Raw genomic sequence first — 55,826 nt, 5'->3', positions numbered from 1 at the left:
GCCCGGGTGGTGAAATTGGTAGACGCAGGGGACTCAAAATCCCCCACCGAAAGGTGTGCCGGTTCGATTCCGGCCCCGGGCACCATCGATACCTTGCTCTCGACAAGGGAAAAGGGCTTCCTCGTCATCTTCGGGAGGCACACTGGACGCCCATGCGAAACCGCTCGCGCAGTTCCCTCTCCCCTCTTCTCTGGCTGGCCCTGGCAATCGGCACCGGCCCTGCTATTGCTGCCGCTGCCGCACCCGACTGCACCGTCGCCCTCTGGGGCGATTCGATCCTGCACGGCGGGTTCGGCGCGTCGCTGACGAACCGCATCGAGGAACCGCCGGCCGCCGCGCTCAAGCGCATCCGCCCCGCCTGGAAGATTGCCGACTACAGCACGCCGGGCGACAGCGCCCACAAGCGCCTGCCGACCTTCGTGCTGCAACCGATGCCGGCGCGCGTCGTGGTGCTGCAATACGGCATCAACGATGCCGGCAACGGCTACCGGTACGAGCCGGCCCTGCGCGGGATGGTCGACTACGTCCAGGCCGCCGGCAAGACATCGATCGTCACCGGCCTCTCGCAGGTGAAGGCCGACCGCCTGCCGCTGCGGGACGGCTACGACGCCGCGGCACGGCGCGTGGCCCAGGAAGAAGGCGTGCTGTTTGCCGACTGGGGCGCAGCGCGTTTCGACATTGCCGACATGGTGGACGACATCCATCCCCGGCAACCGTACAGCACGCGCCTGGTGGAGCGGCTCGTGCTGGCGCTCGACCAGGTCGCGCCCGAGTGCGCGCGCCCTGCCGGACAGGGTTAGCCGATCGCCTGGGTCGCGGTGACGAAGCGCATCGCATCCGGCAGCGCGGCACGAAAGACCAGTTCCGCCGGCCGATGGCTGGCCGCGCGCACCGGCTGCTGCGGCAGCGCCTCCGAGGCCCAGCCCCGCGCCCGCCATTGCGCGAGCGGCACCAGCGTGCGCAAACCGCGCTGCGCCGCCTTGCGCAGGGCGCTGCCGGTGTTGAAGGGCGTCACGTGCGCCGCCGCCTCGCAGGCAGTCGCCAGCGCCCTGGCATCGAAGGTCAGCAGCACCTGCGGGCGGTTGCTCAACGCGGCCCGGTGGCGTTCCACGCGGTCGGGGTCGAGCCAGAAGAACACGCAACTGTTGAGCAGCGCATACCAGTCGGCCGGCGTCAGGCCCGGGTCGAGACAACGCGCGAGCGCCTGCGGCGGCATCGGCCGCTGGTCGCGGATGTAGCAGCCGTCGGGCAAGGTCACGCCCTGGGGACGATGGGCGCGCACGGCCGCCTCGGCCTGGGCGCCGAACGCGCCGCGGCGCAGCAGCTCGTCGGCGCTGCACAGCCCCTGCCTCTGCACGGCAGCCCAGTTGGCCCGATCGACGAAGTGAAAGGCTTCCGCGGGCAGGCTGGGCATGGCGTCGTCAGGCCTCGGCGCGCAGGCCGGTGTGCACCGTCGGATGCGCGAGCCGCACGCGCAATTCGCGCTTGAGCCGCGTGTTGTCGAGCCGGCGCGATTCGCCCATGAAGCTGAGCAACTGCAGCGGCAACTGGCGCTCGGCCTCCTCGCGCGCCACGCGCGGCGGGCGCGGCATGCCATAGAGATCGGCCGCAAGATCGACGTAGTCGCCCATGCGCAGCTCGGTGTCGTCCGAGGCGTGGACGATGCGCTGCGGCCGGCCGCGGAACAGCGATGCGATGCAAGCCCGCGCCAGGTCGTCCGCGTGGATGTGGCTGGTGTAGACGTCGTCTTCGCGCCGCAGCACCGGCGTGCCGCGCTGCAGGCGCGCGCGGGGCGTGCCGTTCTCGCGGTCCGGCGCGTAGATGCCCGGAATGCGCAGGATGCTCGCGCGCACGCCGGCGCTGCGGCCGAGCCAGCGCACGGCGCGCTCGGCGTCCACGCGGCGATGGGAGCGCGGCGTGTCGGGCCGCACGGCGCGCGTTTCGCTCACGCGGGCGCCGCCGCAATCGCCATAGACGCCGCTGGTCGAGCCGTAGACGAAGGCCAGAGGCACCGAGCGCAGCCTCAGCGCGCGCGCCAGGGCCGTGGTGCGCGGGTCGCGCCACCAGGCGGCGCCGCCGTCGCGCGCGGGCGGTGCGAGATGCAGCACGCGGGTGGCAATGCCCGCCAGCCGGCGCAGCGTGGCCGGATCGTCCAGGTTGCCCACCAGCGGGCGGATCCCGGCCTCGCGCAGTGCGCCGACCCGCTCGGTCGACGACGTGAGCGCCACCAGCTGCACGCGGCCGCGCAGGTCGCGCGCGACCCGCTGGCCGACGTCGCCGCAACCCACGATCAGGAGGCGCTCGCGCCGGAACCGCGCCGGCAGCGCGCCGGAGGGGCTATTGATTGAAGGCAAAATCCTGTTCCCTTTCCGTTTCAGACCCAGGCTGAAAAACAAGCCGAAGAATACAGATGACTGCTGCACCGCCGCACGAAGCCGGCTTTTCCATCACCGTCGAACCCAGCGGGCGCCATTTCGTGGTTCACGGCGACGAAACCATCCTCGCGGCCGGCATCCGCCAAGGCATCGGCCTGCCCTATGGCTGCAAGGACGGCGCCTGCGGCTCCTGCAAGTGCAGGAAGCTCTCGGGCGAGGTCACCCTCGGCCCCCACCAGAGCAAGGCCCTGAGCGCCGAGGAGCAGCTCGCCGGCTACGTGCTGACCTGCTGCGCCCATGCCACGAGCGACGTGGTGCTCGAATCGCGCCAGGTCACCGAGGCCGGGGCGCTCCCGATCCGCAAGATGCCGGTCCGGGTGCTGGCCCTCACCCGGCAATCGCACGACGTGATGATGCTGCGCCTGCAACTGCCGGCCGGCGAGCCGCTGCAGTTCCATGCAGGGCAGTACGTGGAGTTCATCCTGCGCGACGGCGCGCGCCGCAGCTACTCGATGGCCAATGCGCCGCACACGCTGGCCCAGCCGGGCACGGGCATCGAGCTGCACCTGCGGCACCTGCCGGGCGGCAAGTTCACCGACCACGTCTTCGGCGTCATGAAGGAAAAGGAAATCCTTCGCATCGAAGGCCCCTTCGGCAGCTTCTTCCTGCGCGAGGACTCCGCCAAGCCGATGATCCTCTTGGCCTCGGGCACGGGCTTCGCGCCGATCAAGGCGCTGCTGGAGCACATGAAGTTCAAGGGCATCGAGCGGCCCGCCACGCTCTACTGGGGCGGACGCCGGCCCGAGGACCTGTACATGGACGCGTGGGTGCGCGGTCAGTCGGCCCAGATGCCGAACCTGCGCTACGTGCCCGTGATCTCCAATGCCACGCCCGACGACAACTGGACCGGCCGCACCGGCTTCGTCCACCAGGCCGTGCTGGAAGACTTTGCCGACCTGTCGGGCCACCAGGTCTATGCCTGTGGCGCGCCCATCGTGGTCGACTCGGCCAAGCGCGACTACGTGGCGCTGGCGGGCCTGCCCGAAGAAGAGTTCTTCGCCGACGCGTTCACCACCGAGGCCGACAAGGCCCTGCCCTGACCCCGACGCTTTTCCGCTTTTCCGCTTTTCCCACCCGCAGACAGAAAAATGAAAACGAGACATTTCCTCCTCACCCTGCTCGCAGGCGCCGCAACCCTCGCCGCAGGCCATGCCGCGGCCCAGCAGCAGCGCCCCATCCGCCTGGTCGTGCCCTACGCCGCGGGCGGGCCCATCGACGTCACCGCGCGCATGCTGGCCGAGCGCGTCAAGGACACCCTCGGCCCGGTCATCATCGACAACAAGCCTGGCGCGGGCGGCAACATCGGCGCCGACATCGTGGCCAAGGCGCCGCCGGACGGCCTCACGATCGGCATCGCGGCCACGGCCACCAACGCGGTCAACCCGTGGCTCTACAGCAAGATCCCGTTCAACGCCGCGACCGATTTCGCGCCGATCACGCAGATGGTCCGCGTCCCCAACGTGCTGGTGATGAACGCCGAGACGGCCCAGCGCCTGCACATCGAGACGGTGGCCGACCTCATCCGCTATGCCAAGGCCAACCCCGCCAAGCTGAACTACGGCAGCGGCGGCAACGGCAGCGCCGGCCACCTGGCGGGCGAACTCTTCAAGAAGGAAGCGGGCATCTTCGCGCTGCACATTCCGTACAACGGCGGCAACCCGGCGCAGCTGGCGCTGATCTCGGGGCAGGTCGATTTCAACTTCGACAACCTCGCGACCGCGGCGCCGAACATCCGCTCGGGCAAGCTGAAGGCGATTGCCGTCACGACGCTGCAGCGCAGCAACTCGCTGCCCGAGGTGCCGCCGGTGGCCGACACGCTCAAGGGCTTCTCGATCGACACCTGGTGGGGCCTCGTCGCGCCGGCCGGCACGCCGCACGACGTGGTCGTGAAGCTGAACCAGGCCTTCGTCGCCGCGCTGAATGCGCCGGAAACGAAGACCCGCTTCGCATCGCTGCTGGCCGAGCCGGTGGGCAATTCGCCGGAACAGTTCGGCTCCTTCATGAAGAGCGAACTCGCGAAGTACGAGAAGGTCGTGAAAGCGACCGGCGCAAAGGTCGACTGAAGGCGGCCGCCGCCGGGCCGCCCCAAGGCGGGCCGCGCCTCCCCCTCGGGGGGTGGCGAATTACACGCAGCGAAGCGGAGTGAAAAGCCGGGGGGCCGTCATTTATTCGCCGAGGTACGCGGCGCGCACGCGCGGGTCGCGCAGCAGTTCCTTGGCATCGCCGTCCATCGTGATGAGGCCCGACTCCATCACGTAGCCGCGATCGGCCAGCTGCAGCGCGCGGTTGGCGTTCTGCTCCACCAGCAGGATCGTGACGCCCTGCGAGGCCACGGTCTGCACCACCTCGAAGATCTTGTCGCACATGATCGGCGACAGGCCCATGGTGGGTTCATCGAGCAGCAGCACCTTGGGGCGCGCCATCAGCGCGCGGCCCATGGCCAGCATCTGCTGCTCGCCGCCCGACATGGTGCCGGCCAACTGGTCCTTGCGTTCGCGCAGGCGCGGGAAGGTGACGAACACGCGCTCCATGTCGCTCGCGATGCCGGCCTTGTCGGTGCGGATGTAGGCGCCGATCTGCAGGTTCTCGGTGATCGTCATGCGCGTGAACACACCGCGGCCCTCGGGCACCATCACCAGGCCCTCGCCCACCAGGTCCCAGGCGCCGCGGCCCTTGATGCTGCGGCCCAGGAACTCGATGCTGCCCGCGCCCGAAGGCAGCGTGCCGGTGATGGCCTTCATGGTGGTGGTCTTGCCGGCGCCGTTGGAGCCGATCAGCGAGACCAGCTCGCCCTCGCGCACCTCGAAGTCCACGCCCTTGACGGCCTGGATGCCGCCGTAGCCGACCTTCAGTCCGCTCACCTTGAGCAGCGTCTTGCCGGCCGCCTTGGCTTGCACGGCGGTGGCGCGGGTTTCTGCTTCGCTCGTCATCGTTGCTGTCGTCATCTCAATGTCCTCCGGTGCCGAGGTAAGCCTCGATCACCTTTTCGTTCTTCTGCACGTCGGCCGGCGTGCCTTCGGCAATCTGCTTGCCGTAGTCCAGCACGGTGACGCGGTCGCACAGGCCCATGATGAGCTTGACGTCGTGTTCGATGATCAGGATGGTGCGGTCGTCCTTGCGGATGCGGTCGATCAGTTCGCGCAGCAGGATCTTCTCGGTCGAGTTCATGCCGGCGGCCGGCTCGTCCAGGGCGATGAGCTGCGGGTCGGTGGCCAGGGCCCGGGCAATTTCCAGGCGGCGCTGGTCGCCGTAGCTCAGCGTGCGTGCCTTGTAGTCGGCGAACTTGCCGATGCCCACGTAGTCGAGCAGCTCGTGCGCGCGGTCGGCAATGGCTTTTTCCTCGGCCTTGAAGCTGCCGGTGCGAAGGATGGCGCCGATGACGCCCGAATGGGTGCGGATGTGGCGCCCGACCATCACGTTCTCCAGCGCCGTCATTTCGGCGAAGAGACGGATGTTCTGGAAGGTGCGCGCAATGCCGGCCTTGGCCACTTCGTGCACCGCCGTCGGCTGGTAGGGCTTGCCGGCCAGCTCGAAAGTGCCACTGTCGGGCGTGTACAGGCCCGTGATCACGTTGAAGAAGGTGGTCTTGCCGGCGCCGTTCGGGCCGATCAGGCCATAGACCTGGCCGCGCTTGATGGTGATGCCCACGTCGGAGAGGGCCTGCAGCCCGCCGAAGCGCTTGGAGATGCCGCGAACGTCGAGGATGGTGTCTGTGGTTGTCGTCATGTCTTTTTCTCCTGCGCTCACGGATTGATCGACATGGGACGCTCGGCACCGCCGGGCAATTCGTCGGCGGGCGAATCGATGCCCGGTGCATGCGTTTGCAGCGAGCCGGGGGCTACCGCTGCATGGGCCGGGTCGACGGGCACGCCGCCCTTGCGGGTCAGCGTCTTGCCGTGCTCAGGCGAAGGCCAGAGGCCGCGCGGACGCACCAGCATGATGATGATCATCGCGAGCGCAATGAAGAGCTGGCGCAGGATGGACGCATCCAGGCGCCCGTCCGTCAGCGACTGCAGCGGGCCGGCCACGTAGCGCAGCACTTCGGGCAATGCCGCCAGCAGCACGGCGCCGAGGATCACGCCGGGCAGGTGCCCGATGCCGCCCAGCACCACCATGGCCACGATCATCACCGACTCCATCAGGCTGAAGGACTCGGGCGACACGAAGCCCTGGAAGGCCGCGAACATCGCACCCGAGACGCCGCCGAAGCTCGCGCCCATGCCGAAGGCCAGGAGCTTCATGTTGCGGGTGTTGATGCCCATCGCCTTGGCGGCGATCTCGTCTTCGCGGATGGCCATCCAGGCGCGGCCGATGCGCGAGACCTGCAGGCGGTGCGAAATGATGATGGTGGCGATCACGAGCGCCAGGAACAGGTAGTAGTACAGCGACACCGAGGAGATCGTGAAGCCGTCGAACTTCCAGGCCTTGCCGAGGTCCAGGCCCCAGAACTTGATGGAGTCGATGGCAGTGATGCCTTTGGGACCGTTGGTGATGTTCACCGGCTGGTCCAGGTTGTTCAGGAACACGCGGATGATTTCGCCGAAGCCCAGGGTCACGATGGCGAGGTAGTCGCCGCGCAGCTTCAGCGTCGGCGCACCGAGCACCACGCCCAGGCAACCCGCCACCAGCAGGGCCAGCGGTATCACGATCAGCAGCGAGGTGTGCATGCCGTTCGGGAACATCCGCGCGATCCACGGAAAGGTCTCGGTCAGGTGCGACGAGCCCATGAGCGCGAAGAGGTACGCCCCCACCGCGAAGAAGGCCACGTAGCCCAGGTCCAGGAGGCCCGCGTAGCCGACCACGATGTTCAGGCCCAGGGCCAGCAGCACGTAGAGCAAGGCGATGTCGGCGATGCGCACCCAGGCGTTGCCCTGCATCTGCAGCAGCAGCGGCAGTGCGAGCACCGCGATGGCGCCGATGACGTAGAGAGCGAGGTTTTTGCTGTTCTTCATGTCTGGCTCCTTACGCACGGTCCGCCACGCGTTCGCCGAGCAGGCCCGACGGACGCAGGGTGAGCATGACGATCAGCACGATGAACGCGAAGATGTCGCTGTAGTTGCTGCCCAGCACGCCACCCGTGAGGGTGCCGATGTAGCCCGAGCCGATGGCCTCGATGAGGCCCAGCAGGATGCCGCCGACCACCGCGCCGGCCAGGTTGCCGATGCCGCCGAAGACAGCTGCGGTGAAGGCCTTCAGGCCGGGCAGGAAGCCCATGGCGTGCTGCGCGATGCCGTAGTTCGACGCGTACATCACACCGGCGATGGCCGCGAGCACGGCGCCGATGATGAAGGTGGCCGAGATGACCATGTCGGGGCGGATGCCCATGAGCGCGGCGACGCGCGGGTTCTCCGCGGTGGCGCGCATCGCGCGGCCGAGCTTGGTGTAGTTGACCAGCCACATCAGGATCACGAGCGAGAACGCGGTGACGCTCAGGATCATCACCTGCGTGGGCGAGATCACGGCGCCGCCCACGTGGATGGGGTCGGTGGGCAAGAGGTTCGGGTAGGCCTTGTTGGTCGGCTTCCAGATGATCATGGCCAGCGTCTGCAGCAGGATCGACATGCCGATGGCCGTGATGAGCGGCGCGAGCTTGGGGCTGTTGCGCAGCGGCCGGTAGGCCACCTTCTCGATCACGAAATTGAGCGTGGCCGCGACGATGCAGGCAATGATCAATGCGATGAGAAGGATCAGCCAGCCGGGGGTGCCGGGCATCGATTCCTTCATGAGGCCGATGATGGTCCAGCTTGTGAGAGCCCCCACCATCAGCACTTCTCCGTGCGCGAAATTGATGAGGTTGATGATGCCGTACACCATGGTGTAGCCCAAGGCTATCAAGGCATACATGCTGCCGAGAACCAGACCGTTGATGATCTGCTGCAGCAATATTTCCATAACGCGATTCCCTAATGTGTTGCACCGTTGCGGGGTGCCATTCACCCACCGTGGCACCGGTTTGGCGCCCTTGGCTGGACAAGCAAAAAACCAGCCAGCATGTGTCGCAGGTGGATTTGTGGGCGGGATTGTAAGCACGCACCAGCGCTGATTTGGTGCGCAGCGACCGGGGTTTACCCGCTCACGCCATGCTGTATGGGCGTAAGTTCATGCGCGGCGCGCGCGCGGGCCGCAAGAGGGTATCAGTCGTCGCGTTCAGTGTTCAGGCGGCGCAGTTCGCGCAGCTTTTCGCCGATGCGGATCTCCAGGCCGCGCGCCACCGGCTCGTAGAAGACCTGGCCTTCCAGGCCCTCGGGAAGGTAGTTTTCGCCGGCAGCGAAACCGCCCTCCTCGTCGTGCGCATAGCGGTAGCCCTTGCCGTAGTCGAGCTCCTTCATGAGCTTGGTGGGCGCATTGCGCAGGTGCATGGGTACCGGGCGCGTGCTGTCCTTCTTGATGAGGGCGCGCACGGCGTTGTAGGCCTTGTAGACCGCGTTCGACTTGGGCGCGATCGCCAGGTAGACGACGCATTCGGCCAGCGCGAGCTCGCCCTCGGGCGTGCCCAGCCGCTCGTAGACCTCGGCCGCATCGAGCGCCAGGCGCAGCGCGCGGGGGTCGGCCAGGCCGATGTCTTCACTGGCCATGCGCACGAGGCGACGCGCCATGTAGCGCGGGTCGGCGCCGCCGTCGAGCATGCGCACGAACCAGTAGAGCGCCGCATCGGGGTCGCTCCCGCGCACCGACTTGTGCAGCGCGCTGATGGTGTCGTAGAACTGTTCGCCGCCCTTGTCGTAGCGCCGCATGCGCTCGCCGAGCACGCGCAGCAGCCATTCGTCGCCGATCTTCTCCAGCTTCTCGGCGCGGGCTGCGACGGCGAGCGTTTCGAGCGTGTTGAGCAGGCGGCGCGCATCGCCGTCGGCATAGGCGACGAGGCGGTCGATGGCCGGCTCGTCGATGGCCGGAACCGCCTGGATCGCCTGCGCCTTGGTCACGATCTGCTTGAGATCGGCCTCGGTGAGCGGCTGCAGCACATACACCGCCGCCCGCGACAAGAGGGCCGAGTTGACCTCGAACGACGGGTTCTCGGTGGTCGCGCCGATGAAGGTGAAGAGCCCCGACTCCACGTGCGGCAGGAAGGCATCCTGCTGGCTCTTGTTGAAGCGATGCACCTCATCGACGAAGACGATGGTGCGCCGCTGCTCCAGGCCGTCGCGGGCGGCCGTGGCGCGTTCGACGGCCTCGCGGATGTCCTTCACGCCGCCCAGGACCGCGCTGATGCTCAGGAACTGCGCATCGAAGGCATCGGCCATCAGGCGCGCGATGGTGGTCTTGCCGGTGCCGGGTGGTCCCCAGAGGATGCAGGAATGCGGCTGTCCCGACTCGAAGGCGATGCGCAACGACATGCCCGGGCCGAGCAGGTGCTGCTGGCCGATCACTTCGCCGAGCGTCTTGGGGCGAAGACGTTCGGCGAGGGGTTGGTGCGCGCTGGTGGCCAAACCTATAGGGGCTACTGCTTGACGACGTCGGCGCCGGCAGGCGCCTTGAAATCGAACACGCTGGCCGCGAGCGAAGGATTCACTTCGACCTTGCTGAACTTGAGCACCGAGCGCTGTCCGAAGCTGTCGAGGATTTCGAGTGCCGCGAGGGCGTCGCCCTGGAAGCCGACCAGCACGCTTTGCAGCTGCCCGTCCTTGTTCTTGGGCGTGGCCTTGACCCACTCGAGGCCGTCGCGCTCGGGCGCGGCTTCGAGCGTGAAGTCGGCCTGCAGCGCGCGCAGGTCGGGCGCTGCTGCGATCAGTGCCGCGGGCGTGGAGCCGAGGGCCTGCGCCTGGGCGCGCTGCGTGACCTGGTTCAGGTCGGCGTCATAGAGCCAGAGCGTCTTGCCGTCGGCCACGATGCTCTGGGCGAAGGGCTTGCGGTAATCGAACTTGAATTTGCCGGGGCGCTGGAATTCGAAGGTGCCGGTCGATGTCTTGACGCGGCCCGGCTGTCCTTCGCGCGATGGCGCGGTCACGGTCTGGGTGAATTCGGCGCGGCCCGATTTGACCGTCTTCACGAAGGTCTCCAGGCTTTCAAGCCCACCGGCCCAGGCGTTGGCGGAGCAGAGAAGGCCGATCAGTAGCCAATGGCGGATTTTCAATTTGGATTCCTCGAAAAAGCTCGGAAAAAACTATTGCACCGAGCTATTGCACTGGGCATCGACCCTACCCGCCGCGAATTGCCGCATGTGTAGGTCTTCATGAAGATTTGCAATGCCGGCGAGCGCTTCTGCAAATTGCCTTTCAGCAAGTAACCGGAATTGCCGCTCCCCGTGGCGCCAATTATTCCGCGCGCGCGGGCACCAGGATTTCGCGCTGGCCGCTGCCGCTCATTGCACTGACGAGGCCGGCCTTTTCCATGTCCTCGACCAGGCGCGCGGCGCGGTTGTAGCCGATCTTCAGGTGGCGCTGCACCAGCGAGATGCTGGCCTTGCGGTTCTTGAGCACGACCTCGACCGCCTGGTCGTACATCGGGTCCTTCTCGGCGTCGCCGCCGCCCAGCAGGTCGCCGTCACCGTCGCCATCGACCGTGCCGCCTTCGAGCACGCCCTCGATGTAGTCGGGCTCGCCCTGGCTCTTCAGGTAGGCCACCACGCGGTGCACTTCCTCGTCGCTCACGAAGGCGCCGTGCACGCGGATCGGCAGGCCGCTGCCGCTGGCCATGTAGAGCATGTCGCCCATGCCCAGAAGCGCCTCGGCGCCCATCTGGTCGAGGATGGTGCGGCTGTCGATCTTGGAGCCCACCGAGAACGCGATGCGCGTGGGGATGTTGGCCTTGATGAGGCCGGTGATCACGTCCACGCTGGGCCGCTGCGTGGCCAGGATGAGGTGGATGCCTGCGGCGCGGGCCTTCTGCGCGAGGCGGGCGATGAGCTCCTCGATCTTCTTGCCGACCACCATCATCAGGTCGGCCAGCTCGTCGATGATCACCACGATGTGCGGCTCGCGCTTGAGCGGCTCCGGATCGTCGGGCGTGAGGCTGAAGGGGTTGTAGATGAACTCCTCGCGCGCCTTGGCTTCGTCGATCTTGGTGTTGTAGCCGGCCAGGTTGCGCACGCCCAGCTTGCTCATGAGCTTGTAGCGGCGCTCCATCTCGGCCACGCACCAATTGAGGCCGTGCGCGGCCTGGCGCATGTCGGTGACCACGGGCGCCAGCAGATGCGGAATGCCTTCGTAGACCGACATCTCGAGCATCTTCGGGTCGATCATCAAGAGCCGCACGTCGCGTGCCTCGGCCTTGTAGAGCAGCGACAGGATCATGGCGTTGATACCCACCGACTTGCCCGAGCCGGTGGTACCGGCCACCAGCACGTGCGGCATCTTCGCGAGGTCGGCCACCACGGGGTTGCCGATGATGTCCTTGCCCAGGCCCATGGTGAGCATGGACTTGCCTTCGTTGTAGATCTGCGAGCCCAGGATTTCGCTCAGCTTGATCGACTGGCGCTTGGCGTTCGGCAATTCGAGCGCCATGTAGTTCTTGCCGGGGATCGTTTCGACCACGCGGATCGACACCAGCGAGAGCGAACGCGCGAGGTCCTTGGCCAGGCCCAGGATCTGCGAGCCCTTGACGCCGGTGGCGGGCTCGATCTCGTAACGCGTGATCACCGGGCCCGGCGAGGCGAGCACCACGCGCACTTCGACGCCGAAGTCCTTGAGCTTCTTCTCGATCATGCGCGAGGTCATCTCGAGCGTGTCGGGCGATACCGTTTCCTGGCGCACCAGCGCCGCATCGAGCAGGTCGACCTGCGGCAGCTTGCTGTCGGGCAGTTCCTTGAAGAGCGGCTTCTGGCGCTCCTTGACGACCCGATCGCTCTTGGGCACCTCGGTCATCGCGGGCTCGATCTGCACCGGCGGCGAAGGCGGCCGGCGCTTGGGGCGCGGCTCGATGAGGATTTCCTCGTCGTCGGGGAAATCGGTGGTCATGGCGGGCTCGCTGCCCTTGCTGCCCGAATCGCCGCGCGTGAACGAGGGCTCGTCGGCCTCGGCGCGCTCGCGGGCGGCCTGCTTGCCCATGGCGATGTCGGCGGCCATTTCGCGCTTTTCGCGGCGCGATTCGAAGAGCGAATACGCGCGGGCGCCAATGCGCTCGGCAATCAGGCTCCACGAGAAACGGAAGACCAGCGCCGAGCCGATCACGCCGCCGGCGATGGCCACCAGCGCCGAGCCGGTGAAGCCCATCCAGCGCACGCTCGCCGGCCCGACCAGGTAGCCCAGTGCACCGCCGCCCGAGCCCGGCAGGTGCGATTCGAGCCGGTACAGGCGCGACCATTCGAGCATGGCGCTCGCGCACAGCAGGAGGACAAGACCGAACCAGAACGCCGCGCGGCTGCGGTTGAAGCGGCCGCGGGGTGGCTGCTCGGCCGGCGCAGTCTCGCCGCCACGCAGCCAGTTCGCCAGCGAAGAGAGCCAGGCACGAAGGCCCGCTGCAAGGCACCACCAGACGGAATAGCCGGCCGCGTAGTAGCTGCCATCGGCCAGCCAGGCACCGATGCGGCCGCCCCAGTTCTTGACCTCGCCGCCGGTGCCCGATGTCGACCAGGCCGCATCGGAGGGCGTGAAGCTCAGCATGGCGAGCAGCCAGAACAACAGCGCTGCGAATCCTGCGATCAGCGTGATTTCGTGGGCGAAGCGCATGGCGCGCATGCGCACGGGTTGCCCATCGGCGGCAGAAGAAGATTGAAGCGTATGGAGCGAATAGGTCATGAAAAACACGGCACCCGGCCCTGTAAATCGGAGGCCGGACGCCCGAACACTACAACAAAAGGCCGGGGCCGCCCGCGGCGCCCGGCCCGAAGGCTCATGTGAGCGTCAGGAGCCGTTCCTTGACGATCATCGACCCGTCGTCCAGGGTCTGCACGAAACCGCGCTCTTCCAGGTCCTTCATCACGCGGCTCACCATTTCACGCGAAGCGCCGACCATCTTTGCCAGGTCCTGGCGGGAGATCTTGTCGCGCACCTTGAGATTGCCGGCGCCGTCGTCGACGGCGAATTCGAGCAGCGAGCGGGCCACGCGGCCATAGACATCCATCAGCGCCAGGGACTCGATCTTCCGGTCGGCGTGGCGCAGGCGCTGCACCAGGCCGCGCATGATGTTGTAGGCCATCGAGGAGTTCTCGGGCAGGCAGCGCGCAAACGCGTCGCGGCCCAGCATGAGGACGTCGCACTGGATCTCGGTACGCACCGTGGCCGAGTGCGGCTCGTCGTCGATCAGGCTCATTTCGCCGAGGTAATCGCCGGGGTGCAGCGTGGCCAGGATGACCTCGCGGCCCCGGCTGTCGGCACTGGTCACGCGGGCGCGCCCGGTGAGGATGATGTAGAGCGCATCGGACTTCTTGCCCTGCTCCACCACGACTTCGGCACGCTTGAAGCGCTTCTTGATGATCGCGTCCGCGATGCTTGCGGACTGCGTGGCCGTCAACGACGCGAACAAAGGAACGCGCCGAAGCAATTCAAGGTTGGACAGCATCGACATTTATCAATCCCTGAGACAGCGCGCGGAGTTGGTCCAAAAGGCAAGCCAATGGATTACTACAATCGCGCGCATTGAAAACACCGTGCACCCGGTGTTGAACCGGGCGGTGATACTCCACATATATCGCTACCACCCTGAAAATGTACACGCTGACGCAGCGTATATCCTAGGTTTTCTACTCATGTCCGCTCCCCAACACGCCAAGGTTTTGATTCTCGGCTCCGGCCCCGCCGGCTATACCGCAGCGGTCTATGCAGCCCGCGCAAACCTGCAGCCTTTGCTCATCACGGGCATTGCCCAGGGCGGGCAGCTGATGACCACCACCGAAGTCGATAACTGGCCGGCCGACGTGCATGGCGTGCAGGGGCCGGAGCTCATGCAGCGCTTTCTCGAACACGCCGAGCGCTTCAAGACGCAGATCGTTTTCGACCACATCAACAAGGTCGACCTGAGCAAGCGCCCCTTCACCCTCACCGGCGACAGCGGCACCTACACCTGCGATTCGCTGATCATTGCGACGGGCGCTTCCGCCAAATACCTGGGCCTCGATTCCGAAGAAAAATTCATGGGCCGCGGCGTCTCCGCATGCGCGACCTGCGATGGCTTCTTCTATCGCGAGCAGGAGGTCTGCGTGATCGGCGGCGGCAACACGGCCGTCGAGGAAGCGCTGTACCTGGCCAATATCGCGAACAAGGTCACGCTGGTGCATCGCCGGGACAAGTTCCGCGCCGAACCGATCCTGATCGACAAGGTCAAGGAAAAGGTCGCCGAAGGCAAGATCGTGCTGAAGCTGCACAACGAACTGGACGAGGTGCTGGGCGACGGCACGGGCGTGACGGGTATCCGGATCAAGAACACGCAAACTGGCGAGACCGAACAGATCGATCTCAAGGGCTGTTTCATCGCCATCGGGCACCATCCGAACACCGACATCTTCCAGGGCCAGCTCGAGATGAAGGACAACTACATCCTCACCCGCTCAGGCCTGCAGGGCTTCGCCACGATGACCAGCATTCCGGGCGTCTTCGCCGCTGGCGACGTGCAGGACAACGTGTACCGCCAAGCCATCACGAGCGCAGGCACAGGCTGCATGGCCGCGCTGGATGCCCAGCGTTTCCTGGAGCAGGACGGCACCCTGTAAATTCGGGCGCAGCCCAAAAGGGCTATAATCCGAGGCTTTGCCGAAACAGGGCCCTCTCACGAGAGCTCCTGATATTCAGGCAAAGCCGGGGTACCGCCACCCGTTTTCTGGCGAGGTCAAGCTGCAAAACACCTGCAATCGCCACGATTGCGCCGGTGCCAGCTGTTCAAGAAAGAGTGTCCACATGGCACGCGTATGCGACGTAACGGGCAAAGGCCCGATGGTCGGAAACAACGTTTCCCACGCCAACAACAAAACCAAGCGCCGGTTCCTGCCGAACCTGCAATACCGCCGTTTCTGGGTCGAGACTGAAAACCGCTGGGTTCGCCTGCGTGTTTCGAGCGCCGCACTGCGCCTGATCGACAAGAACGGTATCGACGCCGTGCTCGCAGACCTGCGCGCACGCGGCCAAGCTTAAGGAGCTGAATCATGGCAACGAGCAAAGGCGGACGCGAAAAGATCAAGCTGGAATCCACCGCGGGTACCGGCCACTTCTACACGACCAGCAAGAACAAGAAGACGATGCCTGAAAAGATGTCGATCATGAAGTTCGACCCGAAGGCACGCAAGCACGTCGAATACAAGGAAATCAAGCTGAAGTAATTCAGCGCTGGTTTTCAAAGAAGAACCCGCTGCTTACCCAGCGGGTTTTTTGTTGCCTGTCGATTTGCATTGCCCTCGATACCATTGCGCAATACCGACACGCAAATACGACAGGCACAAAAAAGCCGACCCGAGGTCGGCTTTTTTATTGAGGACTAAATCTCTTAAGCGCGCGCAGCACGCAAACGCGTCGAGAACTCCCTCAGACCCGCAATACCGCTGGCCTCAGCACGATGACACCAGGCTGCCAGATCAGCCGCCAGTTGCTCGCGCGACTGCGAGGTGTTCAGCCAGAGCTGACGCAGCTCTTCGCGCATCGTCACCATCTTGTCAAGCACCGGGTGGGCGGCACGTGCCTGCACGATGTGTGTGCGGGCCGACGCGGGCACCTTGTCATCGTCACGGTGCAACCAGCGCTTGGCCGCCTTGAGCACCGACAGGTCGGCACCCTTGGTCTTCAGCAGGGCCAGCTCTTCGCTGGTTGCACGGCGCATTTCGCGGGCATAGCCGGCCATGACTTCGTAGCGGTTGGCGATGACGGCCTCGAGCGTCTTCTCGTTGGCCACGGGCTGGATGTCGCCCATCCGCATCTTCGGCGGCACCTTCTTGACCTTGGCCCAGCCGATGGCCTGCATCGCCTGGATGTAGATCCAGCCGATATCGAACTCGTACTTCTTGACCGAGAACTTGGCCGACGTCGGGTAGGTGTGGTGATTGTTGTGCAGTTCTTCGCCGCCGATGATCAGGCCCCAGGGCATGATGTTGCGGCTGGCATCGGGTGCCTCGAAGTTGCGGTAACCCCAGTAGTGGCCGATGCCGTTGATGATGCCGGCGGCGGTGATCGGAATCCAGAGCATCTGGACAGCCCACACGGCCATGCCGAGCGTGCCGAACAGCGCCAGGTTGATCACCAGCATCAGGCCCACGCCTTGCCAGCTGTAGCGCGAATACAGGTTGCGTTCGATCCAGTCATCGGGCGTGCCGTGACCGTAGCGATCGATCGTGTCCTTGTTCTTGGACTCCTTGCGGTACAGCTCCGCGCCGCGCCAGAACACCTCGTCGATGCCCTTGACCTGCGGGCTGTGCGGGTCTTCCTGCGTTTCGCACTTGGCGTGGTGCTTGCGGTGAATGGCAACCCATTCCTTGGTCACCATGCCGGTGCCCAGCCACAGCCAGAAGCGGAAGAAATGCGAAGGAATCGGGCCCAGATCCATGGCCCGGTGCGTTTGCGTACGGTGCAGGAAAATCGTGACCGCAGCGATCGTGATGTGCGTGGTGACGAGCGTGTACAACACGACTTGCCACCATGTGATGTCCCACAAGCCGTGTCCGAGCCATTGGATGGCCGCATTGAGAACGGCAGAGTCAGGAAGCAACATTGAGTCAGGTACTCCATAGCCACACGAAGGTGCAGCCTTAAGCTAACCGGCGATTTTAAAGCGACAGGGTCAAAACGAGGCCGTTTACCCTTCAAGAAAAGCGCTGATTAACCCTAGTTTGGAGTCCCGCCCCTATTTGCGGTTCCACACGGCGGCGAAGAAACCGTCGGTCGAATGACGATGCGGCCAGAGGCGCAGATAGCGCCTCCCGTCCGCCCCGCCGGCGCAAAGCGCCTCGAAACCCTCCACTTTGAGCCCCTGGAGCAGTTCCGCAGCGTCCTGGGGCTCGAAATCGGGATTGGCAGCGCCAAAAGCCTCGGCAATGGCCTCGTTTTCCTCCGGCAGCACGCTGCAGGTGGCGTAGACCAGCCGCCCGCCCGACTTCACGAGCCGGCCCGCGCTTTGCAGGATCGCCGTCTGCTTGACCGTCAGTTCCTCCACCGACTTGGGCGACTGGCGCCATTTCAGGTCGGGGTTGCGGCGCAGCGTTCCGAGCCCCGAACAGGGCGCGTCGACCAGCACACGATCGATCTTGCCAGCCAGACGCTTGATCCGGTCGTCCCGTTCATGGGCGATGGCGGCCGGGTGGACGTTCGAAAGCTTGCTGCGCGCCAGCCGCGGCTTGAGCGCATCGAGCCGGTGCGCCGACGTGTCGAAGGCATAGAGCCGTCCGGTATTTCGCATCGTGGCACCGATGGCCAGCGTCTTGCCGCCTGCGCCGGCGCAAAAATCGACCACCATCTCGCCGCGCTTGGCGTCCAGCAGCAGCGCGAGCAGTTGGGAGCCTTCGTCCTGCACCTCGACGGCACCGCGGGCGAACGCGTCCAGCTTGGTCAGCGCCGGTTTGCCTTCGATGCGCAAGCCCCAGGGCGAGAACGGCGTTACTTCAGATTTGATAGCAGCCTTCGCAAGCTCCGCCTTTACTTCCGCCCGCTTGTCGGTCAGCGCATTGACCCGCAGGTCGAGCGGCGCCGGCTGCTGCAGGCTTTCGACCAGCGGCCAGAAGCCGTCGCCGAGTTGCGCCTTGAGCGGCGTCACCAGCCATTCCGGCAGGTTGTGGCGATGGCGTTCCAGCAGGTCGTCCGGCTTGACGGCATCGCAGTTGTCGAGCCAGCGCTTCTCGGTGTCGTTGAGCGCGCTTTTCAGGAAATCGCGCGGGCCGTAAAAGCCCAGGATCGCCATGCGGCGCTCCTTGGAGCCGCTGCCCGAGGGCGAGAGATGGTCGAACAGGAGCTTCTTGCGCAGGACGGTATAGACGGTCTCGGCCAGCGTGGCGCGCTCGCGCGGGCCGAACTCGCGGTGATCGCGAAAGAAGCGGGAAACGACCTGGTCGGCCGGGTGATCGAATTTCAGGACAAGGCCCACCAGATCGGCGGTGGCCTCCAACAGGGCTTTGGGGTGCATCCCCCGATTGTCTCAGGCGGTCGCCGTGCTAGGCCTCGCGCGTCCAGACCGCCCCGAAAGCGTGTTGCTCGATGTCCGCCAGCGTGGGCGAATGGCCGGCCCAGAGCACCAGCGCCGCGCCCGGCAGGGTCAGCGTCTGCTCCAGTTGGCGGCACAGCTGCCAGCGGTCGTCATCGTCCTGCCCCGGCAGCTCGACGAACACGATGTAGGCGCGGCGCCACGGGAATTCGCGCAGGCTCTTGCGCACCAGCCAGGCCCGCGAAACGGGGAGGCAGCGAACGAAGTCCGCCCTCAGCTCCTCCAGTTCGTAGTCGTTCAGGTCATGCCGCGTGATCTGGCTGAAGAAAGGGGTCTCGGTGATTTCCTCCCAGGCGCGCGCCTCGGCCTCCTCCGCCTCCTTGAGCCGGCCGCGCCACAGCCTGAGCGCTTCTTCGTCGTGCGACCCGGCATCCGGATCCTCCAGCGAAGCGACGGCGCTCCTGGCAGCCCACCAGCGGCTCGCGGCGCCGGACTGGTGCAGCCGCTCCAGCACAGCGAGGCGGGCGGCGCGGTCGCTCTCGGGCAGCATCTGGACCAGCCCCCGCAGCGCCCCCGGATGCTCCGGCGCGATGCGCAGCGCGCTCTCGTAGCGAACGCGCACCGGTGCCGCCGGATCGAGGCGTCGCTCCGAATCGGCCCACTCGACCATCTCGTCGGGCGTGTTGCGCTCGCCGCGCGCCGCCAGCACCGCGATGCGCTCGCGGATGCGCGAGCGGTGCGCATGGTGCTGCTTCCAGTCGCTGGCGTGGGCGCGGCGCCACAGGTTGTCGAAATGACCGATCCACTTCGCGCTGTCGGCCAGCAGGTCGAGCGCCGGCCGCTCCGACCAGGGCGGCAGGACCGCCTTCTGGCCCAGCGCCTCCAGCCGGTCGCGCAGCACCGGGTGGGTGTCGTCCAGGTCGCTCACGCGTCGCATCGCCTCGCGCAGCGCCTGGCGGGCAAAAGCGTCGTCCGGCGGCGTATGGGCGAGCTTGCGCAGGGCCGCGAACGGTCCCGGGGCCTGGGGCTCCAGTTCGGCCCGGGCCCAGTGCGAGGGCCAGAACTCGTTGGCGTACCAATTGCCCTTGATCGCGATCTCGGTGAGCGCGGCCGCGGCCACCGCGCTGCCCAGCAGCCGGCCCGAGATGCGGTCGGCCTCGTATTCGTCCTGCCGGGCCAGCGCGAAGGTCTTGGCTGCGAAGCGCGGAAAGTACCAGCGGAAGAAGGCCTGCGACACCAGCGCCATCACGCCCTCGTCTTGTTGCAGGCTGGCATCCAGCTTGAGCCACGAGAGCCGCGTGCGGTAGATCCAGGCGCTCAGCTTGCCGTGGTTGCCGCGCAGGTGACCGTACTCGTGTGCCAGCACCGACAGCAGCCGCTGCCGGTTCAGCATCATCAGGAGCGGCAGGCCGATGCTCAAGGAATTGACCGCGCCGCCGAACAGGCCGAAGCGTGGCACCTGCCGGATGCTGGCGTTGAAGTCGTCATCCAGGTAGACACGGTGGACCGGCGGGCCCTTGATCTTGCCGCGGATGCGGTCCAGCGCCTCGAAGAGCGCCGGCGCGTCGGCGCGCGAAAGCTCCTTGCCCTCCGGCTCGTCCAAGCGCACCCAGAGCGCGCGCACCGTGGCCCAGAGCAGCCCCAGCGCAAAGACCAGGAGCCAGCCGCGCGACACGCTGAAGCGTTCGCGCCCGAGCGATGAACCCACCCAGACGAGGATGCCCACCGAGAGCCCGAGGCAGCCCAGCACCCACAGGTAGCCGAGCGCGGCGAATGCCGCCACGCTGCGCCGGTAGCGCGCGCTGTTGTCGGCACTGGCATGCTCGCTCAGTCGAACCAGGTGAACAAAATCCGCGCGATCCATTCGACTCCCGTCAAATCAAGCACCGACCGTTTTCAAAGAAGGAAACCCCGTTGAACGACAACGACCTGCCACCCCTGATCGAAACGCCGCCAGGCCGCTACCGCCACTACAAGGGCGGTGAATACGAAGTCCTGGGCACCGTGCGCCACAGCGAGACCCTGGAACCCATGACGCTGTACCGCGCGCTTTATGGGGCCCACGGCCTCTGGGTCCGCCCCGCCGCGATGTTCGGCGAAACGATCGAGATCGACGGCCAGATGCGGCGCAGGTTCACGCCGATCCAGCCCGGCTGACGGGAGCCGGGTCAACCGCAGCGAACGTCGGTCACGCGGTTGCGCGCATCGACATCCAGGTTGAGCCGCCCGCCGTTGAGTTCCATCGTGACCGCCTCGCCCGGCTTCAGCGCCCGGACGATCCCTGCGCCGGACCGGACCCGGGCCGCGGCCTCGAGCTGCGGCGTCAAGGGCTGGCCGACCGCGAACCTGGCGCCATCGGCATTGCATTGGTAGACGGGCTCCGCCCGCGCGGCGGGAGCGGGTGCGGACGCCGGTGCGGCACAGCCCGCCAGAACGGCGGCGCCGGCAACGGCGGCCAGCAGCGATGGGGTTTTCTTCCTCACTTCGAGCTCCCGAAAACCCGTCAATATAATCAAAATTTACGAATGTGACGTGATGTATCTGCCAGCCATCCCGCAATGGCGCGTGGATACAACTGATGCTCCTGCGCCAGCACCCTGCCCGCCAGCGTGGCTGCGGTGTCGTCGGGCAGCACGGGCACCACGGCCTGCGCGAGGATGGGCCCATGGTCGAGTTCGGTGGTGACCTGATGCACGGTCACGCCGGCCACCTTGCAGCCGGCGTCGATGGCCCGCTGGTGGGTGTGGAGGCCCGGAAAGGCCGGCAGCAGCGAGGGGTGGATGTTCACGAGCCGCCCCGCATAGCGCCCCACAAAGCCCGGCGTCAGGATGCGCATGAACCCCGCCAGCACCACCAGCGCGGGCGAATGCGCGTCGACGACCTTTGCCAGCGCCTCGTCGAAGGCCTCCCGGGTGGGGAATTCCTTGTGCGGGACGACTTCAGCGGCAATGCCGTGCGTCTTGGCGAACGCAAGGCCGCCGGCCTCCGCCTTGTTGCTCACGACCGCCGCCACGCGCGCGCCGAAGCGCTCGGCCCAGCGGTCGCGCTCGGCGGCACGCACGATGGCCGCCATGTTGGAGCCGCCGCCGGAAATCAGGATCACGATGTTCTTCATGGGAGGGCGGAATTATCCGTGGGCGACGGCCGCCGCCGCCGCGCCGCGCCAAGGCGAGCCGCGCAGCCCCCTCGGGCGTCGCGAGTTGCACGGAGCAAAGCGAAGTGAAAAGCCGGGGGCTCATGCTTGTCGCCGCGCGGACACCGGATCACAGCACGACCGTGCTAAAACCCGACGTTCCGGAGACACACCGCGTCTGCGGTGACCGATCAACACAGCGAGGCACGCATGGATTTGAGCTTCACGCCCGAAGAACAGAAGTTCCGCGAAGAGATTCGCGCCTGGGTCAAGGAAAACCTCCCCAAAGAGATTTCGCACAAGGTGCACAACGCGCTCGAACTCACGCGCGACGATCTGCAGAACTGGGCCAGGATTCTTGGCAAGAAGGGCTGGCTGGGCTACGGATGGCCCACCGAGTTCGGCGGCCCCGGCTGGACCGCCATCCAGCGCCACCTTTTCGAGGAAGAAACCGCCCTCGCCGGCGCGCCTCGCATCATTCCGTTCGGCCCCGTGATGGTCGCCCCGGTGATCATGGCCTTCGGCAACGCCGAGCAGCAAAAGCGCTTTCTCCCCGGCATCGCCAGCGGCGAAGTCTGGTGGAGCCAGGGCTACAGCGAACCCGGTTCGGGCTCCGACCTCGCCTCCGTCAAGACCAAGGCCGAGCGCAAGGGCGACAAGTACATCGTCAACGGCCAGAAGACCTGGACCACGCTCGGCCAGTACGGCGACTGGATGTTCAACCTCGTGCGCACCAGCAACGAAGGCAAGCCGCAAACGGGCATCAGCTTCCTCCTGCTGGACATGAAGTCGCCCGGCGTCACCGTGCGCCCGATCAAGCTGCTGGACGGCGGCCATGAAGTCAACGAAGTGTTCTTCGACAACGTCGAGGTGCCCGCCGAAAACCTGATCGGCGAGGAGAACAAGGGCTGGACCTACGCCAAGCACCTGCTCTCGCACGAGCGCACCAACATCGCCGACGTGAACCGCGCCAAGCGCGAACTCGAGCGCCTCAAGCGCATCGCCAAGAGCGAAGGCGTCTACGAAGACCAGCGCTTCCGCGACGAGATCGCCAAGCTCGAGGTCGACATCGTCGCGCTAGAGATGATGGTGCTGCGCGTGCTGTCGGCGGCCACCTCGGGCAAGAATTCGCTCGACGTGGCGGGCCTGCTCAAGATCCGCGGCAGCGAGATCCAGCAGCGCTACAGCGAACTGATGATGCTGGCCGGCGGCCCCTACGCGCTGCCGCTCATCCGCGAGGCGATGGAAGCCGGCTGGCAGGGCAACTTCCCGGGCGGCAATCCGGCGATCGCGCCGCTCACGTCCACCTTCTTCAACATGCGCAAGACCACCATCTACGGCGGTTCGAACGAAGTGCAACGCAACATCGTCGCGCAGACGGTCCTGGGCTGAGGAGACAAGAACATGGATTTCAATTTCACCGACGACCAGGAACAGTTGCGCGACGCCGTTCGCAAGTGGGTCGACAAGGGCTATGACTTCGAGCGCCGCCGCGGCATCGAGGCCAAGGGCGGCTTCTCGCGCGAGGCCTGGGACGAACTGGCCGAGCTGGGCCTGGGCGGCCTGTACATCGCCGAAGACGACGGCGGCCTGGGCATGGGCCCGGTGGCCGGCATGGTCGTGATGGAAGAACTGGGCCGCGGCATCGTGCTGGAGCCCTTCGCGCAGACGCTGATCGCCGGCGCGGTGCTCAGCGGCTATGCCGACGGCAGCACCAAGGACAACTGGCTGCCGCGCATCGCCGGCGGCCAGGCCATCGTGGTGCTGGCGTACCAGGAGCGCAAGGCGCGCTATCGCCTGGACGTGTGCGACGCCCACGCCGCGAAGACGGGCGACGGCTATTCCCTGACCGGCGCCAAGAGCGTGGTGCCCGTGGGCGACGAAGCCGATGCGTACCTGGTGCCGGCCAAGCTGGACGGCAAGATCGCCCTCTTCCTGGTCGAGCGCAGCGCGAGCGGCGTCGAAGCCCGCGGCTACGGCACGCAGGACGGCGGCCGCGCGGCCGAGGTGGTGTTCGACAAGGCCGACGCCACGCTGGTCACGGCCGATGGCCTGGCCGCGCTGGAATACGCGGTGGACGTCGGCATTGCCGCCACCTGCGCCGAAGCAGTCGGCGTGATGGACAAGACCGTCGCCCTCACCGTCGAGTACATGAACCAGCGCAAGCAATTCGGCGTGACCATCTCCACCTTCCAGGCGCTGCGCCATCGCGTCGCCGACATGAAGATGCAGCTGGAGCTCGCGCGCTCGATGAGCTACTACGCGACGCTCAAGCTCAACGCCCCGGCCGAGGAGCGGCGCCAGGCGCTGGCGCGCGCCAAGTACCAGTTGGGCACGTCGATGCGCTACGTGGCCGCGAACTCGGTGCAGCTGCATGGCGGCATCGGGGTGACCGACGAGTACATCGGCAGCCACTATTTCCGCAAGCTCACGCAGCTGGAGCTGACCTTCGGCGACACCCTGCACCACCTGGGCGAAGTGTCGGCGCGCATGCAGGACACGGCCGGCGTCTTCGCCTGACAGTCGTTTTCCCATAGCATCCAACGCCCGCCCGCCTTGCGCCGGCGGGCGTTTTCACTTGGAACCCAGCCAGGAACGAAATATGCAATCCCGCCGCACCATCCTTGCCCTCGGGCTCGCCTCGACCGCCATGCTGACCGCCTGCGCCACCGCTCCGACGCCCTCGTTCACCGAGCGCCCGCCGATCGTCTTCATGCACGGCAATGGCGACTCGGCGGCGCTGTGGCAAACCACGATCTGGCGCTTCGAGTCGAACGGCTGGCCGCGCGACCGGCTCTTTGCGGTCGACCAGCCGAATCCGGTGGCCCGCGACGACGACGCGGTCGCGCAGCCGGGCCGCAGCTCGACCACCGATTCGGCCGTCTTCCTGAAAGCCGAGGTCGACAAGGTGCTCAAGGCCACGGGCGCCGGCAAGGTGGTGCTGATCGGCAACTCGCGCGGCGGCAACACGATCCGCAACTACGTGCAGAACGGCGGCGGCGCGGCCGTGGTGAGCCACGTGGTGCTGGGCGGCAACCCGGCGCACGGCATCTGGGCGGTGAAGGGTTTCCGCGAGAACAACGAGTTCTCGGGGCTGTCGGGCTTCATGCAGCAACTCAATGCGCCCAAGGGCGCGAACGGCGACGAGGTCACGCCCGGCGTGAAGTGGCTCACGCTGCGCTCGGACAACAACGACAAGTACGCGCAGCCCGATGGCGTGTGGATCGGCGTGCCCGGCAAGCCGACAAACATCGGCTTCGACGGGCCGGCGCTCAAGGGCGCGACGAATGTCGTGCTGCCGCGCGCCGATCACCGCGAGACCTCGTTCTCGCCCGCTGCGTTTGCTGCGACCTGGCAGTTCCTGACCGGCCAGGCGTCGCGCAGCACGGCGGTGGCAGCCGAAACGAATGTCGTGCTCAATGGCCGCGCGATCGGCGCGGAGAACCTCTCGCTGAACGGCGGGCAGCTGCGCATCTACGCCGTCGATCCGGCCACGGGCGTGCGGCAAGGCGATGCGCTGCACAGCAAGAACATCGGCGCCGACGGGCGCTGGGGACCTTTCAGCGCGCGGGGCGGCACGGCGTACGAGTTCGTGCTGAGCGCGGCCGGCTACGGCACCACGCACATCTACCGCAGTCCGTTCCCGCGCAGCGGTGGCGTCGTGCACCTGCGGCCCGAGCGCATCACGCCGGCCGACGGCAGCGCCAACGTGGTCGTGGTCTTCACGCGGCCGCGCGGGTATTTCGATGCGGAGCGCGACACGATGCGCTTCGACGGGCAAAGCCTGCCGGCCGGCGTGCCGCCCAAGGGCTCGGGCGTGTCGAGCTCCAGGTTGCGCATCGCGGCAAGCGAGCAGCAGCGCGCGGTCACCGGCGAATTCAACGGCGAGCGCATCACCGGCCTGACGTGGCCGGCGGTGAAGGAGCACGTGACCGTGCTCGAACTGACCTATTGAGGATCACCGCCATGAACGACACGGCCTCCCCTTTCGTGCTGACGGCGCGCGATGCGCGCGGCGTGGTCACGCTGACGCTGAACCGCCCGGCGTCCTTCAACGCCCTGTCGGAGGGCATGCTCGGCGCGCTGGAAAAGGCGCTGGCCGACATCGCGGCCGACGAGACCGTGCGCGCCGTCGTCATCGCGGCCGAGGGCAAGGCCTTCTGCGCGGGACATGACCTGAAGGAAATGCGCGCCGAGCCCTCGCTCGGCTACTACCAGCAGCTCTTCGAGCGCTGCGGCGCGATGATGCTGTCGATCCAGCGGCTGCCCGTGCCTGTGATCGCGCGCGTGCACGGCATTGCAACCGCTGCCGGGTGCCAACTGGTCGCCGTGTGCGACCTGGCCGTGGCGTCGAGCGATGCGCGCTTTGCGGTCAGCGGCGTCAACGTGGGGTTGTTCTGCGCCACGCCGAGCGTCACGCTGTCGCGCAACCTCGGCCGCAAGGAAGCCTTCGAGATGCTGGTGACCGGTGAATTCATCAGTGCGCAGGAAGCGCGGGAGAAGGGGCTGGTCAACCGGGTGGCGGCGCCGGCCGAACTCGACGCAGGGGTCCAGGCGCTGGTCGCCAGCATCGTCGCCAAGCCCCGCAAGGCGCTGGCGCTGGGCAAGGCGCTCTTCTACCGCCAGCTGGAAACCGGCATCGAAGCCGCGCTGGAAGACGCCAGCCAGACCATGGCCTGCAACATGATGGACGAGAGCGCGCTCGAAGGCGTTCAGGCCTTCATCGAGAAACGCCCGCCGGACTGGAAGCGCTGAAGAGCCTAGCTGTCGTGCAGCCGCGAGCTTTGCGGCAGGTGCGCCATCAGGAACTCCATCTGGTCCGCCAGGATGCGGCGGTTTCGCAGAATGAAATCTTCCCAGAGGCTGGGCACGTAGGGGGCGTACAAGAGCGGCATGTTCGCCTGCTCGGGCGTGCGGCTGCTCTTGCGGTGGTTGCAGGGCTTGCAGGCCGTGACCACGTTCATCCAGGTGTCGATGCCCTTCTGGGCAAAGGGAATGATGTGCTCGCGCGTGAGCTCGTCTTCGTGGAAATGCCCGCCGCAGTAGGCGCAGACATTGCGGTCCCGCGAGAAGAGCTTGCTGTTGGTGAGCCCCGGACGCTGCGTGAAGGGATTGATGCGCGGCACGCCCTTGGTGCCGATGATGCTGTTGATCGCGATCTGCGACTGCTCGCCCGTGACGGCGTTGTGGCCCCCGCGAAACACCGCCACCTGCGCGCCCACTTCCCAGCGAACTTCGTCCGCCGCGTAGTGGATCACCGCCTGTTCGAGCGATATCCATGACTGGGGCAGCCCTTGGGCCGACAGCTTCAAGACCTTCACACACGCCTCCTCAAGAAAGTGAGAGAACACGGAAAGACCAGGGACACGGAGCGCATCGGAGACCCACGCCAGTCGACGCACTGCGTCACAATATACCGGCTTTGTGACAAAACGGCCTGATTCGCCCATTCGACGGGCGCAAGGCGCTATCAAAAAGATACTCACCGATGCAGGTTTTTCGCGGCTTCCGGCACCCGGGCGTGGCTCCGGCCTGCGCCCTCACCATTGGCAATTTCGACGGCGTGCACCGTGGCCACCAGGCCATGCTCGCGCTCCTGCAGACCGAGGCCCGCCAGCGCGGGTTGCCCAGTTGCGTGCTGACCTTCGAGCCGCACCCGCGTGACTATTTCGCGGCCCTCACCAAGAAACCCGATCTCGCCCCCGCGCGCATCGGCACCCTGCGCGACAAGTTGAGCGAGCTCGCCGCCTGCGGCGTGGCGCAGACCATCGTGCTGCCCTTCGACGGCCGGCTCGCTTCCCAGTCGCCCGAGGAATTCATCCAGAACGTGCTGGTCGACGGCCTGGGCGCGCGCTACGTGCTGGTGGGCGACGACTTCCGCTTCGGCGCCAAGCGGGCCGGCGACTACGCCATGCTCGATGCGGCCGGCGATGCGCGCGGCTTCGACGTGGCGCGCATGAACAGCTACGAGGTGCACGGCCTGCGCGTGTCCAGTTCGGCCGTGCGCGAGGCGCTGGCCGAGGGCCGCATGGCCGACGCCCAGACGCTGCTCGGCCGGCCCTACGCAATTTCGGGCCACGTGGTCCACGGCCGCAAGCTCGGCCGCGCGCTGGGCGCGTCGGCGCCCGGCCAGGACGACGGTTTTCGCACCCTCAACCTGCGCTTCAAGCACTGGAAACCGGCCGCCAGCGGCATCTTCGCGGTGCTGGTCCACGGCCTGGCCGACAAGCCTTTGCCCGGCGTGGCCAACCTCGGCGTGCGCCCCTCGCTGGACGCCAACGACGTCAACGCCGGCCGGGTGCTGCTGGAGACGCACTGCCTGGAGTGGCCCTCGCATCTGGGAACCGAAGGGGCCTACGGTAAAATCGTCCGCGTGGAACTTCTGCACAAACTGCACGACGAATTGCGCTACACCAGCCTCGAGGCCCTCACAGCGGGCATCGCCAAGGATGGGCGCGACGCACGTGCGTTCTTTGCTTCGACCCACGCCGAAACCCACCGCCAGACCACGCGCGACCGAATTTAGCCCTGCACGCCCCGTGCTGCCGCCCTTCGACAAGCTCAGGGCGAACGGCTATATCTTCCGCACCGACCGCTCAATGCAGTTCGGGCTGAGCCTGTCGAAGCCCCCTCTGTTTCGCACCCAACATGTCTGACGCTGCTTCCCCCACCGACTACCGTTCCACGCTGAACCTGCCCGACACCCCCTTCCCGATGCGCGGCGACCTGCCCAAGCGCGAACCGGGCTGGGTCAAGGAATGGAACGACGAAGGCCGCTACCAGCGCCTGCGCGACGCCCGCCACGGCGCACCCAAGTTCATCCTGGGCGACGGCCCGCCGTACGCCAACGGCCAGATCCACATGGGCCATGCGGTCAACAAGATCCTGAAGGACATGGTCACCAAGGCGCGCCAGCTCGAAGGCTACGACGCGCTCTATGTGCCCGGCTGGGATTGCCATGGCCTGCCGATCGAGAACGCCATCGAAAAGCAGTACGGCCGCAACCTGAGCCGCGACGAGATGCAGGCCAAGAGCCGCGCCTTCGCCACCGAGCAGATCGCGCAGCAGCTGCTCGACTTCCAGCGCCTGGGCGTGCTGGGCGAATGGGACCATCCCTACAAGACAATGGACTTCGCCAACGAAGCCGGCGAGCTGCGCGCGTTCAAGCGCGTGATCGAGCGCGGCTTCGTCTACCGGGGCCTGAAGCCGGTGTACTGGTGCTTCGACTGCGGCTCGTCGCTTGCCGAATTCGAAATCGAATACGCCGACAAGAAGAGCCATACCGTGGACGTCGCCTTCAAGGCGCACGAGCGCGAGAAGGTGCTCAAGGCCTTCGAGACCGACCACACGATCCTCGGTGACATCTTCGCCGTGATCTGGACCACCACCGCGTGGACCATCCCGGCCAACCAGGCGATCAACCTCAACCCCGAGATCGAATACTCGCTGGTCGACACCGAGCGGGGCCTCCTCATCCTGGCCAACTCGCTGGTCGAGATGTGCATGACGCGCTATGCGCTCGACGGCAAGGTGCTGGCCACGGTCAAGGGCGAGAAGCTCGGAGGCCTGGAGTTCGAGCATCCGCTGTACGACGTCGATGCGGGCTACGAGCGCCTGTCGCCGATCTACCTGGCCGACTACGCCACAGCCACCGACGGCACGGGCCTGGTCCACTCCTCGCCTGCCTACGGCGTGGACGACTTCAACTCCTGCATCGCCCACGGCGTGGCCTACGACGACATCCTGAACCCGGTGCAGGGCAACGGCAGCTATGCGCCCGACCTCCCGCTCTTCGGCGGCCAGAACATCTGGAAGGCCGTGCCGGTGATCGTCGCGGCGCTGCGCGACGCCAACCGCCTGCTGGCCACCGAGACCATCACCCACAGCTACCCGCATTGCTGGCGCCACAAGACGCCGGTGATCTACCGCGCGGCAGCCCAGTGGTTCATCCGCATGGACGAGGGCGAAGGCGTGTTCACCAAGGACAAGGCGCCCAAGACGCTGCGCCAGACCGCGCTCGACGCGATCGAGCAGACCAGCTTCTATCCCGAGAACGGCAAGGCCCGCCTGCACGACATGATCGCCGGCCGGCCCGACTGGTGCATCAGCCGCCAGCGCAGCTGGGGCGTGCCGATCCCGTTCTTCCTGCACAAGGACTCGGGCGAGCTGCATCCGCGCACCATGGAAATCCTCGACCAGGCCGCCGACATCGTCGAGAAGGGCGGCATCGAGGCCTGGAGCCGCGTGACCGTCGAAGAGATCCTGGGTGCCGAAGATGCGCCCAGCTACACCAAGAGCACCGACATCCTGGAGGTGTGGTTCGACTCGGGCTCGACCTTCTATCACGTGCTGCGCGGCACGCACCCCACCGTGCACCACGAGACGGGCCCCGAAGCCGACCTGTACCTCGAAGGCCACGACCAGCATCGCGGATGGTTCCATTCGTCGCTCCTGATCGCCTGCGCAATGGAAGACCGCGCGCCGTACCGGGGCCTGCTCACGCACGGCTTCACGGTCGATGCCAAGGGCATCAAGATGAGCAAGTCGCTCAAGAACGGCATCGACCCGCAGGAAATCAGCAGCAAGCTGGGCGCGGAAATCATCCGCCTCTGGGTGGCTGCGAGCGACTACTCGGGCGACATCGCGGGCGACGACAAGATCCTCGCGCGCGTGGTCGATTCGTACCGCCGCATCCGCAACACGCTGCGCTTCCTGCTCGCGAACACCAGCGACTTCGACATCCAGAAGGATGCGGTGCCGCTGGACAAGCTGTTCGAGATCGACCGCTACGCACTCGCCCGCGCCTCGCAGTTCCAGGCCGAGATCCTGGCGCACTACAAGGTGTACGAGTTCCACCCGGTGGTGTCCAAGCTGCAGATTTACTGCTCGGAAGAGCTGGGCGGCTTCTACCTGGACATCCTGAAGGACCGCCTCTACACCAGCGCGCCGGGCTCGCTCGCGCGCCGCAGCGCGCAGACGGCGCTCTGGCACATCTCGCAGGCGATGCTGCGCTGGATGGCACCGTTCCTGAGCTTCACCGCCGAGGAAGCGTGGAAATTCGTGAGCACCGGCAAGCCGGGCGAATCGATCTTCACGCAGACCTACAGCCAGTTCGCCGCGCCCGACGAGGCACTGCTCGCCAAGTGGAGCCGCATCCGCGAGATCCGCGACGTGGTGAACAAGGACATCGAAGCCGTGCGCGCCGAAGGCAAGGTCGGCTCATCGCTGCAGGCCGACCTGCAACTGAGCGCACCGGCCGACGATTTCGCGCTCTTGAGCACGCTGGGCGACGACCTGAAGTTCGTCTTCATCACCTCGGCCATCGCGCTGGCAGCGGGCGAAACGCTCGCGATCACCGTGGCACCGAGCACCGCGCAGAAGTGCGAGCGCTGCTGGCACTACCGCGAGGACGTGGGCCACGACCCGGCGCACCCGACGATCTGCGGCCGTTGCACCAGCAACCTGTTCGGCGCCGGCGAATCGCGGAGCTTTGCCTGATGGCCACGACACGCTCCGCATCGGCATCGCGCTCGCGCGGTGGCAGCCTGGGCATCTGGCCCTGGCTCGGGCTGGCGGTGATCATCGTGATCATCGACCAGTTCACCAAGACGCTGATCCTGGGCTACTACAAGCTGGGCGATGCGACCTACGTGACGAGCTTCTTCAACGTCGTGCGGGCGCACAACACGGGCGCTGCGTTTTCGTTCCTCGCCGACCACTCGGGGTGGCAGCGCTGGTTCTTCACGGCGATCGGCGTGGCGGCTGCCGTGTTCATCGTCTGGATGCTGAAGTCGCACGCGGGGCAGAAGCTGTTTTCGTTCGCGATGGCCTGCATCCTGGGCGGCGCCATCGGCAACGTGGTCGACCGGATGATGCACGGCTACGTCGTCGACTTCCTGAGCTTCCACGCGGGCAACTGGTATTTCCCGGCGTTCAATGCGGCGGACAGCGCGATCACGCTCGGGGCCATCTGCCTCATCGTGGACGAGATCCGGCGGGTTCGCCGGGGCAAGTAAAGCAGTTAGTCAAAGGGCCTTCGGGCCCTTTTTTTTGGGGCCGGCTCGCACGCGCCCGACCGTTGCCGGCACGCCGAGGGTTTCTCCCCGCTTCAATCGATGTCATGACGAAGTCATACTGCCGCGGTTCAATGTAATCGATTACATGAATACCGCACGATGAGCATCCAAGCCGTAGCCGCCAAAGCCAAGGTCTCCGTGGCCACCGTGTCGCGGGCCTTCAATTTCCCCGACAAGGTCACGCCCGCCACGCGCGAGCTGGTGGAGCGCGTCGCGCGCGAGCTGCACTACGTGCCCAACGCCAGTGCGCGCACCTTGCGCACCCAGCGCAGCCGTGCGCTGGGCGTCGTGCTGCCCACGCTGCTGAACCCGACCTTCGCCGAATGCCTGCAGGGCATCGCGCGCGCGGCCATCGCGGGCGGCTACGCGATCCTCCCCGTCACCACGGGCTACCGGCTCGACGAGGAAGAGCGCGCGGTCCAGCTGCTGCTCGCCGGCAACGTCGACGGGCTGATCCTCGTGGTCTCCAACCCGTCCACCTCGAAGGCGCTCGCGCGGCTGCGCACCACCGGCACGCCCTATGTGCTCGCCTACAACCGGCACGCGGACCACCCCTGCGTCACCGTCGACAGCGAAGCCGCCGTGGCCGATGCGGTCGCGCGCCTCGTGCTGCTCGGCCATCGCCGCATCGCGATGGTCAGCGGCACGCTCGCTGCGTCCGACCGCGCGCAACAGCGCCTGCGCGGCTACCGCAAGGGCATGGCCGATGCCGGACTCAAGGCACCGCCGCTGATCGAAGTGCCCTTTGTCGAAAGCGCCGTCGACGCGTTGGCCAACGTGCTGCAGGCCGACAACCGCCCCACCGCGCTCGTCTGCTCGAACGACCTGCTCGCCATCCGCAGCATCCGCGCCGCGCACCTGGGCGGCCTCTCGGTGCCCGAGGACCTCAGCGTGATCGGCTTCGACGGCATCGCGCTCGGCGAAGACCTCACGCCCGCGCTCACCACCATCGCGCAGCCCAACAGCGACATCGGCCGCCACAGCGTCGAGCTGCTGGTCCAGGCGATGGCCGGCGGCACCACGCTGCAGGCCGACGCGAGCCTGCTCTTGCCCCACACCTTCCGCGACGGCGAGTCGTGCGCATCCGCGTGCGACGTTGCCATCGATTGATCACCCCCCCCCGCTCACACCTACGCCCACATCCCTCAAGGAGCTTCTTCATGTCCCTCCGCCTTTCCCGCATCGCCCGCGTCGGGCTGCTCGCCGCCACCTTCGTTGCCGCCGGCAGCGTCATGGCCCAGACCGCCATTTGCTACAACTGCCCGACCGAATGGGCCGACTGGGGCACGCAGCTCAAGGCCATCAAGGCCAGGACGGGCGTCACCGTGCCGCCCGACAACAAGAACTCGGGCCAGTCGCTCGCGCAGATGGCGGCCGAGAAGGCCAGCCCCGTCGCCGACGTCACCTACCTGGGCGTGACCTTCGCGGTGCAGGCCGCCAAGGACGGGCTGGTCGAGCCCTACAGGCCGGCCGCGTGGAAAGACATTCCCGACGGCCTGAAGGACCCGGCGGGCAACTGGTTCACCATCCACTCGGGCACGCTCGGCTTCATGGTCAACGTCGATGCGCTCAAGGGCAAGCCGATCCCGAAGTCGTGGGCCGACCTGCTCAAGCCCGAATACAAGGGCCTCATCGGCTACCTGGACCCCGCCTCGGCCTTCGTCGGCTACGTGGGCGCGGTGGCGGTCAACCAGGCGCGTGGCGGCACGCTGGACAACTTCGCGCCGGGCATCGACTACTTCAAGGCGCTGCAGAAGAACGAGCCCATCGTGCCCAAGCAGACGTCGTACGCGCGCGTGCTCTCGGGCGAGATCGCGATCCTGCTGGACTACGATTTCAACGCCTACCGCGCCAGGTACAAGGACAAGGCCAACGTCGCCTTCGTCATCCCGAGCGAAGGCACGCTGGTCGTGCCCTACGTGATGAGCCTGGTCGCCAAGGCGCCGCACGCGGCCGACGCGAAGAAGGTGCTCGACTTCACGCTGTCCGACGAAGGCCAGGCGATCTGGGCCAAGGCGTACCTGCGCCCGGTGCGCGCGAGCGCGATGCCCAAGGAGATCGAGGCGCAGTTCCTGCCGGCCAGCGAATACGCGCGCGCCAAGAGCGTGGACTACGCCCGCATGGCCGAGGCCCAGCGCGCGTTCTCCGACCGCTACCTCAAAGAGGTGCGCTGATCTTCAGTTGCCTCTGAGATGAAGCCCGCCAACGCCTGGAACCCACGCTGGCGGCTGCTCGCCTGCGTGGCGCCCGCAGCCGCCTTCTTCACGGCCTTCTGGCTGCTGCCGGTGGTGCGGCTGCTTGCGCTGCCGGCCGACAAGGGCTGGGCCACCTACTTCGCGGTGCTGACCGATTCGCGCTATCTGCAAAGCATGGTCAACACCGTCGTGCTGTCGGTGGCCGTGACGCTGGCGACGCTGGTGCTGGGCGCGGCGGTGGGCATCTACCTCGCGCGCCATGCCTTCATCGGCAAGCGCGTGCTGCTGTCGCTGCTCACGCTGCCGCTGTCGTTCCCGGGCGTGATCGTCGGCTTCTTCGTGATCCTGCTGGGCGGGCGGCAAGGGTTGGTGGCGGACGTGAGCGACAGCCTCATCGGCCAGCGCATCACCTTCGCCTACGGCCTGCTCGGCCTGTTCCTCGCGTACCTGTATTTCTCGTTGCCGCGCGCCGTTGCGACCTATGCGGCGGCAGCCGAGGCGATGAACATGCAGCTCGAGGAGGCCGCCCGTTCGCTCGGGGCCTCGCGCCTCTGCGTAGCGCGCGACGTGTGGATGCCCGAGCTCGCGCCCACCACACTGGCCTGCGGCGCGATCCTGTTCGCGACCTCGATGGGCGCCTTCGGCACGGCCTTCACGCTGGCCAGCAAGTTCGAGGTGATCCCGATCACCATCTACAACGAGTTCACCAACTACGCCAACTTCGCGCTCGCCGCGTCGCTGTCGATTTCGCTGGGCCTCGCGACCTGGCTGGTGCTGTTCGTCGCGCGGCGCTTCGGGGCCAACCCGGTCGCTCGCTGAAGGAGACACGGACATGCGCAAGAACACGCAACCCAGGGCGCCATTCCTCCTGGCCATCACCGTGCTGGTGAGCCTCTTCATGATCGCGCCGATGCTGCTGTCGGTGATGGCGGGGCTGGTCAACAACTACAGCGCGGGCCTGAAGAGCGGCCTCACGCTGCGCTGGCTCGGCGAGGTGTGGGAGAACTACGGAGGCACCGTCGGCTGGTCGATCGCGCTGGCCGTCGCCTGCGTGATCGGCACGGTGCTGCTCGGCGTGCCCTGCGCCTATGCGCTGGCGCGCAGCCGCTCGCGGGCCGCGCGCATCTTCGAGGAGCTGCTGACGCTGCCCGTCGCCGTGCCGGGCCTTGCCACCGCCCTCGCGCTGATCCTCGCCTACGGCCAGCTCACCGCCTTTCGCACGAGCTTCGCCTTCATCCTCGTGGGCCACATCGTCTTCACGCTGCCCTTCATGGTGCGCACCGTGGGCTCGGCCTTCCAGCGCGACGACTTGCTCGCGCTGGAGGAGGCCGCGCGCTCGCTGGGCGCGAACTTCCGCCAGCGCTTCATGGGCATCCTCGTGCCCGCCGTGTTCCCGGCCATCGTGGCCGGCAGCCTGATGGTGTTCACGCTCTCGGTGGGCGAATTCAACCTCACCTGGATGCTGCACACGCCGCTCACCCGCACGCTGCCCGTGGGGCTGGCCGACAGCTATGCCTCGATGCGCATCGAGGTCGGATCGGCCTACACGCTGGTCTTCTTCGCCGTGATCCTCCCGGTGCTGTGGGGCCTGCAGTACCTTGCCAACCTGATGCAGAAACGCCATGGAACTTGAACGCATCCCCATCGACATCTCCAACTGCGCGAAGACCTACGCAGACGGCACGCGCGGCCTGCAGCCCACCGACCTGCACGTGGAGCCCGGCGAGGTGCTCGCCCTGCTCGGCCCCTCGGGCTGCGGCAAGACCACGCTGCTGCGGCTGATCGCGGGGCTGGAGGCGCCCGACGCGGGCAGCCGCATCGTCTTCGGCGGCCAGGACGTCACGCAGCGCCCGGTCGAGCATCGCGGCGTGGGCATGGTGTTCCAAAGCTACGCGCTCTTTCCGCAGATGACGGTGGCGGCCAACATCGGCTATGGCCTGCGCATCCGCGGCGTGGCGCCCGATGAAGAGAAGCGCGCGGTCGGCGAACTGGTCGATCTCGTGCGGCTCAACGGGCTGGAGAACAAGCGCCCCGCCGAACTCTCCGGCGGCCAGCGCCAGCGCGTGGCCCTGGCGCGCGCCGTGGCCGTGCGCCCGCGCGTGCTGCTGCTGGACGAACCGCTGGCCGCGCTGGACGCCAAGCTCAAGGAGTCGCTGCGCGACGAGCTCGCCGAGCTGCTGCGCCGCCTGCACATCACCGCCATCCACGTCACGCACGACCAGCAGGAGGCGCTGGCCATCGCCGACCGGCTCGCCGTGATGTGCGCCGGCCGCATCGTGCAGGTGGGACGTGGCGAGGACCTGTACCGCGCGCCCGCGCATCCCTTCGTCGCGGAGTTCCTCGGCCGGGTCAACCGGTTGGAGCGCGCGCCCGAGGCCATCGCGCAAGGCGTCGTCCGACTCGGCGGAAGCACCCTGCCTTGCCCAGCCGCCTGGCAGAGCCATGCCATGCTGCTGGTGCGACCCGAAGACGTCGAAGTGAGCGCGCCCCGGCCCGACTGGGGTGCCGCGATCGTCGAACGCCGCACCTTCCTCGGCGACCGCGTGCAGCTTCAACTGCGCGTGCAAGACCAGCCCGTGCTGGTGGCCGACGTGGGGCGGGACAACCCCTTCGGTCCGGGCGATCCGGTGGGCCTTCGCGTGCACCCCGATCGCCTGATGACGTCGCAGGAGCCCAGCGCATGATGACCATGACCCCCGACACCTTCCTGGTCCAGCTGACCGACCTTCACATCCGCGAGCCGGGCCGGCTGGCCTATGGGCGCATCGACACCGCGCCCTATCTCCAGCAGGCGGTGCAGTCGGTGCTGGCCCTGCGGCAGTCGCCCGATGCGGTGGTGATCACCGGCGACCTGACCGACTTCGGCCGCGCCGCCGAGTACGAGCACCTGGCGCGCCTGCTCGCGCCGCTCGCCATGCCGGTCTACCTGATGCCCGGCAACCACGACGACCGCGACCAGTTGCGCCGGAGCTTTCCCGGCCACGCGTACCTCGGCACGGGCGACGACACGGGCGGCTTCATCCAGTACTCGGTGCGCGTCGGCGCGCTGCGGCTGCTGACGCTGGACACCTGCGTGCCCGGCGCGAGCCACGGCACGCTGTGCGAAAAGCGCCTGGGCTGGCTCGAAGCACAGCTGGACGCCTGCCGCGGCGAATCCGTCGTGGTCGCGATGCACCACCCGCCTTTCACGACGCTGATCGGGCACATGGACGACATCGGCCTGCTGCAAGGTGCCGACGCGCTCGAAGCGCTGATCGCCCGCCACCCCAACGTCGAGCGCGTGATCTGCGGCCACCTGCACCGCGCCATCGACGTGCGCTTCGGCGGCACCATCGCCTCGACCTCGCCAGCCCCCGCGCACCAGATTTGCCTCGACCTGGCACCCGGCGCACCCTCGGCGTGGACGCTGGAGCCACCTGGTTTCCGGGTGCACGCATGGTCCGCGCGCAGCGGGCGGCTGGTCACTCATCTGGCGGCCTCCGGCCGCTTCGAAGGCCCTTATCCCTTCCACGACAACGGAGCGCTGATCGACTGAATCGCCACTTGTGGAAAATGGGGTCGAAACGAACCGAAACGAAAAGGACAGAACCCGCCCCCCATGAAGCATCTCCTGAATCTGCTCGCGGCAGTCGCACTGCTGGTGTGGGGCACCCATCTGGTTCGCACCGGGGTGCTGCGCGTGTTCGGTGCCAACCTGCGCAAGATCCTCGTGCAGAGCATGCGCAACCGGTTCACGGCCGCCCTCTCGGGCATCGGCGTGACGGCGCTGGTGCAGTCGAGCACCGCCACCTCGCTCATGACCTCGTCCTTCGTCGGGCAGGGCCTGGTCACGCTGCCGGCGGCGCTGGCGGTGATGCGGGGGGCCGACGTGGGCACGGCACTGATCTCGGTGCTGTTCTCGGCGGACCTCTCATGGCTCTCGCCGATGTTCATCTTCGTGGGGGTGGTGCTGTTCATCACGCGTTCGTCCACCGTGGCCGGCCGCGTGGGGCGGGTGCTGATCGGCCTGGGGCTGATGCTGCTCGCGCTGCAGCTGGTGGTGGAAGCCACCGAGCCGCTCTTCTCGGCCCCTGCGATGCGGGCGGTGCTGGCATCGATCAACAGCGATGTGCTGCTGGAGATCACCATCGGCGCCGTGCTGGCCATCGTGGCCTATTCGAGCCTGGCCGTGGTGCTGCTGGTCGCCGCCATGGCCACGTCGAACGTGGTGCCGCTGGATGTCGCGCTGGGCCTGGTGCTCGGCGCCAACCTGGGCAGCGGTTTGCTCGCCGTGCTGACCACGGCGAAGTCGGTGGTGTCGGTGCGGCAGGTGACAGTCGGCAACCTGCTCTTCAAGGCGCTGGGCGTGGCGATCGTGGCGCCCTTCATCGGCCTGTGGATCCGCTACGTGCAGCCGGAGCTGCCGAACCAGACGCACGGCGTGGTGCTGTTCCACCTGGCCTTCAACATCGTCATCAGCATCGGCTTCATCGGCCTCACGCAATGGGTCGCCAAGCTCGTGACGCGCATCCTGCCGACACCGCAGGCCTCCGGCACCAGCCGGCCGCAGCACCTGGACCCCTCGGCGCTCTCGACGCCTTCGCTCGCGATCTCGAACGCCGCGCGCGAGGCCCTGCACCAGGCCGACATCGTGGAGACCATGCTGATCGGCGTGCTCGACGTGATCCGCAACAACGACACGCGGCTGTCGCAGGAGCTGCGGCAACTGGACGACACGGTGGACGAGCTGTACTCGGCCATCAAGTACTACATGACGCGCATCTCGCGCGAGGCGCTGGGCGAAGAGGAAAGCCGGCGCTGGACGGACATCATCAGCTTCACGATCAACATGGAGCAGATCGGCGACATCATCGAGCGGGTGATCATCGATGTCGAAGACAAGAAGATCAAGCCGCAGCGCAATTTCTCGGAGGCCGGGATGGCGGAGATCGTCGAGCTGCATGGGCGGCTGGTGGCCAACCTGCGGCTGAGCATGAGCGTGTTCCTGAACGGGAATGTTCGGGATGCGCAGAAGCTGCTTGAAGAGAAGGCCCGGTTCCGGGATCTGGAGCGGGCCTATGCGACGACTCACCTGGATCGGCTGTCGGACCGGACGACGCTCAGCATCGAGACCAGTTCATTGCATATCGACCTGATCAGCGATCTGAAGCGCATCAATTCGCACATCTGCTCGATTGCCTATCCGATCCTGGAGTCGGCGGGGGCTCTGGCGCCCAGCCGGTTGCGTGAATCCCGGCTTGGGAAGATCGAGAACTAGTTTTTCTTTTCCGGACCTGAGGCCGGGTCCCGGAAAATAAAACCTACTCAGCCGTCTTCAAGACAGAAGTCTCAACGCGCCCTCGCCGCGCATACCGCTGAGCCAGCACAGCGCACACCATCAACTGCATCTGATGAAACAGCATCAACGGCAGCACGATGGCCCCCACGGCGTGCGAGGGAAACAGCACCTTGGCCATCGGAATCCCGCTGGCCAGGCTCTTCTTGGAGCCGCAGAAGACGATGGTGATCTCGTCCTCCCTGTCGAACCCCAGCTTGCGCGCCATCAGCGTCGTCAGGGCCAGTGCAAGCCCCAGCACCACCGCGCATGCCACGAGCAGCCCCACCAGCGCATGCGCAGGCACCTGCCGCCATAGCCCCTCGATCACCGCCGCGCTGAAGGCCGTGTAAACCACCAGCAGGATCGACCCCTGGTCCACGAACTTCAGCACCGCCGCACGCCGCTGGATCCATTGGCCGATCCAGGGACGCAACAGATGCCCGACCAGGAACGGCACCATCAGTTGCAGCAGGATGCGCCCGATCGACCCCAGCGACGAACTCGCATGGCCGCCATTCGGCAGCACCACGAGATTGACCAGCACCGGCGTGATGAACACCCCCAGCAGCGTGGACGCCGACGCACTGCAGATCGCAGCCGGAAGGTTCCCCCGCGCCATCGCCGTGAACGCGATCGCCGACTGCACCGTGGCAGGCAGCACGCAGAGGTACAGCACCCCGGTGTAGAGCTCGGGCGTCATCAGCGGCAGGAGCAAGGGCTTGAGCGCCAGCCCCAGCAGCGGAAACAGCACGAAGGTGCTGCAGAACACCAAGAGATGCAGCCGCCAGTGCGTGATGCCGTTCATGATCGCCTCGCGCGACAGCTTGGCACCATGCAGGAAGAACAGGAGGCCGATGGCCACCGTCGTCAGCAATTCGAAGAGGTGCGCCACATCGCCGCTCGCGGGCAGCAAGCTGGCCAGGGTGACGACAAAGAGAAGCGCGAAAGTGAAGTTGTCGGGAAGAAAGCGGGAGCGGGACATGACGGAACGAGCGCCCCACGACGCGACCCGTGCGGCAGATTCAGCAGAAGAATGAGTGATTTCCGCGCATGAATCTCGTCGCCAATTTGCGGAGCCCGGCGCGTGCTCCTCGCGCCTGGGGGTCATTTTCGGCGAAGCGCGGCATCGCTTGCCGCCTCCGCCCCGAATCGCCCCGCCTCAGTGTGAGGTTTGCAGGTTGAACCGCTCCTGGCGGCGGCGCTGGCAGTAGTCGATCAGGTCGTCGATTTCCGTGGCCTTGTCGAACACCGCGTCGGCACCCAGGTGCGCGCACTTGCGCCGGATCTCGGGCGTGGCGTAGTTGCTGAGCACCACGACCTTTTGCGCCGGATCGCGGTGGCGGCAGGCCTCGAGCACGCGAAAACCGGTGCCGTCCTTCAGGAACAGGTCGACGATGGCCAGGTCCCACAGCGCCGGGTTGCGCGTGAGCCAGTTCGAGCCTTCGGCCTCCGTCTCGGCCTGGCCGACCGGATCGACGCGCGCCACCTCGCGCAACGTGCCCACGAGGCTCTCGCGGATGGTGGGGTTGTCTTCGACGATGAAGGTGCGGATGGTGGTCATGACTTCTTGCCTCTGCGCTTGGGTCACAAGGCTACAAAGTGCGCCCGCCACAAGTCGAAGGCATGACACCCCAGCGCGGGTAGGACAAGACTGGCTGCGCGCCGGCCCGGCCCGGCCCTGCCCCGCCCGCAGGCTCAGAGCGTGAGGATCGTGCAGCCCGTGGTCTTGCGCGCCTCCAGGTCGCGGTGCGCCTGCTGCACGTCGGCCAGGGCGTAGCGCTGGTCGATCGGGATCTTCACCGCGCCGCTCGCGACCACCGCGAAGAGGTCGTCCGCCATCGCCTGCGTGGCTTCGCGCGTGGCGATGTGGGTGAACAGCGTGGGCCGCGTCACGTAGAGCGAGCCCTTGGAGGCCAGCGTGCCCAGGTTGATCGGCGGCACCGGCCCCGAGCCGTTGCCGAAGATGGCCAGGAGGCCGAAGGGGCGCAGGCACTCGATCGATCCCTCGTAGGTGTCCTTGCCCACCGAGTCGTACACCACCTTCACGCCCTTGCCGCCGGTGATCTCCTTCACGCGGGCCGCGAAGTTCTCGGTGCTGTAGTTGATGGCGTGCGCCGCGCCGTGCGCGAGCGCCAGCTTGCACTTGGCGTCGCTGCCCGCGGTGCCGATCAGCTGCAGGCCCAGCGCCTTGGCCCACTGGCAGGCGATGAGACCGACACCGCCTGCTGCGGCATGGAACAGGATGAAGTCGCCGGGCTGAAGGCCCTCGGCAGGCAGCGTCTTCTTCAGCAGGTACTGCGTGGTCAGGCCCTTGAGCATCATGGCCGCGCCGGTCTCGAAGGAGATGGCGTCGGGCAGCTTGCAGACGTTCTTGGCCGGCATCACGCGCAGCTCGCTGTACGCGCCGGGCGGGTTGCTCGCATAGGCGGCGCGATCGCCGGGCGCCAGGTGCGCGACACCCTCGCCCACCGCCTCGACCACGCCCGAGGCTTCCATGCCCAGCTGCAGCGGCATCTGGAACGGATAGAGCCCGCTGCGCTGGTAGGTGTCGATGAAGTTCAGGCCCACGGCCTTGTGGCTGATGCGTATTTCGCCGGGGCCGGGGTCGCCGACCTCCACGTCGACGATCTTCAGTTCTTCGGGGCCGCCATGGCGGTCGATACGGACAGCTTTGCTCATAGGGTGGTTCTCGGAAAGGTGGGTGGAGCGGACAGTAGCGAAAAACCCGGCCCGGGTCTCACGCGGGGATTCTCATCGCATCGTTCAGGAAGCCGCGGTACCGGTCGGCCAGGTCGGCATTCGTCTGCGCCAGCACGAGGTGAAGGAAATCGATGAGGCTTTCGAGCGCGATCCAGTTGCCGGCCAGGAAGACCGTGGTCAGTTGCCGCAGCACCTCGCCCTGGATGCCGAGCGCGGGCAGGTCGCTCTGCCGGAACCGTTCGACGGCGATCCCGATGTTCAGATCGAGCATGAACTGGGCGCAGGCCTGGCGGTCGGCCGCCTGTGCCAGCGGCGAATACGTCCCGAGGAAGAAGCAGGCCCCCTCGGCCGCGGTGAACAGCAGTTGCAGGTGGCTCACGATCGGCGGCAAGCCCAGCGCCGCGTAGTGGGCGACCGAGTCGTTGCCGCCCATCTCGTGGGTCCCTTCGGCCGCATACAGGATCTGGCCCGCCGCGGCGTTGCGCACGCTGCCGCTGCAGACCATCGCGTAGCTGAACCACCAGTCGTGGAAAGGCGCCTCGATCGGGCAGGCGTTCAGGAAGGCGACCGTGCCCTCAAGGCTGCGCTTCCTGAAGACCGAATAGAACAACAGGTTGTAGCCGCCCCAGCAGTTGTGGTTCTCCACCAGCCGCTCGACCGGCGATGCCTGGTCGAGCTGCGGCGCCGTCCGGGGCACCGTGAGGATGGAGCCGCCCTTGCTCACGATGTACGAGGTGTAGGCGGCGGAGACGCCGGGGTCCTGCCGCAGGATCTCGTGCGCGCGCACCATGTAGTCGTCCGAGACGTAGTCGTCGTCGGCATGGAACATCAGGATTCCGGAGGCCGACTTTCCGAAAAGATCCAGCAGGTTCATCTGCCCCGAGATCCTTTGCGGCCGACAGTGAATGTCGATGAGGCCGGGGCTCCACTCGGCCAGGCGCCACAGGAATTCGTGCTTCTGCGCGTCCTGGCTGTTGTCGCCGACCACCAGGCGCATGCGCCCCTGGCTGGCTGCCACCAGCGCCGCCAGTCCGGCCAGCACGCGGCGGGCCTTGGCATCGTTGCGGTACGTGGGAACCAGGATGGTCAGCGCATCCTCGTCCTCGTTGCCCCTCGCGTCGTCGGAAATCATCCGGGCTATCGTGCCACGTTTGGTGCCGGCCGGAAGACGCCCGCAAGGCCCGTTAGAGTCGGCGTCCATGCAGACTCAGCGCCTCACGCCCCTCACCGTCCTCCTGCTGCTCGTGCCGCCGCTGCTCTGGGCCAGCAATGCCGTCGTCGGCCGGCTGGTGCGCGAGCTGGTGTCGCCGCTCACGCTGAACTTCGCGCGCTGGACGATCGCGTTCTTGCTGTTGCTGCCGTTCGCGGCATCGGTGCTGCGCAGCGACAGCCCGCTCTGGGCGCACTGGAAGCGCTATTCGCTGCTCGGCCTCCTGGGCATCGGGTTGTACAACGCCTTCCAGTACCTGGCGCTGCAGACCTCGACGCCGATCAACGTCACGCTCGTGGGCTCGAGCCTGCCGCTGTGGATGCTCGCCACGGGCACGCTGTTCTTCGGCGCGCGCGTCAGCGGACGCGAGATCGCCGGCGCGCTGCTGTCGATGCTCGGCGTGCTGCTGGTGCTGAGCCGCGGCGAATGGCGGCAGCTGCTCGGGCTGCGGCTGGTGGCGGGCGATCTCTACATGATCGTGGGCACCATTGCCTGGGCCTTCTACAGCTGGCTGCTGGCGCGCACGCACGAGCCGGCGCAGGTGCGGCAGGACTGGGCCGCCTTCCTGATGGCGCAGCTGGTTTTCGGCGTTGCATGGTCGGGCGCCCTGGCCGCCGGCGAGTGGACGCTGACCGATGCCCACATCGACCTGGGCTGGCCGCTCGTCGCCGCGATGGCCTTCATCGGCATCGGTCCCGCGGTGGTGGCCTACCGCTGCTGGGGCACCGGCGTGCAGCGCGCGGGCCCTCAGGCGGCGAGCATCTTCATGAACCTTACGCCGCTGTTCGCGGCAGTGCTGTCGGCCGCGTTCCTGCGCGAAGCGCCGCACTGGTACCACGGCGCGGCGTTCTTGCTGATCGTGGGCGGGATCGTGGTGGCGTCGCGGCGCTAGCGATGCGGCGGAACGGGCCGAGGAACTCCGGTCCTCGAGGTCACACGTGCCTTCGAACGCACAAGCGGCCGCCACATTCCGTGCAGGGCACGGCCCGCATCATGCGGCGCTCGCCGAAGCATCAAGCGGCGGGTTCGATGAACAGATGGCTCAGGTTCGGCTGCGACATCAGCCAGGCAGGTGCGTTCTCGCGCGCCACGATGCGCCAGACGAATCCGGGACGGCTGAACAGGTCACCGCCCGCAGCCACGAGCGCGGGGATGTCGATCGACTCGAGGAACACCGCAGTGTTGTATTCCTGGTGTGAGAAGGCACCGATCTTGCGCCGCACAGCGGCCTCGTCCATGAGAAACGAGAGATGCCATCCGGCCCCGCGGACGATGCACGCAGGCACAAGGCCACGGCTCACCTCATGGCGCAGGCGATCCGGCGTGGTGGTCGCCAGCCGCGCGCCCGTGGCGGCCACGCCCCAGACAGCCACGGCTTCCGGCCCCTCGACGTTGCAGTAGTTGGCATAGAAGTAATACATGTCGAGCACGAAGCCGTAGGTGTCGAGCGTGCGCTCGTCGCGCATGCGCCCGACCACCGAGGCACGAGGTATCTCGTCCACGTCGCACATCAGGATCAGATCGTCGGGCCCGGCGTCGTACAGGCCCCTGAGCACCGCATTGCGCTGGAGCGTTTCGCGCGACCACGCATCGCCTTCGAGCGGAAGATCGTCAACGACCACGTGTCGAATCCTCGGCAGGAAACGCGCAATGCGCGGGTCGTCCGGATCGAAACTCACCGGCTTGTCGAGCCCGCTGAAAGTGCGGGTTCCCTCGACGATCACGAACCAGTCGACGACCTCATCGAGCTCGTGCAGCCGGATCGCCAACACATCGGCCTCGCCGTTGTAAAGGACGCAATCGAACACCTTGCGCGAGGCCGCCGCCACGTGTGGTTCGGGCGCGAACTCGATGCGGTAGCCGTTGCGCTCGAACATCTGCAGGATGTCGCGCTCGCCATACCAGGCATCGAGCTGCGACAGCGGAATCAGCGAACGCAGCGTGAGCGGCGAAAGGCTTGCCAGCTGCCGCATCTTCGCGTGGTGACCGAACAGCAGCATCGCGTCGTAGCCGTGGTGCAGCTGCGGCCCCGCATGCTCGATGGAAAAGCTGCGCGCCAGCTCCAGCGGCGCAAACCGCATGCCGGCTGCTTCGAGCGCCGGACGCAGCACGCCGCTGAGTTGCACGTCTTCGAGCAGCGCGTTGTGCTGCCAGTGCATCTTCAGCGGTTCGCCCTCCACCGCATCGGGCGGCGGAATCTCCACGCGGATGTGCGGGTGGTCGATGAGCGCGCGCATGAAGCGCCGGCTGCGCAGGCTGAAGCCGCCGTTCTGGATCGGCGTGACGATGTGATCGGGCTTTTGCAGTTCATCGGCCCACTCGAACCGATTGCGCCAGTACACGCCGCGCGGCGTGTCGATCTTCGCGAGATGGATCGGCGCGCCGATGTAGTCGCAGTCCAGGAACTCGTCGCGCCAGTTGTCCGCATTGACGACCCAGCCGTCTTCCTGCACCACCAGCGCGAACTCGGTCTGCACCACGCGCCAGAGCGCGAACATCATGAACCAGCCGTACTCGTGGTAGTTCAGCGGCGCGATCGGCACATGGTCGATGCCCGGCGCCAGGGTGGCTGGCGCCTGCGGGCTGCACAGCAGCGCGCGGGCGCCGGGCATCTGCGCCTGGCTGTGCTGCAGGGCCATCGCCGCGCCGCGCGCATCGGGCAGCCCGGTGACCGACACCAGCGTTATTTTTTCGAAAGACCTGTTGTTGCTGCTCACGATGCGCCTCGCCTCGCCCGTGAGCCGGCTCAGTAGGTGCCGGGGTAGGCGCCGCCGTCCGCCAGCACGTTCTGCCCGGTCATGTAGCCGGCCTGCAGGCTGCAGAGAAAGGCGCAGATGGCACCGAACTCGGCCGGCGTGCCGAAGCGCCTGGCCGGAATGTTCTTCTTGCGGGCTTCCCACACGGTGTCGAAGTCCTGGCCGGTCTTCTGCGCCGCGCCGGCCATCGTGCCCTTGAGGCGATCGGTGTCGAAGGAGCCGGGCAAGAGGTTGTTGATGGTCACGCCCTGCGCCGCGATGGCCGTGCGCGCCACGCCCGCCACGAAGCCGGTGAGGCCGCTGCGCGCGCCGTTCGAGAGGCCCAGGATGTCGATGGGCGACTTCACCGAGCTCGATGTGATGTTCACGATGCGCCCGAAGCCGCGTTTTGCCATGCCGTCCACCGTGGCCTTGATGAGCTCGATCGGCGTGAGCATGTTGGCATCGACCGCCTTGATCCACGCCTCGCGGTCCCAGTTGCGGAAGTCGCCGGGTGGCGGGCCGCCAGCGTTGGTGACGACGATGTCGAAGTCGTGCCCCAGCGCGAACACGGCGGCGCGGCCGGCTTCGGTGGTGATGTCGGCCGCCACGTGCTTGACGAACGGCGCGCCCGACGCGCCCGCCGCTTCGGCCAGCTTCTTCGCAGCCGCTTCCAGCGCCTCGGCGCCGCGCGCCACGATCATCACGTTGACGCCCTCGCGCACCAGCGCCTCGGCGCAGCCGTAGCCCAGTCCCTTGCTCGCGCCGCACACCAGCGCGGTCTTGCCTGCAATGCCCAGATCCATGTTTGTTGCTCCTATCGTGCAGGGGCTTGGCGCCCCTTGCGTGTGAAAACGAAGATGCCCGCAATGACGAGCACCGTGCCGGCCGCGATCCACGCGGTGAACGGCTCATCGAGTATGACCACCCCCATGAGGATGGTCGACAGGGGCCCGATCATGCCGGTTTGCGCGGCCACCGCGGGGCCGATGCGCTCGATGGCCATCATGACCATCAGGACAGGCACCGCCGTGCACACCGTCGCATTGAGCACCGACAGCCAGATGACCTGGGGTGCCAGTTGCAATGCCACGTCGATCGGGCGCGTCAGCACGAACTGCAGGATGCACAGCACGCAGGCCACGGTGGTGGCCAGGCCCACGAGCCTGAGCGACCCGAGGCGCTTGACGAACTCGCCGCTGTAGACGAGGTAGCCCGCATAGCTCACCGCGCTCAGGAACACGAGGAACGCGCCCCAGGCCGCGGCGCCGCCGCCCTTGCCGCCGCCGCCGGTCCAGAGCTCATGGCCGAACACCAGCAGCACGCCGGCATAGCTCACGACCATGCCCAGCACCTGCGGGCGCGTGGCGCGCCGCCGGTACAGGAGCCAGCCGAAGAGCAGCACCAGCGTGGGGTTGAGATAGAGAATCAGCCGCTCGAAGCTGGCCGAGATGTAGGCCAGCCCCGCGAAGTCCAGAAAGCTCGCGAGGTAATAGCCCGAGAAGCCCAGGCCGACGACGCCGAGCCAGTCGCGAAAGGTGAGCGCGGGCTTGCCGCGTCCGGCCCACCACGCCATCACCGCGAACAGCGGCAGCGCAAAAAGCATGCGCAGCATGATGAGCGTGATGGCATCGACGCCGTAGCGATACGCCAGCTTGACGATGATCGCCTTGCCGCTGAAGGCGATCGCGCCCACCGAGGCGAGGATGAGGCCGGGCGCAAGGCTCTTTGCGCCGGCATGGGAAGGGGGAATGCCGGTCTGTACGGCTGTCTTGGTCATCCCCCGATCATCGCGTGCCCGTTAAAACCCTGCAGCCACGCCGTCGCGACGCGGATCGCTCGCGGCCACGTAGCCTTCGACCGACGGATCGCCCGCGCGCCAGATGAACTGGCCGGCGCCGAAGTCCTGGTACGAATCGTTGATGACATCCAGATGATGGCCCAGGTCGCGCAGGCCCTGCACGGTGTCGGGGTTCATCGCGGCCTCGACGTTGATCTCCAGCCCCGCGTTGAAGCGCCAGCGCGGCGCATCGCAGGCGGCCTGCGGGTTCTGCTTGTAGTCGAGCATGCGCACCAGCGTCTGCATGTGGCCCTGCGGCTGCATGTTGCCGCCCATCACGCCGAAGCTCATGACCGGCTGGCCGTCCTTGGTGAGGAAGGCCGGGATGATCGTGTGGAACGGCCGCTTGCCCGGTGCCACCACGTTCGGGCTCTCGGCCTTGAGGCTGAAGCCGTGGCCGCGGTTCTGCAGGCTGATGCCGAATTCGGGCTCCACGCAGCCCGAGCCGAAGCCCATGTAGTTGCTCTGGATGAAGCTCACCATCATGCCGCTCTCGTCCGCCGCGGTGAGGTAGATGGTGCCGCCCTTGACGGGGTTGCCGGCCTTGAAGTCCTGCGCCTTTTTCACGTCGATGAGTCTCGCACGCGATGCAAGGTACGCGTCATCGAGCATTTGCGCGGGGGTCACCGTCATCGACGATGGCTCCGACACGTAGCGGTACACGTCGGCGAAGGCCAGCTTCATGGACTCGATCTGCAAGTGCTGCGAAGCGACCGAGTCGACCGGGAGCGAAGCGATGTCGAACTTCTCGAGGATGCCGAGCGCGATCAGCGCGGCAATGCCCTGGCCGTTCGGCGGAATCTCGTGCAGCGTGTGGCCGCGGTAGTCGCGCGAGATGGGCTTGACCCATTCGGGCTGGTAGGCCGCGAGGTCGGCCACGGTGAGCGAGCCGCCCTGCTCGGTCGAGAACTTCGCGAGTGCCTCGGCGATCTCGCCGGTGTAGTAGGCCTCGCCCTTGGTGCGGGCAATGGCCTTGAGTGCACGCGCCGCCGCCGCGAAGCGGAACAGCTCGCCGACTTCGGGCGCACGGCCCCAGGGGAGAAAGGTCTGCGCAAAGCCCGGTTGCGATGCCAGCAGCGATGCGGCCGCCGCCCACTTGCCCTGCACCACCGGCGGCACGAGGTAGCCGCGCTCGGCGATGTCGATGGCCGGTGCCAGCAGGTCGGCGAACGGCAGCTTGCCGAAGCGCTCGCTCATCGCGACCCAGCCGCGCACCGCGCCCGGCACCGTGACCGAGTCGATGCCGCGCATCGGCGGCGTGACGGCATCGGCGCCGTACCTGGCCTTGAAGTATTCGGGCGTCCAGGCCTTGGGCGCCGGGCCCGAGGCATTGAGGCCATGCAGTTCCTTGCCGTCCCACAGGATGCAGAAGGCATCGCTGCCCAGGCCGTTGCTCACGGGCTCGACCAGCGTCATGACGGCCGCTGTGGCGATGGCCGCATCGACGGCATTGCCGCCCTGTTGCAGGATGCGCAGGCCGGCTTGCGACGCCAGCGGGTGCGAGGTCGACACCACGTTGCGGGCGAAGATCGGAATGCGCGTGGAAAGATAGGGGTTGTTGAAGTCGAAGTTCATCTCGGCGGTCTCTCGTTATTCGTTGGTGATCTTGCGTTCGACCACGATCTTTTTCCATTTGGCCGCGTCGATGGCCACCATCTTCGCGAACTGGTCGGGCGTGCCCGCGACCGCGGGCTCGATGCCCAGGCGCGCGAGCTTGTCCTTCACTTCCGGATCGGCGATCGCCTCGTTGGCTGCCTTGTTGACGCGCGCCACGATGTCGGCCGGCAGGTTCTTCGGACCATAGAAGCCGAACCATGTGTTCGACTCGTAGCCCGGCAGCGTGTCGGCGATCGGCGGCAGCTCGGGCGCGAGCGGCGAACGCTTGAGCGTCGTCACGCCCAGGGCGCGCAGGCGGCCGTCGCGCACGTGCGGCATGCCGGTGGGGAGCGAGTCGAACAGCACGTCGATCTTGCCGCTGATGAGGTCGGGGATGGCGAGCGCCGTGCCCTTGTAGGGAATGTGCGTCACGAACACGCCGGCCTGCGCCTTGAAGAGTTCGGCCGTGAGCTGCACGATGGTGCCGTTGCCGCTGGATGCGTAGTTGAGCTTGCCGGGGTTCTTCCTGGCGTAGTCGATCCACTCGCGCACGGTCTTGGCGGGCGAGGTGACCGGCACCAGCATGATGCTGGGCGCATCGCCCACGTGGCCGATGGGCGTGAAGTCGCGCACCGTGTCGTAGGGCAGCTTCTGCATCACGGCCGGGCCGATCGAATGCGTGCTGGTGGTGGCCAGCAGCAGCGTGTAGCCGTCGGCCGGGGCCTTGGCGGCCTGGTCGGAGCCGATGGCGCCGCCGGCGCCGGGCTTGTTGTCGATGATCAGCTGGGTGCCCAGCTTCTCGCCCATCTTCTGCCCGAGCGTGCGGGCGAAAAGGTCGGTGGCGCCGCCCGCGGGGAACGGCACGATGAGCCGGATCGGCTTGTTCGGGTAGCCCTCCGCCAGGCTGGCGGACGATGCGGCCATGCACAGCAGCGCAACGGCGGCCCCTTGAAGGAACTGGATTCTTTTCATGGTGCTTCGATTCTGGCCCGGGAGGGAAACCTCGCATGCTATGCAGCCGCCGCGCATCAAGCCAGATAATTCCGCTTATTCAACTATGAGCGCTGTTTATGACAAAGAACGCCACGGAAGAGGTCTCGCTGCAGCAGCTTCGGGCGCTGGCGGCGGTCGCCGAATCGGGCAGCTTCACGCTGGCGGCGGAGAGCCTGCAGCTCACGCAGCCGGCCATCAGCCACTTGGTCAAGCGCATGGAGGAGCAGCTCGGGCAGCCGCTGATCGTGCGGGGCCGCCGCATCCAGCTCACGAGCGCGGGCCAGGTGATGGTCGAGACGGCCGTGCGGGCATTGCGGTTGATCGACGAATCGGTCGGCGCCTGCCGCTCGCAGTCGCAGCTGCGCGAAGGCCGCGTGGTGCTGGCCGTGGGCCATCTCACGGCGGGCGCGCTGCTGCCGCCGATGCTCGGGCGCTTCTCGCAGAAGCACCCGACGCTGGCGACCACGCTGCTGGACAGCACGGCCGAGCAGATGATCTCGCGCATCCTCTCGCAGGAGGCGGATCTGGGCTTCGGCTCGGACATCGGGCAGAAGCACTCGGAACTCGCGACCGAGCCGCTGTTCACGGAACGCATGGCCCTTTTCGTGCGCGACGATCATCCGCTGGCACAGCGCGTGGTGGTCGATGCGAAGCACCTGGACGCGCTGCCCTTCATCCACGTCAACCCCGACGCCAACATCTGGCGCGCGGTGAGCCGCCAGCTGTCGAGCGTTGCCAATGTGTACCCACACGTTGTGCATCACGTGTCGATGCTGTCGACGGCGTTCGGCCTCATCCAGGCGGGTGCGGGCGTGGCGCTGCTGCCGCGCTATGTGGAGGTGCTGATGCCCGGCAACCTGCGCGCCGTGGCGGTGACCCGTCCGACGCTCGAATATCCAGTCGTCGCAGTGCGGCTGGCCAAGCATCCGCTCAGCCCGGCCGCCTTGGCCTTTTTGGCCATGGCACGGCAGCACATGAAGCCGCCGCGCGCCGGCAAATGAAAACGGCGCCCGAAGGCGCCGTCGTTCCAAAGAGAGCCGAAGCCCCGCTTATTCCTCGACGAAGGCCTCTTCGCGCTTGGACTTCACCGCAGGCAGCAGCACGATCACCAGCAGCAGTGCGGCAGCAGCCAGCAGGCTAGCGGAGATCGGGCGCGTGACGAACACGCTCCAGTCGCCACGCGACAGCAGCAGCGAACGGCGCAGGTTCTCTTCCATCATCGGCCCGAGGATGAAGCCCAGCAGCAACGGTGCAGGCTCGCAACCCAGCTTGAAGAAGGTGTAGCCCACCAGACCGAAGATGCCCACCATCCAGATGTCGAAGGTGTTGTTGTTGGTCGAGTACACGCCGATCGCGCAGAACAGCACGATCGCCGGGAACAGGAACTTGTACGGCACCGACAGCAGCTTGATCCACATGCCGATCAGCGGCAGATTCAGGATGATCAGCATCGCATTGCCCAGCCACATCGAGGCGATCAGGCCCCAGAACAGTTCCGGATTGCTGGTCATCACCTGCGGGCCGGGCTGGATGTTGTGGATGGTCATCGCGCCTACCATCAGCGCCATCACGGCGTTGGGCGGGATGCCCAGCGTCAGGAGCGGGATGAAGGAGGTTTGCGCACCCGCGTTGTTGGCCGACTCGGGAGCCGCCACGCCGCGGATGTTGCCCTTGCCGAAGGGCACTTCGCCCGGCTTCAGCTTGGTCTTCTTCTCGATCGTGTAGGCCGCGAAAGCCGCCAGCAGCGCACCGCCGCCAGGCAGGATGCCCAGCGCAGAACCCAGTGCCGTGCCGCGCAGGACGGCAGGCACCATGCGCTTGAAGTCTTCCTTGGTCGGGAACAGGCCCGAGACCTTGGCGGTGAACACTTCGCGTTCGTCGTCAGGACGCGAGAGGTTGGCGATGATTTCGCCGTAGCCGAACACGCCCATGGCGATGGCCACGAAGCCGATGCCGTCGGTGAGTTCGGGAATGTCGAAGCTGTAGCGAGCGACACCCGAGTTCACGTCGGTACCGACCAGGCCGAGCAAGAGGCCCAGCACGATCATCGCGATGGCCTTCAGGAGCGACCCAGAAGCCAGCACCACGGCGCCGATCAGGCCCAGGATCATCAGCGAGAAGTACTCGGCCGGGCCGAACTTGAAGGCCAGTTCGGTCAGCGGCGGCGCGAAGGCGGCCAGGATCAGCGTGCCGACGCAACCCGCGAAGAACGAGCCCAGGCCCGCAGCCGCGAGCGCCGGACCCGCACGGCCCTTGCGCGCCATCTGGTAGCCGTCGATCACGGTCACCACCGAGGACGATTCGCCCGGCAGGTTCACCAGAATCGCGGTGGTCGAACCGCCGTATTGCGCGCCGTAGTAAATACCGGCCAGCATGATCAGCGCCGAGACGGGCGGCAGCGCGTACGTGGCGGGCAGCAGCATCGCGATGGTCGCGACCGGGCCGATGCCCGGCAGCACGCCGATCAGCGTGCCCAGGATGCAGCCGACCAGGCAGTACAGCAGGTTCGTGAAGGTAAAGGCAACGCCAAAACCCATCGAGAGGTGGTCAATCAATTCCATGTGAGCAGCTTTCTTCTCAACCGGTGATGAAGGTCGGCCAGACCTGGATCTGCAGCTTGAGCGCCCAGATGAATGCGATGTAGCTGCCGATGGCAAGCACCGTCGCCAGGACCAGCACGGTGGGCAGCTTGAACTCGTGGCCCGCGAGGCTGCCGATGATCACGAGCGCGTAGATCGCGATGATCATTCCCATGGCCGGCACACCGATGCTCGGCAGGCCCCCCAGGAGGACGCCGAATGCGAGGTTGGCGCCCAGGATGAACACCACCTGCTTCCAGGCCCATTTGCCGATCTTTTCGCCGTCGGTCGTTTCAACGGTCAAGCCGCTGAACATGATCCCCAGGCCGATGAAGGCCATCAGGATGCCAAGCATCAACGGGAAGTAACCCGGACCCATGCGGGCGCCGCTGCCCACGCTGTAGGTGGTGGCGCCCCAGGCGAACCCCACACCCACGACGGTGAACATCAGTCCCGAGAAAAAGTCTTTCTGACTTTTGATTTTCACGAACAGTCTCCTCGAACAAGTTTCGATGCGGGATTGTCCAGTCAGCTTGCGGTCAGGCGGATGTGGATTTCACTAACCGAACGGTTAGGGTTAACCCAAAGGGCAACACCTCACTCCAGGGGTGGCGTGGCGCTCAGCACCTCTTCGATGGTGGTCACGCCCTCGGCCACGCGCAGCGCGCCTGCCAGGCGCAGGGGCCGCATGCCGTCGATCACGGCCTGGCGCCTGAGGCCCGTGAGGTTGGGCTCCTTGGTGACCTTGTCCTTGAAGGCCTCGGTCACGCTCAGCAGTTCATACAGGCCCATGCGGCCCATGTAGCCCGTCATGCGGCAATCGACGCAACCCACCGGCTTGTAGGCGCGCACGGAGCCCGTGATCTGCCAGGGCTTGACGATGGCCTCCAGGCTCTCGCGCGTGACCGCGTCGTCGGGCTGCTTGCAGTGCGGGCACAGCGTGCGCACCAGCCGCTGCGCGAGCACGCCCAGCATCACGGCGGTGATGAGGTACGACGGCACGCCCAGCTCCATCATCCGCGTGATGGCGCTGGGCGCATCGTTGGTGTGCAGCGTGCTGAACACGAGGTGGCCGGTGAGCGCGGCCTGCACCGCCATCTCGGCAGTGGCGAGGTCGCGGATTTCGCCCACCATGATGATGTCCGGGTCCTGCCGCATCAGCGCACGCAGGCCCTCGGTGAAACCGAAGTCCAGCTGCGGCTGCACCTGCGTCTGGTTGAACGAGGGCTCGATCATTTCGATCGGGTCTTCGACCGTGCTCACATTGACCTCTTCGGTCGCCACGCGCTTCAACGTGGAGTACAGCGTGGTGGTCTTGCCCGAGCCCGTCGGACCAGTCACCAGGATGATGCCGTTGGGCCGCGTCACGAGCTGTTCCCAACGCTGCGCATCGTGTTGCGCGAAGCCCAGGGCGTCGAGGTCCTTCACCGCGGTGTCGGGGTCGAAGATCCGCATCACCATCTTCTCGCCGAAGGCCGTCGGCAAGGTGGACAAACGCATTTCGACTTCGTCGCCGCGCATGTTGCGGGTCTTGATGCGGCCGTCCAGCGGGCGGCGCTTCTCGACCACGTCCATGCGGCCCAAAAGCTTGATGCGCGCGACCATCGCGTTCATCACGCCCATGGGCATCTGGTAGGCCGGGTGCAGGATGCCGTCGATGCGAAAGCGGATCACGCCCTGTTCCCGGCGCGGCTCCAGGTGGATGTCGCTTGCGCGCTGGTCGAAGGCGTACTGCCAGAGCCAGTCGACCACCTGCACCACGCTCTGGTCGTTGGCGTCCAGCTGCTTGGTGCTCTTGCCCAGTTCGACCAGCTGCTCGAAGCTCGCGCCGCCGGTGTTGCCGCCGGCCTTCTGCGCGGCGCGAACCGATTTCGCGAGCGCGAAGAACTCGGCCGTGTAGCGCTGGATGTCGGCCGGGTTGGCGACCACGCGCCGCACCGTGCGCTTGGACTGGCGCTCGACCTCGGCGATCCAGTCGGTGAGAAACGGCTCGGCCGTGGCCACCACCACCTCGGTGGGCAGCACCTGCACCGGCAGCACCTTGTGGCGCTCGGCATAGGCCGCGCTCATGGTGTCGGCCACCTTGCCCACGTCGACCTTGAGCGGGTCGATGCGCAGGTAGGTGAGGCCGGCGCGGCCGGCGAGCCATTGCGTGAGCGCTTCGAGGTCGAGCGGCTTGTTGTCGCTCTCGCGCGTCATCGCCACATTGGCAAGACGAACCAGCGGGGCCTGGCGGCTCTCGGCCTGCGCGCAGCGCGCGATGGTGCGCTTGGCCTCGACCGGGGAAATCACGCCGTCCGTGGCCAGCCATTCGATCAGGCGGCGCAGCTCGAGCGGCCCTTCATGACGGGCGGCCAGCGGGGCGGGTGCGGAAACGGCGGGAACAGCGCTCATGAGCCGGAGGTTCGGGTGATGGAGAGATTCAGGGGCTTGAACACCCGCAGCCACTTCGGCGCGGGCAGACTCCAGCGAGTCTGGATCGTTTGCGCGCGCTCGGCAAGCATCTCGCGCTTCGGACGGCTCGGCGTGCGCTGCGCCAGCACCACCGTGTTGCCTTCGCGCGTCGGCTTGAAGGCCCAGACGGCATCGGCGCCGAACGCGGCGGCGATCTTCTCCAGGCTGCGCTCGTAGCTGGACGAGCGGCCGAAGAGGTTGACCGTCATGCAGCCGTCTTCGGTGAGCAGCGCGCGGCAGTCGGCGTAGAAGTCTTCGCTGTCGAGCACTGGCGCTGCGGCCTCATGGTCGTACAGGTCGACCTGCAACGCATCGACTGTGCCGTGCCACTCGGGCTTGCGGATCTCCAGCGCTGCATCGGCGATCACCACGCGCAGCTTCGGGTCGTCGGCCGGCAGCTTGAACCAGCCGCGGCACGCGGCCACCACCTGCGGATTGAGTTCGACCGCCGTGGTGCGCATGCGCAGCGTCTTGCGCGAGAACTTGGTGAGCGTGGCCGCGCCGAGGCCCAACTGCATCGCGTGGCGGCTGGCGACGGTCTTGCCATCGACGAAGAGCAGCCAGGCCATCATGCGC

At 66.8% G+C, this 55,826-nt stretch carries 52 protein-coding genes, 1 tRNA gene and 1 pseudogene (1 of these 54 cut by a window edge); 25 read left to right on the top strand and 29 right to left on the bottom strand.

The window, feature by feature from the left end; translation table 11 throughout:
• Positions 1-85 (top strand) — tRNA-Leu (locus BM133_RS25635).
• Between the two features lie 67 nt (positions 86-152).
• The gene (locus BM133_RS25630) at positions 153-800 is read left to right on the top strand and encodes an SGNH/GDSL hydrolase family protein (RefSeq protein ID WP_093440159.1); all 648 of its coding nucleotides are present in this window, start codon (positions 153-155) and stop codon (positions 798-800) included.
• On the opposite strand, the gene BM133_RS25625 is transcribed toward BM133_RS25630, so the two are convergent.
• Positions 797-1,414: a DUF7002 family protein gene (locus BM133_RS25625; RefSeq protein ID WP_093440156.1), complete on the bottom strand. Its 618-nt coding sequence runs from the start codon at positions 1,412-1,414 to the stop codon at positions 797-799. The two genes, BM133_RS25630 and BM133_RS25625, sit on opposite strands and share 4 nt — an antisense overlap.
• Positions 1,415-1,421: 7 nt before the next feature.
• Positions 1,422-2,354 (bottom strand): SDR family oxidoreductase, encoded by a 933-nt coding sequence (locus BM133_RS25620; RefSeq protein WP_093440152.1) that lies wholly within the window; start codon positions 2,352-2,354, stop codon positions 1,422-1,424.
• A 56-nt stretch (positions 2,355-2,410) separates the two neighbouring features.
• On the opposite strand from BM133_RS25620, the gene BM133_RS25615 reads away from it, so the two are divergent.
• Together BM133_RS25615 and BM133_RS25610 are read left to right on the top strand one after the other, a co-directional pair.
• On the top strand, positions 2,411-3,475 hold the full coding sequence (locus BM133_RS25615) for a CDP-6-deoxy-delta-3,4-glucoseen reductase (protein ID WP_093440149.1): 1,065 nt from the start codon (positions 2,411-2,413) through the stop codon (positions 3,473-3,475).
• A 48-nt stretch (positions 3,476-3,523) separates the two neighbouring features.
• Complete coding sequence (locus BM133_RS25610) at positions 3,524-4,498, top strand: Bug family tripartite tricarboxylate transporter substrate binding protein (RefSeq protein ID WP_093440147.1); 975 nt, start codon at positions 3,524-3,526, stop codon at positions 4,496-4,498.
• 102 nt (positions 4,499-4,600) lie between these two features.
• Here BM133_RS25610 and BM133_RS25605 read toward each other — a convergent pair whose 3' ends face one another.
• The 8 genes from BM133_RS25605 to BM133_RS25570 form a co-directional block, all read right to left on the bottom strand.
• On the bottom strand, positions 4,601-5,365 hold the full coding sequence (locus BM133_RS25605) for an ABC transporter ATP-binding protein (protein ID WP_093440144.1): 765 nt from the start codon (positions 5,363-5,365) through the stop codon (positions 4,601-4,603).
• A gap of 16 nt (positions 5,366-5,381) precedes the next feature.
• Positions 5,382-6,161, bottom strand: a complete 780-nt coding sequence (locus BM133_RS25600; RefSeq protein ID WP_093440141.1) for an ABC transporter ATP-binding protein — start codon at positions 6,159-6,161, stop codon at positions 5,382-5,384.
• Positions 6,162-6,178: 17 nt separating this feature from the next.
• On the bottom strand, positions 6,179-7,387 hold the full coding sequence (locus BM133_RS25595) for a branched-chain amino acid ABC transporter permease (protein ID WP_093440139.1): 1,209 nt from the start codon (positions 7,385-7,387) through the stop codon (positions 6,179-6,181).
• A 10-nt stretch (positions 7,388-7,397) separates the two neighbouring features.
• Positions 7,398-8,327, bottom strand: coding sequence for a branched-chain amino acid ABC transporter permease (locus BM133_RS25590; RefSeq protein WP_093440137.1), 930 nt, complete (start codon positions 8,325-8,327; stop codon positions 7,398-7,400).
• 242 nt (positions 8,328-8,569) lie between these two features.
• Positions 8,570-9,862: a replication-associated recombination protein A gene (locus BM133_RS25585; RefSeq protein WP_093440134.1), complete on the bottom strand. Its 1,293-nt coding sequence runs from the start codon at positions 9,860-9,862 to the stop codon at positions 8,570-8,572.
• Positions 9,863-9,873: 11 nt separating this feature from the next.
• Positions 9,874-10,506, bottom strand: a complete 633-nt coding sequence (lolA, locus tag BM133_RS25580) for an outer membrane lipoprotein periplasmic chaperone LolA (protein ID WP_042580842.1) — start codon at positions 10,504-10,506, stop codon at positions 9,874-9,876.
• A gap of 181 nt (positions 10,507-10,687) precedes the next feature.
• Positions 10,688-13,108 (bottom strand): DNA translocase FtsK, encoded by a 2,421-nt coding sequence (locus BM133_RS25575; RefSeq protein ID WP_093440132.1) that lies wholly within the window; start codon positions 13,106-13,108, stop codon positions 10,688-10,690.
• 94 nt (positions 13,109-13,202) lie between these two features.
• A complete protein-coding gene (locus tag BM133_RS25570; protein WP_042580841.1) occupies positions 13,203-13,877 on the bottom strand; it encodes a Crp/Fnr family transcriptional regulator in 675 nt (224 codons plus the stop codon).
• 181 nt (positions 13,878-14,058) lie between these two features.
• Here BM133_RS25570 and trxB point away from each other — a divergent pair, with 181 nt between their 5' ends.
• The 3 genes from trxB (at position 14,059) to rpmG (ending at position 15,621) form a co-directional block, all read left to right on the top strand.
• A complete protein-coding gene (gene trxB, locus BM133_RS25565) occupies positions 14,059-15,018 on the top strand; it encodes a thioredoxin-disulfide reductase (RefSeq protein ID WP_013539843.1) in 960 nt (319 codons plus the stop codon).
• Between the two features lie 184 nt (positions 15,019-15,202).
• Positions 15,203-15,436, top strand: a complete 234-nt coding sequence (gene rpmB, locus BM133_RS25560; RefSeq protein WP_007830293.1) for a 50S ribosomal protein L28 — start codon at positions 15,203-15,205, stop codon at positions 15,434-15,436.
• Positions 15,437-15,447: 11 nt separating this feature from the next.
• Complete coding sequence (gene rpmG, locus BM133_RS25555; protein ID WP_007830291.1) at positions 15,448-15,621, top strand: 50S ribosomal protein L33; 174 nt, start codon at positions 15,448-15,450, stop codon at positions 15,619-15,621.
• Positions 15,622-15,785: 164 nt separating this feature from the next.
• Here the strand turns inward: rpmG and BM133_RS25550 are convergent, their stop codons facing one another.
• The 3 genes from BM133_RS25550 to BM133_RS25540 all read right to left on the bottom strand — a co-directional run bounded on the left by BM133_RS25550 (position 15,786) and on the right by BM133_RS25540 (position 20,286).
• On the bottom strand, positions 15,786-17,000 hold the full coding sequence (locus tag BM133_RS25550; RefSeq protein ID WP_093440129.1) for a DesA family fatty acid desaturase: 1,215 nt from the start codon (positions 16,998-17,000) through the stop codon (positions 15,786-15,788).
• Between the two features lie 132 nt (positions 17,001-17,132).
• Positions 17,133-18,404 carry an RsmB/NOP family class I SAM-dependent RNA methyltransferase gene (locus tag BM133_RS25545; protein WP_093440127.1) on the bottom strand — a complete coding sequence of 424 codons (1,272 nt, stop codon included), beginning with the start codon at positions 18,402-18,404 and terminating at the stop codon, positions 17,133-17,135.
• A gap of 28 nt (positions 18,405-18,432) precedes the next feature.
• A complete protein-coding gene (locus tag BM133_RS25540; RefSeq protein ID WP_093440124.1) occupies positions 18,433-20,286 on the bottom strand; it encodes a M48 family metalloprotease in 1,854 nt (617 codons plus the stop codon).
• A 50-nt stretch (positions 20,287-20,336) separates the two neighbouring features.
• Here BM133_RS25540 and BM133_RS25535 point away from each other — a divergent pair, with 50 nt between their 5' ends.
• Entirely contained in the window at positions 20,337-20,579 is a 243-nt protein-coding gene (locus tag BM133_RS25535) for a DUF1653 domain-containing protein (RefSeq protein WP_093440122.1), read from the top strand.
• 11 nt (positions 20,580-20,590) lie between these two features.
• Here BM133_RS25535 and BM133_RS25530 read toward each other — a convergent pair whose 3' ends face one another.
• Positions 20,591-20,905: an I78 family peptidase inhibitor gene (locus BM133_RS25530; protein WP_093440404.1), complete on the bottom strand. Its 315-nt coding sequence runs from the start codon at positions 20,903-20,905 to the stop codon at positions 20,591-20,593.
• A 29-nt stretch (positions 20,906-20,934) separates the two neighbouring features.
• On the bottom strand, positions 20,935-21,537 hold the full coding sequence (gene purN / locus BM133_RS25525) for a phosphoribosylglycinamide formyltransferase (RefSeq protein WP_093440119.1): 603 nt from the start codon (positions 21,535-21,537) through the stop codon (positions 20,935-20,937).
• 228 nt (positions 21,538-21,765) lie between these two features.
• Between purN and BM133_RS25520 the strand changes: the two genes are divergently transcribed.
• From BM133_RS25520 to BM133_RS25505, 4 genes are all read left to right on the top strand, one after another.
• The gene (locus BM133_RS25520; protein WP_093440117.1) at positions 21,766-22,947 is read left to right on the top strand and encodes an acyl-CoA dehydrogenase family protein; all 1,182 of its coding nucleotides are present in this window, start codon (positions 21,766-21,768) and stop codon (positions 22,945-22,947) included.
• Between the two features lie 12 nt (positions 22,948-22,959).
• Positions 22,960-24,075 (top strand): acyl-CoA dehydrogenase family protein, encoded by a 1,116-nt coding sequence (locus BM133_RS25515; protein WP_093440114.1) that lies wholly within the window; start codon positions 22,960-22,962, stop codon positions 24,073-24,075.
• An 82-nt stretch (positions 24,076-24,157) separates the two neighbouring features.
• On the top strand, positions 24,158-25,510 hold the full coding sequence (locus BM133_RS25510) for an alpha/beta fold hydrolase (protein WP_093440112.1): 1,353 nt from the start codon (positions 24,158-24,160) through the stop codon (positions 25,508-25,510).
• 11 nt (positions 25,511-25,521) lie between these two features.
• Complete coding sequence (locus BM133_RS25505; protein ID WP_093440109.1) at positions 25,522-26,310, top strand: enoyl-CoA hydratase; 789 nt, start codon at positions 25,522-25,524, stop codon at positions 26,308-26,310.
• A gap of 5 nt (positions 26,311-26,315) precedes the next feature.
• Here the strand turns inward: BM133_RS25505 and BM133_RS25500 are convergent, their stop codons facing one another.
• Positions 26,316-26,876, bottom strand: a complete 561-nt coding sequence (locus tag BM133_RS25500) for an HNH endonuclease (RefSeq protein ID WP_093440106.1) — start codon at positions 26,874-26,876, stop codon at positions 26,316-26,318.
• A gap of 167 nt (positions 26,877-27,043) precedes the next feature.
• Between BM133_RS25500 and BM133_RS25495 the strand changes: the two genes are divergently transcribed.
• The 11 genes and pseudogenes from BM133_RS25495 to BM133_RS25450 all read left to right on the top strand — a co-directional run bounded on the left by BM133_RS25495 (position 27,044) and on the right by BM133_RS25450 (position 39,083).
• Entirely contained in the window at positions 27,044-28,081 is a 1,038-nt protein-coding gene (locus BM133_RS25495; protein ID WP_093440104.1) for a bifunctional riboflavin kinase/FAD synthetase, read from the top strand.
• Between the two features lie 122 nt (positions 28,082-28,203).
• The gene (gene ileS / locus BM133_RS25490) at positions 28,204-31,053 is read left to right on the top strand and encodes an isoleucine--tRNA ligase (protein WP_093440101.1); all 2,850 of its coding nucleotides are present in this window, start codon (positions 28,204-28,206) and stop codon (positions 31,051-31,053) included.
• On the top strand, positions 31,053-31,571 hold the full coding sequence (gene lspA, locus BM133_RS25485) for a signal peptidase II (RefSeq protein WP_093440099.1): 519 nt from the start codon (positions 31,053-31,055) through the stop codon (positions 31,569-31,571). The genes ileS and lspA overlap by 1 nt, the downstream gene beginning before the upstream one ends.
• A gap of 159 nt (positions 31,572-31,730) precedes the next feature.
• On the top strand, positions 31,731-32,741 hold the full coding sequence (locus tag BM133_RS25480) for a LacI family DNA-binding transcriptional regulator (RefSeq protein ID WP_093440096.1): 1,011 nt from the start codon (positions 31,731-31,733) through the stop codon (positions 32,739-32,741).
• Between the two features lie 50 nt (positions 32,742-32,791).
• Positions 32,792-33,805 (top strand): ABC transporter substrate-binding protein, encoded by a 1,014-nt coding sequence (locus BM133_RS25475; RefSeq protein ID WP_093440094.1) that lies wholly within the window; start codon positions 32,792-32,794, stop codon positions 33,803-33,805.
• Between the two features lie 18 nt (positions 33,806-33,823).
• The gene (locus BM133_RS25470) at positions 33,824-34,645 is read left to right on the top strand and encodes an ABC transporter permease (RefSeq protein ID WP_093440091.1); all 822 of its coding nucleotides are present in this window, start codon (positions 33,824-33,826) and stop codon (positions 34,643-34,645) included.
• Between the two features lie 13 nt (positions 34,646-34,658).
• A complete protein-coding gene (locus BM133_RS25465) occupies positions 34,659-35,459 on the top strand; it encodes an ABC transporter permease (RefSeq protein ID WP_093440089.1) in 801 nt (266 codons plus the stop codon).
• 94 nt (positions 35,460-35,553) lie between these two features.
• Positions 35,554-35,892: pseudogene (locus BM133_RS35800) on the top strand (ABC transporter ATP-binding protein); the annotation flags it as partial.
• Between the two features lie 192 nt (positions 35,893-36,084).
• Positions 36,085-36,510 (top strand): TOBE domain-containing protein, encoded by a 426-nt coding sequence (locus tag BM133_RS35795; protein WP_371286358.1) that lies wholly within the window; start codon positions 36,085-36,087, stop codon positions 36,508-36,510.
• Complete coding sequence (locus BM133_RS25455; RefSeq protein ID WP_093440084.1) at positions 36,510-37,361, top strand: phosphodiesterase; 852 nt, start codon at positions 36,510-36,512, stop codon at positions 37,359-37,361. Before BM133_RS35795 ends, BM133_RS25455 begins: the two co-directional genes overlap by 1 nt.
• 63 nt (positions 37,362-37,424) lie before the next feature.
• On the top strand, positions 37,425-39,083 hold the full coding sequence (locus BM133_RS25450; protein ID WP_093440081.1) for a Na/Pi cotransporter family protein: 1,659 nt from the start codon (positions 37,425-37,427) through the stop codon (positions 39,081-39,083).
• A 43-nt stretch (positions 39,084-39,126) separates the two neighbouring features.
• On the opposite strand, the gene BM133_RS25445 is transcribed toward BM133_RS25450, so the two are convergent.
• From BM133_RS25445 to BM133_RS25430, 4 genes are all read right to left on the bottom strand, one after another.
• A complete protein-coding gene (locus tag BM133_RS25445) occupies positions 39,127-40,125 on the bottom strand; it encodes a bile acid:sodium symporter family protein (RefSeq protein ID WP_093440079.1) in 999 nt (332 codons plus the stop codon).
• A 177-nt stretch (positions 40,126-40,302) separates the two neighbouring features.
• Positions 40,303-40,704 (bottom strand): response regulator, encoded by a 402-nt coding sequence (locus BM133_RS25440; protein ID WP_093440076.1) that lies wholly within the window; start codon positions 40,702-40,704, stop codon positions 40,303-40,305.
• 134 nt (positions 40,705-40,838) lie between these two features.
• Complete coding sequence (locus tag BM133_RS25435; RefSeq protein WP_093440073.1) at positions 40,839-41,822, bottom strand: quinone oxidoreductase family protein; 984 nt, start codon at positions 41,820-41,822, stop codon at positions 40,839-40,841.
• 58 nt (positions 41,823-41,880) lie between these two features.
• A complete protein-coding gene (locus BM133_RS25430) occupies positions 41,881-42,975 on the bottom strand; it encodes a glycosyltransferase family protein (protein ID WP_177224939.1) in 1,095 nt (364 codons plus the stop codon).
• Positions 42,976-43,042: 67 nt separating this feature from the next.
• Between BM133_RS25430 and BM133_RS25425 the strand changes: the two genes are divergently transcribed.
• Positions 43,043-43,945 (top strand): DMT family transporter, encoded by a 903-nt coding sequence (locus BM133_RS25425; protein ID WP_093440068.1) that lies wholly within the window; start codon positions 43,043-43,045, stop codon positions 43,943-43,945.
• A 121-nt stretch (positions 43,946-44,066) separates the two neighbouring features.
• On the opposite strand, the gene BM133_RS25420 is transcribed toward BM133_RS25425, so the two are convergent.
• The 5 genes from BM133_RS25420 to BM133_RS25400 are packed head-to-tail and all read right to left on the bottom strand — an operon-like array spanning position 44,067 to position 50,196.
• Positions 44,067-45,770 carry a DUF5672 family protein gene (locus tag BM133_RS25420; protein WP_143100217.1) on the bottom strand — a complete coding sequence of 568 codons (1,704 nt, stop codon included), beginning with the start codon at positions 45,768-45,770 and terminating at the stop codon, positions 44,067-44,069.
• A 29-nt stretch (positions 45,771-45,799) separates the two neighbouring features.
• The gene (locus BM133_RS25415) at positions 45,800-46,594 is read right to left on the bottom strand and encodes an SDR family oxidoreductase (protein ID WP_093440063.1); all 795 of its coding nucleotides are present in this window, start codon (positions 46,592-46,594) and stop codon (positions 45,800-45,802) included.
• A gap of 11 nt (positions 46,595-46,605) precedes the next feature.
• Positions 46,606-47,568: a DMT family transporter gene (locus tag BM133_RS25410; RefSeq protein WP_093440061.1), complete on the bottom strand. Its 963-nt coding sequence runs from the start codon at positions 47,566-47,568 to the stop codon at positions 46,606-46,608.
• 21 nt (positions 47,569-47,589) lie between these two features.
• Complete coding sequence (locus tag BM133_RS25405; protein WP_093440058.1) at positions 47,590-49,203, bottom strand: gamma-glutamyltransferase family protein; 1,614 nt, start codon at positions 49,201-49,203, stop codon at positions 47,590-47,592.
• A gap of 15 nt (positions 49,204-49,218) precedes the next feature.
• On the bottom strand, positions 49,219-50,196 hold the full coding sequence (locus BM133_RS25400) for a Bug family tripartite tricarboxylate transporter substrate binding protein (protein WP_093440056.1): 978 nt from the start codon (positions 50,194-50,196) through the stop codon (positions 49,219-49,221).
• 98 nt (positions 50,197-50,294) lie between these two features.
• On the opposite strand from BM133_RS25400, the gene BM133_RS25395 reads away from it, so the two are divergent.
• Positions 50,295-51,218 carry a LysR family transcriptional regulator gene (locus tag BM133_RS25395; protein ID WP_093440053.1) on the top strand — a complete coding sequence of 308 codons (924 nt, stop codon included), beginning with the start codon at positions 50,295-50,297 and terminating at the stop codon, positions 51,216-51,218.
• Positions 51,219-51,266: 48 nt separating this feature from the next.
• On the opposite strand, the gene BM133_RS25390 is transcribed toward BM133_RS25395, so the two are convergent.
• From BM133_RS25390 to BM133_RS25375, 4 genes are all read right to left on the bottom strand, one after another.
• Complete coding sequence (locus tag BM133_RS25390; RefSeq protein ID WP_093440051.1) at positions 51,267-52,778, bottom strand: tripartite tricarboxylate transporter permease; 1,512 nt, start codon at positions 52,776-52,778, stop codon at positions 51,267-51,269.
• A gap of 16 nt (positions 52,779-52,794) precedes the next feature.
• On the bottom strand, positions 52,795-53,283 hold the full coding sequence (locus BM133_RS25385) for a tripartite tricarboxylate transporter TctB family protein (protein WP_093440048.1): 489 nt from the start codon (positions 53,281-53,283) through the stop codon (positions 52,795-52,797).
• 110 nt (positions 53,284-53,393) lie between these two features.
• A complete protein-coding gene (locus BM133_RS25380) occupies positions 53,394-55,190 on the bottom strand; it encodes a type IV pilus assembly ATPase TfpB (RefSeq protein WP_093440045.1) in 1,797 nt (598 codons plus the stop codon).
• Positions 55,187-55,826 carry the 3' portion of a class I SAM-dependent methyltransferase gene (locus BM133_RS25375; RefSeq protein WP_093440043.1) on the bottom strand. Its footprint extends 143 nt past the window's final position, so the window shows 640 of its 783 coding nt (coding positions 144-783); the start codon falls outside the window, past its right edge; the stop codon is at positions 55,187-55,189. Before BM133_RS25375 ends, BM133_RS25380 begins: the two co-directional genes overlap by 4 nt.

The organism is Variovorax sp. 770b2 (assembly GCF_900115685.1).
Lineage (GTDB): Bacteria > Pseudomonadota > Gammaproteobacteria > Burkholderiales > Burkholderiaceae_C > Variovorax.
This window is presented reverse-complemented; position numbering and strand designations above follow the sequence as displayed.

Coding starts and splice junctions, on each gene's coding strand:
- BM133_RS25630 (WP_093440159.1), top strand. CDS start 153: ATGCGAAACCGCTCGCGCAGTTCCCTCTCCCCTCTTCTCTGGCTGGCC.
- BM133_RS25625 (WP_093440156.1), bottom strand. CDS start 1,414: ATGCCCAGCCTGCCCGCGGAAGCCTTTCACTTCGTCGATCGGGCCAAC.
- BM133_RS25615 (WP_093440149.1), top strand. CDS start 2,411: ATGACTGCTGCACCGCCGCACGAAGCCGGCTTTTCCATCACCGTCGAA.
- BM133_RS25610 (WP_093440147.1), top strand. CDS start 3,524: ATGAAAACGAGACATTTCCTCCTCACCCTGCTCGCAGGCGCCGCAACC.
- BM133_RS25605 (WP_093440144.1), bottom strand. CDS start 5,365: ATGACGAGCGAAGCAGAAACCCGCGCCACCGCCGTGCAAGCCAAGGCG.
- BM133_RS25600 (WP_093440141.1), bottom strand. CDS start 6,161: ATGACGACAACCACAGACACCATCCTCGACGTTCGCGGCATCTCCAAG.
- BM133_RS25595 (WP_093440139.1), bottom strand. CDS start 7,387: ATGAAGAACAGCAAAAACCTCGCTCTCTACGTCATCGGCGCCATCGCG.
- BM133_RS25590 (WP_093440137.1), bottom strand. CDS start 8,327: ATGGAAATATTGCTGCAGCAGATCATCAACGGTCTGGTTCTCGGCAGC.
- BM133_RS25575 (WP_093440132.1), bottom strand. CDS start 13,108: ATGACCTATTCGCTCCATACGCTTCAATCTTCTTCTGCCGCCGATGGG.
- BM133_RS25570 (WP_042580841.1), bottom strand. CDS start 13,877: ATGTCGATGCTGTCCAACCTTGAATTGCTTCGGCGCGTTCCTTTGTTC.
- trxB (WP_013539843.1), top strand. CDS start 14,059: ATGTCCGCTCCCCAACACGCCAAGGTTTTGATTCTCGGCTCCGGCCCC.
- rpmB (WP_007830293.1), top strand. CDS start 15,203: ATGGCACGCGTATGCGACGTAACGGGCAAAGGCCCGATGGTCGGAAAC.
- rpmG (WP_007830291.1), top strand. CDS start 15,448: ATGGCAACGAGCAAAGGCGGACGCGAAAAGATCAAGCTGGAATCCACC.
- BM133_RS25550 (WP_093440129.1), bottom strand. CDS start 17,000: ATGTTGCTTCCTGACTCTGCCGTTCTCAATGCGGCCATCCAATGGCTC.
- BM133_RS25545 (WP_093440127.1), bottom strand. CDS start 18,404: ATGCACCCCAAAGCCCTGTTGGAGGCCACCGCCGATCTGGTGGGCCTT.
- BM133_RS25540 (WP_093440124.1), bottom strand. CDS start 20,286: ATGGATCGCGCGGATTTTGTTCACCTGGTTCGACTGAGCGAGCATGCC.
- purN (WP_093440119.1), bottom strand. CDS start 21,537: ATGAAGAACATCGTGATCCTGATTTCCGGCGGCGGCTCCAACATGGCG.
- BM133_RS25520 (WP_093440117.1), top strand. CDS start 21,766: ATGGATTTGAGCTTCACGCCCGAAGAACAGAAGTTCCGCGAAGAGATT.
- BM133_RS25515 (WP_093440114.1), top strand. CDS start 22,960: ATGGATTTCAATTTCACCGACGACCAGGAACAGTTGCGCGACGCCGTT.
- BM133_RS25510 (WP_093440112.1), top strand. CDS start 24,158: ATGCAATCCCGCCGCACCATCCTTGCCCTCGGGCTCGCCTCGACCGCC.
- BM133_RS25505 (WP_093440109.1), top strand. CDS start 25,522: ATGAACGACACGGCCTCCCCTTTCGTGCTGACGGCGCGCGATGCGCGC.
- BM133_RS25495 (WP_093440104.1), top strand. CDS start 27,044: ATGCAGGTTTTTCGCGGCTTCCGGCACCCGGGCGTGGCTCCGGCCTGC.
- ileS (WP_093440101.1), top strand. CDS start 28,204: ATGTCTGACGCTGCTTCCCCCACCGACTACCGTTCCACGCTGAACCTG.
- lspA (WP_093440099.1), top strand. CDS start 31,053: ATGGCCACGACACGCTCCGCATCGGCATCGCGCTCGCGCGGTGGCAGC.
- BM133_RS25480 (WP_093440096.1), top strand. CDS start 31,731: ATGAGCATCCAAGCCGTAGCCGCCAAAGCCAAGGTCTCCGTGGCCACC.
- BM133_RS25475 (WP_093440094.1), top strand. CDS start 32,792: ATGTCCCTCCGCCTTTCCCGCATCGCCCGCGTCGGGCTGCTCGCCGCC.
- BM133_RS25470 (WP_093440091.1), top strand. CDS start 33,824: ATGAAGCCCGCCAACGCCTGGAACCCACGCTGGCGGCTGCTCGCCTGC.
- BM133_RS25465 (WP_093440089.1), top strand. CDS start 34,659: ATGCGCAAGAACACGCAACCCAGGGCGCCATTCCTCCTGGCCATCACC.
- BM133_RS35795 (WP_371286358.1), top strand. CDS start 36,085: ATGTGCGCCGGCCGCATCGTGCAGGTGGGACGTGGCGAGGACCTGTAC.
- BM133_RS25455 (WP_093440084.1), top strand. CDS start 36,510: ATGACCATGACCCCCGACACCTTCCTGGTCCAGCTGACCGACCTTCAC.
- BM133_RS25450 (WP_093440081.1), top strand. CDS start 37,425: ATGAAGCATCTCCTGAATCTGCTCGCGGCAGTCGCACTGCTGGTGTGG.
- BM133_RS25445 (WP_093440079.1), bottom strand. CDS start 40,125: ATGTCCCGCTCCCGCTTTCTTCCCGACAACTTCACTTTCGCGCTTCTC.
- BM133_RS25440 (WP_093440076.1), bottom strand. CDS start 40,704: ATGACCACCATCCGCACCTTCATCGTCGAAGACAACCCCACCATCCGC.
- BM133_RS25435 (WP_093440073.1), bottom strand. CDS start 41,822: ATGAGCAAAGCTGTCCGTATCGACCGCCATGGCGGCCCCGAAGAACTG.
- BM133_RS25430 (WP_177224939.1), bottom strand. CDS start 42,975: ATGATTTCCGACGACGCGAGGGGCAACGAGGACGAGGATGCGCTGACC.
- BM133_RS25425 (WP_093440068.1), top strand. CDS start 43,043: ATGCAGACTCAGCGCCTCACGCCCCTCACCGTCCTCCTGCTGCTCGTG.
- BM133_RS25415 (WP_093440063.1), bottom strand. CDS start 46,594: ATGGATCTGGGCATTGCAGGCAAGACCGCGCTGGTGTGCGGCGCGAGC.
- BM133_RS25410 (WP_093440061.1), bottom strand. CDS start 47,568: ATGACCAAGACAGCCGTACAGACCGGCATTCCCCCTTCCCATGCCGGC.
- BM133_RS25405 (WP_093440058.1), bottom strand. CDS start 49,203: ATGAACTTCGACTTCAACAACCCCTATCTTTCCACGCGCATTCCGATC.
- BM133_RS25400 (WP_093440056.1), bottom strand. CDS start 50,196: ATGAAAAGAATCCAGTTCCTTCAAGGGGCCGCCGTTGCGCTGCTGTGC.
- BM133_RS25395 (WP_093440053.1), top strand. CDS start 50,295: ATGACAAAGAACGCCACGGAAGAGGTCTCGCTGCAGCAGCTTCGGGCG.
- BM133_RS25390 (WP_093440051.1), bottom strand. CDS start 52,778: ATGGAATTGATTGACCACCTCTCGATGGGTTTTGGCGTTGCCTTTACC.
- BM133_RS25380 (WP_093440045.1), bottom strand. CDS start 55,190: ATGAGCGCTGTTCCCGCCGTTTCCGCACCCGCCCCGCTGGCCGCCCGT.